The sequence below is a fragment of the Dyella sp. genome (assembly GCF_036384435.1).
Classification (GTDB): Bacteria; Pseudomonadota; Gammaproteobacteria; order Xanthomonadales; family Rhodanobacteraceae; genus GSA-30.
Genome location: NZ_DASVMI010000085.1, coordinates 1 through 51,786, shown reverse-complemented (window position 1 = coordinate 51,786; position 51,786 = coordinate 1). Strand labels below are relative to the sequence as shown.

At 59.9% G+C, this 51,786-nt stretch carries 52 protein-coding genes and 1 tRNA gene; 36 read left to right on the top strand and 17 right to left on the bottom strand.

The genetic code is table 11. The features are described from left to right. The 3 genes from VF436_RS08365 to VF436_RS08355 form a co-directional block, all read left to right on the top strand. Window positions 1-240 (top strand): hypothetical protein (locus VF436_RS08365; protein ID WP_330903548.1); only part of this gene is annotated, 240 nt, incomplete at its 5' end. A 4-nt stretch (window positions 241-244) separates the two neighbouring features. Then, on the top strand, window positions 245-835 hold the full coding sequence (locus tag VF436_RS08360; RefSeq protein ID WP_330903547.1) for a carbapenem self-resistance protein CarG family protein: 591 nt from the start codon (window positions 245-247) through the stop codon (window positions 833-835). Continuing rightward, a complete protein-coding gene (locus VF436_RS08355) occupies window positions 832-1,599 on the top strand; it encodes an alpha/beta fold hydrolase (protein ID WP_330903546.1) in 768 nt (255 codons plus the stop codon). Before VF436_RS08360 ends, VF436_RS08355 begins: the two co-directional genes overlap by 4 nt. 285 nt (window positions 1,600-1,884) lie before the next feature. Here VF436_RS08355 and VF436_RS08350 read toward each other — a convergent pair whose 3' ends face one another. From VF436_RS08350 to VF436_RS08315, 8 genes are all read right to left on the bottom strand, one after another. After that, complete coding sequence (locus VF436_RS08350) at window positions 1,885-2,850, bottom strand: glycoside hydrolase family 43 protein (RefSeq protein ID WP_330903545.1); 966 nt, start codon at window positions 2,848-2,850, stop codon at window positions 1,885-1,887. A 127-nt stretch (window positions 2,851-2,977) separates the two neighbouring features. After that, the gene (locus VF436_RS08345) at window positions 2,978-3,274 is read right to left on the bottom strand and encodes a carboxypeptidase-like regulatory domain-containing protein (RefSeq protein WP_330903544.1); all 297 of its coding nucleotides are present in this window, start codon (window positions 3,272-3,274) and stop codon (window positions 2,978-2,980) included. Window positions 3,275-3,493: 219 nt separating this feature from the next. Then, complete coding sequence (pssA, locus tag VF436_RS08340) at window positions 3,494-4,111, bottom strand: CDP-diacylglycerol--serine O-phosphatidyltransferase (RefSeq protein ID WP_330903543.1); 618 nt, start codon at window positions 4,109-4,111, stop codon at window positions 3,494-3,496. Window positions 4,112-4,240: 129 nt separating this feature from the next. Continuing rightward, a complete protein-coding gene (locus VF436_RS08335; protein ID WP_330903542.1) occupies window positions 4,241-4,942 on the bottom strand; it encodes a PspA/IM30 family protein in 702 nt (233 codons plus the stop codon). Window positions 4,943-4,972: 30 nt separating this feature from the next. Continuing rightward, a complete protein-coding gene (locus VF436_RS08330; RefSeq protein WP_330903541.1) occupies window positions 4,973-5,794 on the bottom strand; it encodes a heavy metal-binding domain-containing protein in 822 nt (273 codons plus the stop codon). Beyond that, window positions 5,791-6,741 carry a hypothetical protein gene (locus VF436_RS08325; RefSeq protein ID WP_330903540.1) on the bottom strand — a complete coding sequence of 317 codons (951 nt, stop codon included), beginning with the start codon at window positions 6,739-6,741 and terminating at the stop codon, window positions 5,791-5,793. Before VF436_RS08325 ends, VF436_RS08330 begins: the two co-directional genes overlap by 4 nt. Before the next feature lie 72 nt (window positions 6,742-6,813). After that, window positions 6,814-7,203, bottom strand: coding sequence for a hypothetical protein (locus VF436_RS08320; protein WP_330903539.1), 390 nt, complete (start codon window positions 7,201-7,203; stop codon window positions 6,814-6,816). Window positions 7,204-7,447: 244 nt separating this feature from the next. Then, window positions 7,448-7,849 carry a hypothetical protein gene (locus VF436_RS08315; protein ID WP_330903538.1) on the bottom strand — a complete coding sequence of 134 codons (402 nt, stop codon included), beginning with the start codon at window positions 7,847-7,849 and terminating at the stop codon, window positions 7,448-7,450. Window positions 7,850-8,069: 220 nt separating this feature from the next. Between VF436_RS08315 and VF436_RS08310 the strand changes: the two genes are divergently transcribed. Continuing rightward, on the top strand, window positions 8,070-8,957 hold the full coding sequence (locus VF436_RS08310; RefSeq protein ID WP_330903537.1) for a PhzF family phenazine biosynthesis protein: 888 nt from the start codon (window positions 8,070-8,072) through the stop codon (window positions 8,955-8,957). Window positions 8,958-8,979: 22 nt separating this feature from the next. On the opposite strand, the gene VF436_RS08305 is transcribed toward VF436_RS08310, so the two are convergent. After that, the gene (locus VF436_RS08305) at window positions 8,980-9,888 is read right to left on the bottom strand and encodes a Ku protein (protein ID WP_330903552.1); all 909 of its coding nucleotides are present in this window, start codon (window positions 9,886-9,888) and stop codon (window positions 8,980-8,982) included. A gap of 160 nt (window positions 9,889-10,048) precedes the next feature. Between VF436_RS08305 and ligD the strand changes: the two genes are divergently transcribed. The 4 genes from ligD to VF436_RS08285 all read left to right on the top strand — a co-directional run bounded on the left by ligD (window position 10,049) and on the right by VF436_RS08285 (window position 13,830). Then, window positions 10,049-12,673: a DNA ligase D gene (ligD, locus tag VF436_RS08300; protein WP_330903536.1), complete on the top strand. Its 2,625-nt coding sequence runs from the start codon at window positions 10,049-10,051 to the stop codon at window positions 12,671-12,673. After that, window positions 12,670-13,167 (top strand): hypothetical protein, encoded by a 498-nt coding sequence (locus tag VF436_RS08295; protein ID WP_330903535.1) that lies wholly within the window; start codon window positions 12,670-12,672, stop codon window positions 13,165-13,167. The genes ligD and VF436_RS08295 overlap by 4 nt, the downstream gene beginning before the upstream one ends. 91 nt (window positions 13,168-13,258) lie before the next feature. Next, the gene (locus tag VF436_RS08290; RefSeq protein WP_330903534.1) at window positions 13,259-13,411 is read left to right on the top strand and encodes a DUF3309 family protein; all 153 of its coding nucleotides are present in this window, start codon (window positions 13,259-13,261) and stop codon (window positions 13,409-13,411) included. Window positions 13,412-13,428: 17 nt separating this feature from the next. Further along, complete coding sequence (locus VF436_RS08285; RefSeq protein WP_330903533.1) at window positions 13,429-13,830, top strand: hypothetical protein; 402 nt, start codon at window positions 13,429-13,431, stop codon at window positions 13,828-13,830. A gap of 1,134 nt (window positions 13,831-14,964) precedes the next feature. Here VF436_RS08285 and VF436_RS08280 read toward each other — a convergent pair. Both VF436_RS08280 and VF436_RS08275 read right to left on the bottom strand, forming a co-directional pair. Beyond that, window positions 14,965-15,516, bottom strand: coding sequence for a DUF4142 domain-containing protein (locus VF436_RS08280; RefSeq protein WP_330903532.1), 552 nt, complete (start codon window positions 15,514-15,516; stop codon window positions 14,965-14,967). A 29-nt stretch (window positions 15,517-15,545) separates the two neighbouring features. Then, window positions 15,546-15,800, bottom strand: a complete 255-nt coding sequence (locus tag VF436_RS08275) for a stress-induced protein (protein WP_330903531.1) — start codon at window positions 15,798-15,800, stop codon at window positions 15,546-15,548. Window positions 15,801-15,875: 75 nt separating this feature from the next. Between VF436_RS08275 and VF436_RS08270 the strand changes: the two genes are divergently transcribed. Next, the gene (locus tag VF436_RS08270; RefSeq protein WP_330903530.1) at window positions 15,876-17,288 is read left to right on the top strand and encodes a deoxyribodipyrimidine photo-lyase; all 1,413 of its coding nucleotides are present in this window, start codon (window positions 15,876-15,878) and stop codon (window positions 17,286-17,288) included. Here VF436_RS08270 and VF436_RS08265 read toward each other — a convergent pair. Beyond that, a complete protein-coding gene (locus VF436_RS08265; protein ID WP_330903529.1) occupies window positions 17,285-18,478 on the bottom strand; it encodes a cation:proton antiporter in 1,194 nt (397 codons plus the stop codon). The genes VF436_RS08270 and VF436_RS08265 overlap by 4 nt on opposite strands. A gap of 58 nt (window positions 18,479-18,536) precedes the next feature. Beyond that, window positions 18,537-20,024, bottom strand: a complete 1,488-nt coding sequence (locus VF436_RS08260; RefSeq protein WP_414649829.1) for an MFS transporter — start codon at window positions 20,022-20,024, stop codon at window positions 18,537-18,539. Window positions 20,025-20,156: 132 nt separating this feature from the next. On the opposite strand from VF436_RS08260, the gene rnk reads away from it, so the two are divergent. The 5 genes from rnk (at window position 20,157) to VF436_RS08235 (ending at window position 26,257) form a co-directional block, all read left to right on the top strand. Then, the gene (rnk, locus tag VF436_RS08255) at window positions 20,157-20,570 is read left to right on the top strand and encodes a nucleoside diphosphate kinase regulator (protein WP_330903528.1); all 414 of its coding nucleotides are present in this window, start codon (window positions 20,157-20,159) and stop codon (window positions 20,568-20,570) included. 194 nt (window positions 20,571-20,764) lie between these two features. After that, window positions 20,765-23,140: an NAD-dependent DNA ligase LigA gene (ligA, locus tag VF436_RS08250; RefSeq protein WP_330903527.1), complete on the top strand. Its 2,376-nt coding sequence runs from the start codon at window positions 20,765-20,767 to the stop codon at window positions 23,138-23,140. 348 nt (window positions 23,141-23,488) lie between these two features. Beyond that, entirely contained in the window at window positions 23,489-24,463 is a 975-nt protein-coding gene (epmA, locus tag VF436_RS08245) for an EF-P lysine aminoacylase EpmA (protein WP_330903526.1), read from the top strand. A gap of 2 nt (window positions 24,464-24,465) precedes the next feature. Further along, complete coding sequence (locus VF436_RS08240) at window positions 24,466-24,849, top strand: VOC family protein (protein WP_330903525.1); 384 nt, start codon at window positions 24,466-24,468, stop codon at window positions 24,847-24,849. A gap of 97 nt (window positions 24,850-24,946) precedes the next feature. Then, complete coding sequence (locus VF436_RS08235) at window positions 24,947-26,257, top strand: MFS transporter (RefSeq protein WP_330903524.1); 1,311 nt, start codon at window positions 24,947-24,949, stop codon at window positions 26,255-26,257. Between the two features lie 43 nt (window positions 26,258-26,300). On the opposite strand, the gene VF436_RS08230 is transcribed toward VF436_RS08235, so the two are convergent. Together VF436_RS08230 and sbcB are read right to left on the bottom strand one after the other, a co-directional pair. After that, on the bottom strand, window positions 26,301-26,987 hold the full coding sequence (locus tag VF436_RS08230; protein WP_330903523.1) for a DUF2461 domain-containing protein: 687 nt from the start codon (window positions 26,985-26,987) through the stop codon (window positions 26,301-26,303). A gap of 6 nt (window positions 26,988-26,993) precedes the next feature. Continuing rightward, window positions 26,994-28,439 carry an exodeoxyribonuclease I gene (sbcB, locus tag VF436_RS08225; protein WP_330903522.1) on the bottom strand — a complete coding sequence of 482 codons (1,446 nt, stop codon included), beginning with the start codon at window positions 28,437-28,439 and terminating at the stop codon, window positions 26,994-26,996. A 68-nt stretch (window positions 28,440-28,507) separates the two neighbouring features. Between sbcB and orn the strand changes: the two genes are divergently transcribed. The 4 genes from orn to VF436_RS08205 all read left to right on the top strand — a co-directional run bounded on the left by orn (window position 28,508) and on the right by VF436_RS08205 (window position 32,434). Then, window positions 28,508-29,068: an oligoribonuclease gene (gene orn / locus VF436_RS08220; RefSeq protein WP_330903521.1), complete on the top strand. Its 561-nt coding sequence runs from the start codon at window positions 28,508-28,510 to the stop codon at window positions 29,066-29,068. A 3-nt stretch (window positions 29,069-29,071) separates the two neighbouring features. Continuing rightward, window positions 29,072-29,980 (top strand): dihydropteroate synthase, encoded by a 909-nt coding sequence (folP, locus tag VF436_RS08215; RefSeq protein WP_330903520.1) that lies wholly within the window; start codon window positions 29,072-29,074, stop codon window positions 29,978-29,980. A gap of 59 nt (window positions 29,981-30,039) precedes the next feature. Continuing rightward, window positions 30,040-31,392, top strand: coding sequence for a phosphoglucosamine mutase (gene glmM, locus VF436_RS08210; protein ID WP_330903519.1), 1,353 nt, complete (start codon window positions 30,040-30,042; stop codon window positions 31,390-31,392). A gap of 106 nt (window positions 31,393-31,498) precedes the next feature. Beyond that, on the top strand, window positions 31,499-32,434 hold the full coding sequence (locus VF436_RS08205) for an isopenicillin N synthase family dioxygenase (RefSeq protein ID WP_330903518.1): 936 nt from the start codon (window positions 31,499-31,501) through the stop codon (window positions 32,432-32,434). A 155-nt stretch (window positions 32,435-32,589) separates the two neighbouring features. Here the strand turns inward: VF436_RS08205 and VF436_RS08200 are convergent, their stop codons facing one another. Further along, window positions 32,590-33,411, bottom strand: a complete 822-nt coding sequence (locus tag VF436_RS08200; RefSeq protein ID WP_330903517.1) for an SDR family oxidoreductase — start codon at window positions 33,409-33,411, stop codon at window positions 32,590-32,592. Between the two features lie 129 nt (window positions 33,412-33,540). Here VF436_RS08200 and tpiA point away from each other — a divergent pair, with 129 nt between their 5' ends. From tpiA to VF436_RS08175, 6 genes are all read left to right on the top strand, one after another. After that, the gene (gene tpiA, locus VF436_RS08195; RefSeq protein WP_330903516.1) at window positions 33,541-34,290 is read left to right on the top strand and encodes a triose-phosphate isomerase; all 750 of its coding nucleotides are present in this window, start codon (window positions 33,541-33,543) and stop codon (window positions 34,288-34,290) included. Between the two features lie 23 nt (window positions 34,291-34,313). After that, a complete protein-coding gene (gene secG / locus VF436_RS08190; protein WP_330903515.1) occupies window positions 34,314-34,802 on the top strand; it encodes a preprotein translocase subunit SecG in 489 nt (162 codons plus the stop codon). Between the two features lie 20 nt (window positions 34,803-34,822). Next, window positions 34,823-34,907, top strand: a tRNA-Leu gene (locus VF436_RS08185). Between the two features lie 735 nt (window positions 34,908-35,642). Further along, on the top strand, window positions 35,643-35,894 hold the full coding sequence (locus VF436_RS21690; RefSeq protein WP_414649828.1) for a tyrosine-type recombinase/integrase: 252 nt from the start codon (window positions 35,643-35,645) through the stop codon (window positions 35,892-35,894). Between the two features lie 75 nt (window positions 35,895-35,969). After that, window positions 35,970-36,545 (top strand): hypothetical protein, encoded by a 576-nt coding sequence (locus VF436_RS08180; protein WP_330903514.1) that lies wholly within the window; start codon window positions 35,970-35,972, stop codon window positions 36,543-36,545. Window positions 36,546-37,003: 458 nt separating this feature from the next. Beyond that, entirely contained in the window at window positions 37,004-37,471 is a 468-nt protein-coding gene (locus tag VF436_RS08175) for an Hsp20 family protein (RefSeq protein WP_330903513.1), read from the top strand. A gap of 326 nt (window positions 37,472-37,797) precedes the next feature. Here the strand turns inward: VF436_RS08175 and VF436_RS08170 are convergent, their stop codons facing one another. After that, window positions 37,798-40,884: a sensor histidine kinase gene (locus VF436_RS08170; RefSeq protein ID WP_330903512.1), complete on the bottom strand. Its 3,087-nt coding sequence runs from the start codon at window positions 40,882-40,884 to the stop codon at window positions 37,798-37,800. 215 nt (window positions 40,885-41,099) lie between these two features. Here VF436_RS08170 and VF436_RS08165 point away from each other — a divergent pair, with 215 nt between their 5' ends. The 12 genes from VF436_RS08165 (at window position 41,100) to VF436_RS08110 (ending at window position 51,218) form a co-directional block, all read left to right on the top strand. Continuing rightward, on the top strand, window positions 41,100-41,732 hold the full coding sequence (locus VF436_RS08165) for a response regulator transcription factor (protein ID WP_330903511.1): 633 nt from the start codon (window positions 41,100-41,102) through the stop codon (window positions 41,730-41,732). A gap of 292 nt (window positions 41,733-42,024) precedes the next feature. Beyond that, complete coding sequence (locus VF436_RS08160) at window positions 42,025-42,861, top strand: alpha/beta hydrolase (protein ID WP_330903550.1); 837 nt, start codon at window positions 42,025-42,027, stop codon at window positions 42,859-42,861. Between the two features lie 105 nt (window positions 42,862-42,966). After that, on the top strand, window positions 42,967-43,230 hold the full coding sequence (locus VF436_RS08155) for a hypothetical protein (protein ID WP_330903549.1): 264 nt from the start codon (window positions 42,967-42,969) through the stop codon (window positions 43,228-43,230). A gap of 60 nt (window positions 43,231-43,290) precedes the next feature. Next, complete coding sequence (locus VF436_RS08150; RefSeq protein ID WP_330903510.1) at window positions 43,291-43,944, top strand: hydrolase; 654 nt, start codon at window positions 43,291-43,293, stop codon at window positions 43,942-43,944. A gap of 81 nt (window positions 43,945-44,025) precedes the next feature. After that, window positions 44,026-44,316 carry a XapX domain-containing protein gene (locus tag VF436_RS08145; protein ID WP_330903509.1) on the top strand — a complete coding sequence of 97 codons (291 nt, stop codon included), beginning with the start codon at window positions 44,026-44,028 and terminating at the stop codon, window positions 44,314-44,316. Continuing rightward, window positions 44,313-46,202: an amidohydrolase gene (locus VF436_RS08140; protein WP_330903508.1), complete on the top strand. Its 1,890-nt coding sequence runs from the start codon at window positions 44,313-44,315 to the stop codon at window positions 46,200-46,202. The genes VF436_RS08145 and VF436_RS08140 overlap by 4 nt, the downstream gene beginning before the upstream one ends. A gap of 1 nt (window position 46,203) precedes the next feature. Continuing rightward, window positions 46,204-46,650 carry a DoxX family protein gene (locus VF436_RS08135; RefSeq protein WP_330903507.1) on the top strand — a complete coding sequence of 149 codons (447 nt, stop codon included), beginning with the start codon at window positions 46,204-46,206 and terminating at the stop codon, window positions 46,648-46,650. Window positions 46,651-46,674: 24 nt separating this feature from the next. After that, window positions 46,675-47,589 (top strand): glyoxalase, encoded by a 915-nt coding sequence (locus VF436_RS08130; protein WP_330903506.1) that lies wholly within the window; start codon window positions 46,675-46,677, stop codon window positions 47,587-47,589. A gap of 62 nt (window positions 47,590-47,651) precedes the next feature. Beyond that, the gene (locus VF436_RS08125; RefSeq protein WP_330903505.1) at window positions 47,652-48,152 is read left to right on the top strand and encodes an ester cyclase; all 501 of its coding nucleotides are present in this window, start codon (window positions 47,652-47,654) and stop codon (window positions 48,150-48,152) included. Continuing rightward, a complete protein-coding gene (locus VF436_RS08120; protein WP_330903504.1) occupies window positions 48,149-49,570 on the top strand; it encodes an alginate export family protein in 1,422 nt (473 codons plus the stop codon). The genes VF436_RS08125 and VF436_RS08120 overlap by 4 nt, the downstream gene beginning before the upstream one ends. Window positions 49,571-49,609: 39 nt before the next feature. After that, on the top strand, window positions 49,610-50,308 hold the full coding sequence (locus tag VF436_RS08115; RefSeq protein WP_330903503.1) for a YoaK family protein: 699 nt from the start codon (window positions 49,610-49,612) through the stop codon (window positions 50,306-50,308). Between the two features lie 388 nt (window positions 50,309-50,696). Further along, complete coding sequence (locus VF436_RS08110; RefSeq protein ID WP_330903502.1) at window positions 50,697-51,218, top strand: hypothetical protein; 522 nt, start codon at window positions 50,697-50,699, stop codon at window positions 51,216-51,218. The last annotated feature ends 568 nt before the right edge of the window (window positions 51,219-51,786 follow it).

Here is a 51,786-nt window from a genome sequence, read left to right as displayed (position 1 = left end):
CGCCTGATCGGGCGCGTCAACACCACGTTCACCCTGGTGATTTTCCTGCTCATCTTCGGTTTACAGATCGGCATCGGGCATGCACTTGGCCATTGGTCCGCGCAGGGCGGACACTATCCCCTGGTGGCCCACCAGACCGTCTGGGGTGCCTTGGTCGCGGCGCAGCTCGTGCTGGCAGTGTGGTATTTCGCGCCGGGCAGGCATGCTCATGCCCCCGCATCGCTTCGAGAAAAGGAGTAACCCCATGGCTCGGTATGGATTTCGTCGCAGCATGCTTCACGGCTTGCTGTTCATGGCCGGATTCGGTGTCACCGCATGCGTTGGAGCGGCTGAATTTTCCGCGGCCAAGGTGGTGACGCTGAAGAATGGCCTCAACTCGCTGAGCCTTGGCGGCCAGAAGATGGCGATCATCATGGCCGATCGTCCCAACGGCAATGCCCATGGCTTCACCGTGACGTCGTTCTACGCCACATCCGATGGTTGGACGATCATGCCGGTGTTCAGGGACAGCAAGCAGGGCCAGGACGAGCAGTTCAATGTAAAACGTGGCGGTGGCGCCGATTGCGTATTGTTCGATTTCCGTCTGTTGACGATGGACGGCAAGGTCAAGCTGATCCTTGCCAAACGCGATTTTGGCCAGTCGTTTGCCGATGACGCGGCTGTCCACTTCGATGTCTATCGTCTGGAGAGCGGCCACGAGGATGATGTGGGTCGCCCGCCGAGTTATTTCGAATTCGAGCGAAGCATTGCCGCGCGCAAGGCGTACTGCGACGTGGGTGAGGCGTTCCGTCAGGAGCTTGGGCTGGGCGACTATCTGGAGCAAGCAAACCCATGAACGACTTGGCCATCCATTATTTCACGGCGCCCGATGGTGTCCGGCTTGCTTATCGGGAGTTGGGGCAGGGGCGCCCGCTGGTGCTGATCCACGGGTTTTTTTCTACCGCGACCGTCAATTGGCTGCGGTATGGTCATGCGGCCAAGATCGCGTCTCGTGGATATCGCGTGATCATGCCGGATCTGCGTGGACACGGTGACAGTGCCAAGCCGCATGATACGGCGGCGTATCCGCCGGACGTGCTGGCCAGTGATGGCTTCGCGCTGATCGAGCACCTGGGGCTGGGTGAGTATGACCTGGGGGGGTATTCCCTGGGGGCCAGGACCAGCATGCGCATGTTGGTGCATGGTGCCTCACCGGCGCGGGCGATATTGGGTGGCATGGGCCTTGAAGGTGTGCTCGATACAGCCGGCCGAGGCGCGTATTTCCGTCATCTGCTTGGCAACCTGGGCACCTTTCCCCGTGGTTCCTCGGAGTTCATGGCCGAGGCTTTCCTCAAGACAGTAGGCGGGGATCCGCAAGCTTTGCTGTGCGTGCTCGATACCTTCGTCGACACCTCGCGGGAGGAACTGGCGCGCATCACCACGCCTGCCTTGATCGTGACTGGCAAGGACGATCATGACAACGGTTCGGCCAAGGACCTGGCTGACGTGATGCCTGAGGCTCGTTACGTCGAAGTGCCCGGCACGCATATGAGCGCGGTCACATTGCCGCCATTGGGCGATGTGATGGCCGATTACCTGGGCAATGCTGGCGCGGCTTGAACATTTGTTGAGGCAACGGTCTGCGTAAGAGCGACTTCAGTCGCGATGCAGTCTGCGATCCAGTCGCAGATTGGGACTCTAGGTTTCCAAGTTGCGGCCTAATTTGCGATGCAGGCGTAGACCCGGGCTTCAAACCTCCAAGCCGCGACCTGGGTCGCGGCTTGCATCGCGAATACCAGGCAAGGCGCGTTGCGTCTTGAGAGTTTCAAGCGATGCATGGAGCTGCGCGATGTTCGCCGGTGAGGCATGCCGAGCCAGCCACTTCTCTTCACCCATTGACCGTGGTCAATCCAGAGGCATGGGGGCCACGCCCTCGTTGGTAATTTTCACCGGCAAGATATGTCCTTGAGCATCGAAATCCATGCGGTCGATCGCCACCACGCGATGATTGGCTGCCGTTTCGCCGATCGGGCGGCGGTGATAGACGATGTACCAGTGGTCTCCCTTGGTCACGTGATACACCGAATGATGCCCCGCGCCGGTGGCAATACTCGGGTCTTGTTGCAGGATCTTGCCGATGCGTGTGAATGGTCCTAACGGCGAATCGGCGATGGCATACGCCACCGAATAATCAGGGCCAGTCCAGCCCCCCTCCGACCACATCAGATAATACTTGCCGTTGCGCTTGAACATGCACGGGCCTTCGACGTAATCCTTGGGTGTGATCTCCTTGAACTGGCTGCCGTCGGGAAGTGTGGCGATGCCCTTGAAGTCATCCTTCAACCGCGCAATATTGGCGTGGCCCCAGCCGCCGTAGATGATGTAGTAGGCGCCATCGCTGTCTTTGAACACGAACTGGTCGATGGGTTGCGCACCGTTATGGAAGGCGCCGATCAGCGGCTTGCCGATCAAATCGCGAAAGGGGCCCTCCGGATGATCGGCAACCGCCACACCAATGCCGCCCATTTCCTTGTCATTCTGGATGTCATTGGCGCCAAAGAAGAAATAATACTTGCCGTTCTTTTCTACCAGCGCAGGAGCCCACATGGCTTTCTTAGCCCAGGTGACATGGCTGGCATCGAGCACACGCGGATGCTTGGTCCAGTGCACCAGGTCAGGCGAGGAGAAGGCGTCAAAATAGGTCTGCTTGGCATAGGCGTCCGACGTGGTCGGATAAATCCAGTACTGCTTGCCATAGATGGCTGCTTCAGGGTCGGCGTACCAGCCGGGGAAGACCGGATTGGCTGCATGGACGGCCAAAGGCAACAACGCGAACGGAGCGGTGAACAGTATTCTGCAAAGCTGGCGCATGGTGCGAATTCCTGAGCATAGGCCTGGGACCTTAAACCAAGCACGCGCGTTTGCGAAGCTACTCCGCTGAGATTTCCCGGGTTGCCAAGCCGGTCGGAGCATCAAAATCGGCGCTACGGTATTTTGTTCAGCCTTTATGCCCGGCAAGATCTACGTTCGATCCTTTGCCCGCATTGACCGAGAGATGGCGTTGCGCGTGATGTTCGCCCGCCTCGGTGATCGCATAGTGACCTGGTGCCAAGTCATCGGCGCGATACGTACCATCGGGTTTGGCGACGACGCCGATGACCGCGCTGGTGTCTTCGTTGACCACTACGATTTGCGCTGAAGGATCGGCGTAGCCATAGATGTAGCCGGTCGATTCACCGGCCATGGCCGGCGTGGTCAGGAGCACGGCGGCGGCGATAAGCAAGAGCGATTTCATGCAAGCCTCGTTGATGGGTGGGATGATCACCGAGGTTGAGCAAACGTTGTGCCAGCTCATGATCGAGCCGGCAGCGTCACTTTTGCTGTCTTTGGAGCGACCGCGGACGGGAAAGGCATGTCCGCGGACACGGCAGTCAGTCTCCGCGGGCGTGCCCTGGGCCGGGCTGGAATAAGCATGCAGTTGACGTATCCAGCGTAGACGTCACCCCGCCGGATTTCACAGCTTGGGAATGCGAATGCGGCTGATCATCAGCGAGCCGGACACGACGAACAGCAAAACCAGCGGATGAAGGCTGAGTCGGCCGGCATGCACGACGCCAAACCACAATCGATCTCCCAGGGCGCCCATGCAGGCGGCTGCGAACAACATGGCTACCAGTAGCAACGAAGTAGGGATGGGCGTGCCTTCGAAATACTTCACCTTGTCGCCACCTTCCGAGAGCGTCTCGGCAGTTACGTTGTATCGCGCCAAGCGCGACACGCCGCAGGCGACAAAGAACACCAGGGCAGCTTTGTCCAGGGTGCCCTGCATGCCGCAGCCATAGGCCAGGGCGGCAGGCAACACACCAAAGGAAATCACGTCTGCCAGCGAATCGAGCTCGCGTCCCATAGCCGAGGACTTCTGGCGCCAACGGGCAATGCGGCCATCAAGGACGTCGAAGACCAGCGCGACAACAGCCAGTGCGCAGGCCTGGTAGATCCAGTAGACGTTTCCGTCGTCCAGGTAGGACATCACAGAAAACAGGGCGCTCACGCCGCAGACGGCATTGCCCAGGGTGAACCAGTCGGCGAGATGGAACTCGCGGATCATCGAAAAGGGAGTGTTAGCAGGCATGCATAGCAGGGTAGCGCAAGCTCCTTCGACTCCCAAGACCTCTCGCGTCACATACCTGCGTAGATCCTTTCGTCACGCCACCTGCACAAACAGCCACCGCCCGCCTGACGGCGGTGGCTGCCTTTATGCTCAGCCCTGGCCTAGCTCGGCCTTGAGCTTGGCAAGTTCCGCGTCCAGCGCATTGGCTGAGCGCAGGTCCTGCAGTTCGCGCTCGGTCGTGGAGCGATGATCGAGCGGATCCTTCAACACGCCGGCATGCATCAGGTCAGCCATGGCATCGGCTTTGGCCTGCATGCCGGTCACCTTGTCCTCGGCACGACGCATGGCGTCGCCCACGTGATTGAGGTGGTCGCCAACGCCGGTGATGGATTGGGTGACTTTAATCTGGGCCTGGGCAGCGGCGTAGTTGCTTTTCATGACTTCCTTTTGCGTGCGGAACTGCTCGATCCGGCTCTCCAGCGTGTGCTGGTAGCTGATCAGCTTGTCCGCCTGAGCGGCGATATTGTCACGTGCCTTGCCCAGCGATTGCACCTTGTCCAGGGCTGCCTGGCGTTGCGTCAATGCGGCGCGGGCCAGGTCTTCCCGCGACGCCTGCAAAGCCAGGCGAGCGTCTTCCTGCGACTTGGTCGCTTCATTCTGGGATGCGTCGATCTGGCGTTCGAGCACTTTCTGTTCGGTGACCACCTCGGCCAGATGCTGCTTGGTCTCCTGCAGGCCGGTGATCATTTTTTCATACGACAGATCGAGCGTTTCATTGGGATCTTCCAGGCGATTAAGCAGTTTTTGCGTCTTGGCCTGGAGCAGGTCGGCAACACGTCCGAAAATACTCATGTCTATACTCCTTTCAGCGATCGTTGGCCGTCAGTTGTTGACCGACAGCACCAGTTGCGGGTCGGGAATGCGCGATGCATCCGGTTCGGAGCCGATCGGCGTCACGGCCGTACCCACGGCAAAGAATTCGATGATGTGTGGTTGCCAGTTGTGTGAACCCTCGTGCAGGTCCACGCCCACCACGCCTTCGGCCTTGGCGGCCGTCGCTTCGTGCTGCATGCGTTCCATGGCGATTTCGCGCGCGTCGTACAGCGCTTGGGAGAAGTTGGTCAATTCGACGTTGCGGCCGGCGTTGCCAAGCGACTTCAGCAGGCCCTGGTGCGCTACGTGATAGACACACGAGCCCATCACCATTTCCAGCGGGCGATAACCGGCTTGCAGAAGGGTCCAGAAATCCTGGCCGGACAGATCCGACGTAAAAGGCTTGCCGCCCGGCCCCTTGAAACCGGGATGCCCCTGGGCATGGACAACGCCGGTGCCGATCGCGATGAATTCGAGGATGTCGCTATCCCATTCCATGCGCTTGACGGTCAATTGCACGCCCACGATGCCATCGGCGCCCATGCCGACTGCCTCCTCGCGCATGCGCGACATTGCCAGCTCGCGAGCGTGATACATCGCCTGCGACAGGACGGTCATTTCCTGGCTCTGGCCCCATTTGGCGTACTGGACGCCCAGGTGATAAATGCACGAGCCAACACACAGGCCCACGGGTTCGAAGCCAGCCTTGCGCACGAGCAGGAACTCGTTGACGGAGAAGTCGGAGGTGAAGATGCCACCTGTATGTCCCTCGCGGCGAAGGCCCTTGAGGCGTTCCAGGGCGGGTTGCGGAATGGCTGTGCCGTCGCTCATATCGAACCTTCTTCCTGATTGGTGTTGTAGACGTTACGATGACTGGAGGTGGTTTCCAGCAGGGGTGATCGTGACGCGCACATATCCACCACCGGTTGCACCGGGTGAGGGAAGGATGCGCGCCGCTGGGTATCGATCACGGTGGCGATCACGATGTGGCGCCCCAGGTAACGAGAGGGCCTGTTGTTGTCGCCTTCGATTTTCAACAACTGGCCAAAGTGCGTATGTGCAAGGGCACCGTTGCCCTGCGCATGCGTGTCCTGGCGCAATTGCGTCAGGGCAACGCGTCGTACGCGCTCCCAGAAACCGCCCAGTTCCTTCAATGGCTGGTTCACCCAGCCACCTGTTGCCGAAAGATTGCGCCAGCTTTCGGGAAGCCATTCGTAATGCCCGCCGACAGCAATGCCCACCGGGACCACGCCTGCTTCCAGCAGCCGGGCAAATTCCAGCGCCGACACCGTGGACACCACGGGTTCGTCACTGGGCGGCAAACCCTCGATACGTACCGCAGTGCCGATTAACGTGAAATCCATGCTGTCGCCAAGCTCAAGCTCGATCTTGCGCATGCGTACGTCGACCACGGCATGCGCGCCGGCAACGGCGGCTTCGCGTTGCAATCGACGCAGCGCGCTATGCCAGCCACTGGCATGGCCGTTGGTCCACGAAAAGCCGTAGTGAAACCAGCAGGTGCCCGATACGGTGGCGACCGGCCGAATACCATGGCTGCGTGTAAGCGCCAACTCGGCAGGCGTCATGGTGGCGATCCAGGGCAGCTTGCCCTGGGCAGCCTGTTGCAATCGCTCGGTGACGAACGAGGGCGGTCGGTGCTCGCGAAGCGCCTGTTCCCACGCTTGTTGCCGTTGCGCAGGGTCACCGGCCAAATCATGTTGCGTGTCGGTGGCTGGCGGCGGCGCAGCACCATTTTTGAAGCGGTCGAACCAGGACATGTGTACTCCCGATCCGGTCGGGTGCCGATCGCCGTGGCGATGGGCACTGGCCGTCGTGAATGAAAGGTGGGGTCAGGACATCAGGAAATCGTGCAGTACATCCTGCGCGCTACCTGCCAGTTCAGCCATCGACTGGATATCACCGCGAAGGGCGGTCAGCCAGTTCGGGATATCCATCTGCTCGGTAGTCAGTGTCACGCCGCGCACCACCTTGGCGCGCTGGGCCGTAAGACGGCCTGCATGCAGTGCCAAGGTGTAAAGGTGCTGCTGGGCCTCGACATTGATCCGGGTGACATGGCTGGCTCTGGAGAACAAACCGTCCTTGCGGCGCTCGACGCGTACTCGTCCTGGCACTGCTCCTTCGAGCCGCACCGCAAACGCCTCCATGAAAGCCTTCAAGTCGCCTTGTGCCTTGCGAAACCACGCGGCGTTCAGGTCGAAATCGTTCGGTAGACCGCTCAAGCCAGTTGTTCCCGTAGCCGCTGACTTACCCTTGGTCGATGCAACTCCGGCGCGAGCTCAAGGTGTTGCACCTTTAGCGGTCGCGCCTCGCCGATTATTCTGCGCGCGTCAAAACCATTCCGTCCAGTGTCTTGAAGGCAGTGAAGTTCGTTATTTCTTGCGCATTGAATCGTTCGATGCAGGCCAGCTCCCGAGGCGACCACCGTTGATTTTCCCCGGCGGCGATGGGACCACTTGCTGGAGATTACTGCGATGGTTTGCCGCGTGGCCTTGGAGGAAAAAGATAAACCACATTGCCGTTATCAATGGCTTGCTCGCCCATAGGGGCAAAGTCTTCGCTCTCGTAACGGATGCCGGGACGGCCCGATCTTTCGTCGGCCGCAAGAGCACCTACCAGTTCGGTCAGGTAAAGGTCGGCCTGGCGCTCGGACGTGAATGTTTCGGCTGGCTCCACCGCTGTCCAGAAAGGCAACCGCCACTTGCGGTAGTGCGTCTTGCGCCATACCGAGGCGACATAGGTGCGATCTTCGCGCCTGTACAGGTATGCGATCAGGTCGGCTGAAACGACGTGCCGTATGAACACGACATCATCACCGTAATCGAGTTCGGCGGACCAGATGCCGCCATGCATTTCTTCCCAGGGCATCCTTAGCTCGCTGAAGAGGTCATGGCTTGGATAATAGGCGATCGGTGGCAAATTCCTAGCTCTCCAAAAGCTGATTTATGCAAGCTCGTGACCTGGCACCAGGCGAAACAGGCGGCATGAGCTTTGCTTGGCCAATGGGTGCACCGGGCGGAGGGCCTGAACATGGGGGCTATCGCACTACTTTTCGATACACTTGACGTTTGTCTGACAGGATCGCGTCATGGCGCAGCGCCCGTTCAAGCAGGTCGACGTCTTTACAAGAAACGCATTCAAGGGCAATCCCCTGGCTGTCGTGTTGAATGGAGAGGGGTTGAGTGACGAAGCAATGCAGAGCATTGCCCGCTGGACGAATCTGTCGGAGACCACTTTCGTCATCCCTGCGCCAGTGCCCGAGGCTGACTACGCCGTTCGCATCTTTACCACGGACGGGGAGTTTCTGTTTGCGGGTCACCCCACGCTGGGCACTGCCCACGCGCTACTGGAAGCAGGACTTCGACCACGGACGCCGGGTCGATTGGTCCAGCATTGCGGTGTTGGCCTGGTGAACATCGAGGTCGGTGACGACGGCGTCCTGGCTTTCCAGGCGCCGCCCGTGCAGATCGATATTTTCGACGAATCGTTGCGGGACTTGCTATCCCGCGCCATCGGCACACGCGCCTGGCTGGCGCAGGTACCAGCCGCATCCGTGACCATGGGTAACCGATGGCTGGTTGTCGGCCTGGCTGACGCCCGGGCCTGCCTCAATGTTGCCATTGACGTGGCGGCATTGCAGGAACTGCTTGCACGCAGCGAGCATCACGGACTGGCGGTGTTTGGTCTTCATGATGCCGGTGCAACAGAGGATATCGAAGTAAGAACCTTTCTTGTCGAGCAGGGCTCATTCGTCGAAGACCCTATCACCGGCAGCGCCAATGGCTGCATTGCCTGGTTGTTGGAGGCGCATGGCGTGATGGGACACGCGGCAGGTCGCTCGGCTTATCTGGCCCGACAGGGAACCCGAATCCATCGAGATGGGCAGGTCCTGGTGTCCTATCGTGGCCAGACGCCATGGATCGGCGGACATTGCACGACCCTGATCCAGGGCGTCATCGACGCGGATGCCGCATAAACCACATCTAGCTTTTTACCCTCTAGCGCGCCGTCTTGGCGCGCTTTCCCCTGTGCTTGGATGATGTTTTCCTGGATGATGTCGAGCGCTTGGGTGCTCGCTTGGCCGAGGTACTTTTCTTGGCCGGGGTTCGGTGTTTGTTGTTGAGGCTTTGCTGCAACAGCGCCATGAAATCCACTACATTGGTTGTTGCATCTTCATCGCCGAGGTTCTCTTCCACGGCGGGCGTTACCACGCCTTTGGACTTGAGGCGCTTTTCGATCACCCTCTGCAACTTGCCGCGGAACTCGTCAATATATTCTTCCGGATTCCAATCCATGGACATCGACTGAATAAGGCTCTGCGCCATATCCATTTCCTTGCTGGAAATGCGGTACTTTGAAGGCGAGCCCGCCGGCAACGGGTAATCGGCGGCGTCAATCAGCTCTTGAGGATAGCGCATCAGCACGAGCATGAGGGCATCGTCCTTGGGAATGACTGCGCTCAGGTACTGGCGCGTTCGGATGACGACCTTGGCGATGCCGATCTTGTGCGTGCGCTTGAGGATTTCACGCAACAATACATATCCTTTCTCGGCTTTCTTGCCGGGCACGAGCACATAGGGCTTTTCAAAGTATTCCGGTCCTATGCTGTCGGCATCGACAAAGCTCTCCACCTCCACCGTCTCATGGCTGTCGGGCGCGGCCGAAGCAATGTCTTCCGGCTTGAGCACAACATAGTTTCCCTTCTTGTACTCGAAGGCTTTGACGATGTCCTTCCAGGGTACTTCTTCGCCGGTGTCGGCATTGAGGCGTTCATAACGCACTGGCGTGTTGTTGCGGCTGTCGAGCATGCGAAAGTGCAGGTCCGTTGCGCGCTGACCGGACATCAACGACACCGGCACATTGAGTAAGCCGAAAGAAAGCGTACCGGACCAGATGGGGCGGGCCATGGAGAGTTCCTCGAGGGTCATCGCCTGAAGCAAAACGTGGCGAGGGTGAAACATGCGTGACCGTTACGAGAAGGTCATGCGATGTTGCACATGCCTGTCACAGCGCAATACCTAGGGTACTTGAGCATCAACTCTTGGTTTGCCGTGGAGACTGCTATTCGTGGGCCTGCGTCAGTATCAACGCAAACGTGATTTCAGTCGCACCCGAGAGCCGCGAGGCTCGTCGGGTTCACGCAGTGCCAAGCCCATTTTTGTTGTGCAATTGCACCATGCCAGGCGCCGGCACTTTGATTTTCGCCTGCAAGTGGGCGGCGTCCTGAAGAGTTGGGCGATACCGAAAGGTCCTAGTTTTGATCCTGATGTGAAGCGCCTTGCTGTCGAGGTGGAAGATCATCCGTTGGAATACGCATCTTTCGAAGGTGATATCCCGGAAGGTCACTATGGTGCTGGCCATGTGGACCGCGTTGACACAGGAAATTGGCAATCCGAAGGAAGCGCCCTGGCTGGCCTTAAAAAAGGGCATCTGAGCTTCGAGCTTTTTGGTGGCCATCTTAAAGGGCGCTGGCATCTGGTGCGCAGTCACCGCAAGGAACGCCAACCTGTCTGGTTCCTCATCAAGGCAGACGACCGATATGCCGGTGCCTGGGAGGTCGATGACCTGCTGAGCAAGCGCGCGGGCGCATTGGCCAAGACCCCACAAGGGCAGGTTTCGCGCCCGCGGATGCCTGAAGAAATTGACGCCGGTCGGCTGTCTGGTGGACGCGCTGATGCGAAGTCCGGCCAGTCACGCAGTATTAAAAAGCCAGCCCTTGCCAAAATCCACCGATGGTTGGCATCGCTTGATAATGCCCGTAAGCGGAGCATCGATAACAGTTTTTTGGCGCCACAGTTGGCGCGGCTTGTCGATAAGCCGCCAGCAGGTCGCGCGTGGTTACACGAGGTCAAATGGGATGGCTATCGACTATTGGCTTGTATCGCGCAGAACAAAGTACAGCTTTGGTCACGTAATCAAGTCGATTGGAATCGACGGGTTCCGGATATCTTGCATGCGCTTGCATCGCTCGGTCTGCGCTCGGCTCGACTCGATGGTGAATTGATCGCGTTGGACAGCCATGGTCACAGCGATTTTGGTCGTTTACAGCAAGCGCTCGCAGGGGATGTGGAGGCCGATTTGCGCTATATGCTGTTCGATATTCCGTATCTGGAAGGCTATGACCTTAGCGAGGTCCCCTTGGTGGATAGAAAAACCTTGCTCGAATTCTTGGTCGAAGCATCTGGCAGCAATCGTATTCTCTTTAGCGCGCATGCGATGGGTGAGGGTCAGGCGATCTTCAACATGGCGATTAAGCACGAACTGGAGGGCATTGTCTCCAAGCGTGCCGATGCGCGGTACGAAGTCGGTCGCGGCGATAGCTGGAGAAAGGTCAAGCGCCTGGTTAGTGATGAATTCGCGATTGTGGGATTTACCGAAGGGCAGGGCTCTCGTGTCGGCTTCGGCGCGTTGCTCTTGGGTCGCCCGTCTACCGATGGCGGTTGGGAATACGCAGGGCGGGTAGGTACTGGGTTCAGCGATCGGCTACTCGGGACGCTGACCAGTACACTGAAGCGCCACGAACAAAGTCACCCCAGTGTTCACGAGGCTACGATCGATCCGTTGTTACGCGGGGCGCATTGGGTCAATCCTCATGCAGTCGTGGAAGTCTATTTTCGTGGAGTCGGCAACTCGGGGTTGCTAAGACAGCCGTCACTCAAGGCCATGCGTGAAGATAAGTTGCCAGGGGATTTGCGCAAGGGCGATAGAGCCGGGGTCAAAGGAGCCAAGGCGATGCAAGCACCAGAAAAAACATCAGCGTCATCATCGAAAGGTATTAAGAAAAGTATTAAAACGAAGTCGCCGACGCACAATAGAGAGACAATTACCATTACACATCCGGATCGCGAAGTTTATCCGGATGAGGGGATTACCAAACAAGATGTGGCCGACTATTACCAGGTCGTCATGGATCATTTCCTACCCGAGGTCATCGGTCGTCCGGTATCGGTGATTCGTTGTCCCTCTGGAGTCGGCAAGGTATGTTTTTTCCAGAAGCATGCCTTCGATGGCCTCAAGCACACACCGCATGCGCGCTTGCTGGAGGAATCGGGCCAATCGAACGATTATATTTATATCGATAGCCCTGAGGCGGTCATCGAGCTGGTGCAGTTTGGAGCACTGGAGTTTCATCCGTGGGGTTCGACGATAAAAGCCCCTGATCATGCCGATCGTATGATCTTTGATCTCGATCCCGCGCCAGATGTCTCGTGGGGGCGCGTGATCAGTGCCGCAAGGCGAGTACGCATGTTACTGAGAAAGCTCGGGTTGACATCTTTCGTGCGAACAACCGGAGGAAAAGGCCTGCATTTAGTCGTCCCGATCCAGCTTTGTGCTTGGGATTACGTCAAATTTTTTGCGCATGGATTCGCCCAGAGCTTGGCTGAGGCATTTCCAGACGAATTCATCGCTGTGGCAACAAGAAAAAAGCGCGATGGGCTGATCTTTGTGGACTATCTGCGTAACGCTCGTGGCGCGACTAGCGTGGCGTCATATTCGTTGCGTTCTCGCGAAGGAGCGCCTGTTGCCGCCCCCTTGCGCTGGGATGAGCTGGGTAAAACAAAAAATGGTGCGGCATTCAATATCCACACCATGCGCCGACGACTGTCGCGGCTGCGCAAGGATCCATGGGAAGGATTCGATCAGGCCCGCCAGGATCTTTCCAAACTTTCCTTCCCGGAGATCAAATCATGAAGAATCGCCATGTATACAGCACACCAGATATTTCGAGCGCCAATGCGGCCATGGCCGCAGCCCGCCAACATGGAGTGCCTGATGATGATATTTCCCTTATTGCTCGCTCGGATATCGAGCTCGAAGCAGTGCCCGACGACCGACGCGTGGTCGACGGCGACTTTTATCCAGCCGCCTTGCGAGGCGTGACCTGGGGCGGTGCTGCGGGGTTGCTTGCCGGGTTGCTTGCTGTAGTGGTTACGCCGATTGGCCTGACACTGGCAGGTGTAGCCGCTACCACCGTCGCAGGGGCGGCCGTAGGCACATGGACCAGTGCGTTGGCGGGTTCGGCGGTTCCTGATCCGGTGCGACGGAAGTTTGAGGATGAGATTGAACAAGGGCACATTCTGGTTGTGCTCGACGGTGAAAAAGACGTGCTCGATTTAGCTGACAGCGCAATACGTGAATCGGGTGCAACTGCTCTGCCATTCGAAACCCCCTCCATCATCAGCTAAAGGCAAAAACTGGACACCGCATTGACGAGACGACACGCAAGGTAGTGGTGCAAGCCATCCATCCCGGATGTCGATTCGAAGGAAATCGAAGATGTCACTGATTCTTCTGATTGTGCTTATTGTCCTGCTGATTGGTGCCGTGCCGGCATGGCCGTACAGCCGTGGCTGGGGCTATTACCCAAGCGGCGGCCTGGGCCTGGTGTTGATCATCGTGCTGGTGCTCCTGTTGATGGGCATCATCTGAGGGGCTAACGCGCACTCATGACTGAGCCACTACCAGCCATCGCCGTCGTGCAATCGGACCCGTCCGACGCCGCTCATATCGAGTCGAGCTTACGTGAGGCAGGCATGCGCAATCCGATATGGCGCTACATCGACGGCGATGCGCTGGTAGAAGCCTTGCCTGACGTTGCACCGGGAGTACTACTGCCAGTTGCGATGGTGATTACCGAAAGTAATGCCTGGCCATCGATCGCCCAATGGCGTGGTGTGGCCCATGCTCACCTTCTACCTGCGGTCGTCACTTTCAATGATGCGGAGGCGCTGAAGGCCTTCTCGGCGGGCGGCGCAGCCCATGCGGTTGGGACGCTCAAGCCCTTTGAGCCGAGATCCTTCATTCGCTTGCTTGAACCGTTACGATGCCAGTGGCTGCTGATGGATTGACGTGGTAAAGAAGTGGGAAGTCAAGGGGCGATTAGCGAGAGCGCGAAGTCGTGGCTTCCAAGGCAAGCCGCAGCGTCGCGAAGTACGTTCATGATCTTGATGTTTTCCCGCATAGCGATCTCACTAAATCTCGTGAGTCATGACGCAAAGCCGCCTTGGAATTCATGACGCAGGTCAGCAGGGGGTAACGAGCGCGTTCTGGCAGGCGCTTGAAATCTGCTGGATCATGGAAGCCTCATCAGGAGGTGTTGCGGCTCACCTCCCACGCATGGACTTGGGCCATCACTAGAGGATACTCCTTAACCGGCTAAACCATCAGGATGAACAGCGGGCGCCCGCCGTCATAAATGCCCCAATGATGTCTGCTATCAGGAGGGCGATATGGTTTGGCGGTTTGCCTCAGTCGCCTGGATTTGGATCCTCTCCACTCGCCCCCTGCCTTTTAAGCCAATCGTTTTTCGGCCCCCCAGCGTCATGAAAGAACATGTCCCGATCTCGGGCCCGCCAGCGTTGAACCGGCGGAACCGGATCGATGACCGGGGGTGGTTCACCCGGGCCAGGCATAGGAGGGACAGAGGGCGGTGGTGTCTCAGGCGGTGTGTCCGGTGGCACCTCCGGGGGAATTTCTGGTCGGGGAGGAGTGGGCGACGGTGTTGGCTCCACCGGCGCCGGAGGCGGCTGATGAGGGGGTATCGGCGGTGGAATTTCATTGGGCAGGTGCGCGTTCAGCCGCATGGGCTAAGCCTCCTTCAGGAACGTGGGCGTATCTCACATCGTCCTCCGCGCTTTGTGGGGCGGACGTGGATGGAATGTTTAACGCGCGAACATATCTAGCCTTCACTCGGATGCGCGCACTCTCTAAAACACGATCACCGCAGTGAGGGCCGTACCATGAGCAGCCATGACCGTAAGGATTCCCATCACCACCACGACCGGCCGCAGTTTGGCAAGGAGACACCGCAACAGCGAGACCAGCGCAAGCGCCGGGAAAGCGAGAATCAAGATAGCTCGTTGGAAGAAACATTCCCGGCAAGTGACCCGGTATCTCCCTTTGTCCCGGCCAAACCCAGGGAATAGGAAGGCTCCTCGACGTCAGCGTGGGCGGCAGCAGCAGGACTTTGGCCGCCCATTCCATTACCTGGCTTGCAGTCCCTTGGCCAGCTCCAGGTGGTGTTGCAGCAACGGCAACGTGGTAGTGGCGAAGTGCTTCACGTCCGGATCTGAGCTTTCTTGAGTCGCTCGTGTGAACACGATGACTGAATTCTGGTGAGCCTGCACCATATCGGCGACATAGGCCTGATCGAAGTCGGATCCGTGCAAGGCGTGCAGTTTTTTCTGCATCTCGCTGTCCTGCGCAGGCACCTTGGCCGGTTGCGCATCCTGCTTGAGATTGGTGAGCTTGACCAGCTCGCGATTGATTTGCATATGATCATCCAGCAACTGCTGGGCGAATTGGCGAATCTGTTGTGACTTCGCCTGTTGCAAGGCCATTTGAGCCATGACCACCTCGGCGGCGCCGTTGTTGGCCGCCGCCTGAAGGAATTGACGATCCTTCGTGCCCAGACCCCGGCTGGCCATGTCAGTTGCGTGATTGACCTGTGCCCTGGCGGAACTGGTGGCAAGCAGGGGAAGGTTGATTGTCAGAGCCAGTAGCAAGGCCAATCGTATCGGATAGGGTCTGGGCACGAAAACACTCCTGGAAAGGGAACGCGCGGTCAGTTCTCCTGAATCTTCTTACGCCGTCCCTTGCCGCCCTTACGGCCTATTTCAGCCATATGTTGGCGATTGGCGCTGACCGCTTCACCTCCTTTATGCCCTGCCAAACGTGCTTCTCTCGTGTCGAATTCGTGTGCGTGTCCGCTCGCATGGGCTGCCAAGCCACCGCGGCGAGCGATCTGGGCGCGTTGCTCAGGGCTCAGGCGGGCAAAACCACGAAGGGGCTTGCTGGCGATTTCTTCACGTTCATTCATCAGCTCGACTCCATTTGTTCAGCGACGTTTAGAAAAAACAGAGATAACGACCTTGGTCGTCGCTACACTGCACCGATGACTACAGCCATCGTCTGGTTCCGCCGGGACCTTCGCCTATCCGACCATCCTGCCTTGCATGCGGCCGTGTCTTCGCATGAACGCGTGGTGCCGCTCTACATTCATGCGCCGGAGGAGGAAGGTTCCTGGGCGGCGGGTGCAGCCAGCCGTTGGTGGCTGCATCACTCACTTACTGCATTGGAAACGGCTCTGCGGGGGCACCGCGCCAAACTTCACCTGACGTGCGGCGATTCGCTCTCGGTATTGCGTGAAACGATTCGCCAAAGTGGCGCGACCGCAGTGTACTGGAACCGTTTATACGAGCCTGCGTCGATTGCGCGTGACTCGCATATCAAGAAAGCCTTGCGAGCCGATGGTATCGAAGTACATAGCTTCAACGCATCGCTATGGTGTGAACCTTGGGAGATCCTTACCCAGCAGGAACAACCCTATCGCGTTTTCACTCCATTCTGGCGAAATCTGCGCCCGCAGTTGCAGGTGGATTCACCATTGTCGACGCCGTTACTGTCGCCAAGTGCATCCGTCGACGGTGGCGTAACGTTGTCACAACTGGGTTTGCTACCAAAAATAGCGTGGGACAAGGGCATGAGCGAAGCCTGGACGCCCGGCGAAAAAGGCGCTCAGGAGATGCTGGAGTTATTTGCTGACGATGCCTTGGGAGATTACGCCCATGTGCGCGACTTGCCCGCGCGGCATGGCACGTCAAGGTTGTCGCCGCATCTTCACTTTGGTGAAATTTCACCGCGTCAGGCTTATTACGCCCTGCATACTGGCATACAGCGCATGGATGCGAAACGTCGCCCGGATCTTGAGCCTTATTTACGTGAGCTGGGATGGCGTGAATTTGCACACTATCTGCTCTATCACTTTCCGAAAACGCCGAAAGAGAACTTCAACGCAAAATTCGATCGTTTTTCGTGGGCGCGTACCAGCAAGTCACAGTTGAAGCGCTGGCAACAGGGTCGCACGGGCATTCCCCTGGTGGATGCCGGCATGCGCGAGCTTTGGCACACGGGCTGGATGCACAATCGTGTGCGTATGATCGTGGCCAGTTTCCTGACCAAAAACCTGCGCCAGCATTGGCATCATGGAGCGCAGTGGTTCTGGGACACCCTCGTGGATGCTGACCTGGCCAACAACACGTTGGGTTGGCAGTGGGTAGCCGGTTGCGGCGCTGACGCCGCACCGTACTTTCGTATTTTCAATCCGGTCACCCAGGCGCAGAAATTCGATCCCGAGGGGCGTTATCTGCGCCGCTGGTTGCCGGAACTGGCCGATGCGCCGATCAAGTTGCTGCATGAGCCCTGGAAAGACCCGGGCTTGCTCAAGCGCAGTGGATACCCGGCACCCATGGTGGATCTATCCGGGTCGCGGCAGGAGGCGCTGACGACTTACCAGCGCATGCGTTAGCCGGTCGTTTCGGGCGCCTGTACCTTGTCGCCACGCTTGAGCAGCCAGGCCAGCACTGGAGGCGTGACCATGGCGGTAAGCAGGGACATGGCCACGATGATGGCGTATGTGTGATCGTTGAACACACCGGCGGTCAGGCCCAGACTGGCGATCACTACGCCGACCTCGCCGCGCGGCACCATGCCGAAGCCGACGATTGTCGCGCCACGCTGTCCTAGCGACAGCGCACCCAGGTAGCCGCCAAGCAGCTTGGAAACGATGGCGATCGCGGTGACGATGCCCAGCGTGAGCAGGGCATCGCCATTGGCCAGTTGATGCAGGTCGATCTTGCTGCCGGTGATGACAAAGAAGAAAGGCGTCAGCAGTGCGAGCAGGGGCTGGGTCTGTTTTTCCAGCGTGTGCTGTTGGCGGGTCTCGGAGGCAATCATGCCCGCGAGGAAGGCCCCAATGATCGCAGCCAGGCCGAACAGCGTGGATAGATAGGCCAGTCCCAGGCACAGCGCAAGCACGATCAGCAACGGAGATTGCGGATTGACCGGGCGATCCAGCCAGGACGAATTCCAGCGCATCACCTTCGCGCCGCCCAGGCCAATCACGGCAATGAAGCCCACTGCGCCGGCTAGTACCATCAACAGATGCGCCAGGTTGAAGCCTTCGCCGCCTTGAAGGGAGGTCACCACCCCGAGCAGCAGCATGGCCAGAATGTCATCAATGACGGCTGCGCCAAGAATGACCTTGCTCTCGGTGCGCTGTAGTACCCCCAGCTCCTGCAAGACGCGTGCGGTGATGCCGGCAGAGGTAGCCACGAAGGCCGCAGCCACGAACAGTGACTTGCCCCAGTCGAAGCCAGCGCCGTGCGCCCAGAAGCTGCCCATGCCAAATGGCACCAGCACGCCGAGTACGCCAACCAGGAAGGCGGCCTTGCCGACGCGCTTGAGGTCTTCAAGGCGCGTCTCCAGGCCCACGGAGAACAGCAGCAATACCACGCCGATTTCCGCGAGGACATCCAGCGGTGTGCCAGAGAGAACTTCCTCCGGCTTGATCCAGCCCAGAAGTGAGGGACCTATGATGCAACCGGCCGCGATTTCGCCGACCACTCCAGGCAATTTCAGGCGCTGCGCGATCTCGCCGCCAATTTGGGCGGCGAGGAAGACGACGAATAGGGTGAGCAGGATGTCGGCAGCGTGCATCGTATAATTCTTCGATTCGTTCCGTGAGCCGACATCCTACATGTTTCACACTCAGATGCTATCGGCCTGAGGCCTTCCCAGCCTGTCCGCGATCCTTTTTCAGCTGCGCAAACAGTTGGCTGGCCGCGGCCGTGACAACGGCCAGTAACAAGACTGTCCAGCGAAAGGCGGCGACGTAGTCATCATGGGCATGACCTTGCAGCAGGGCTTCCATCAACAACGACGCCAGGGCTATGCCGAAGCTCATCGACAGGTACTGCGCAGTGGAAGCCATGGAGGAGGCCATGGATGCATATTTGACGTCCAGGTCCTGGTACACCAGCGTGTTCATGGCCGTGTACTGCAGGCCCATGAAGCCGCCGTAGAGGAACATCATCAAGGCAATCATCGCCATCGGGGAATCCTTGCCCAGCAGCGCGAAGCTCGCCAGTAACAAGGCCACGATCCAGGTGTTGAAAAGCAGCATGCGGCGGTAACCCATGGCCACCAGCAGGCGATTGACGGCCCATTTGGCGCTGATGGAGCCCAACGCCTGGGGCACCATCATCAGGCCGGCCATCAGGGGCGACCAGCCGCAGCCGACCTGCAGGAACAGCACTACCAGCAGGAACATCCCCGAGACGCCCAGGCGCGTGAATAGGTTGCCCGCCAACGCCACCCATACGTTGCGTATGCGCAAAAGGCCAAGATCCTGGACGGGATGCCCGGTACGCCGGCTGTGCCACACGTACGCCGTGCCGAGCCCGATGGCCAGTAGCGTGCACACACCCACAAGTCCCCATTCGTTGGTGCCGCCGGCTTTTTCCGATGCCGTCAATAGCAGTGCCGATGCACCGGCAAACAGCACGAAGCCTGAGAAGTCGAATCGACTGACATGATCGAGTATGTAATCGGGCATGAAGCGTCGATTCATCCACATGCCAGCCAGACCGACCGGGACGTTGATCAGGAAAATCATGCGCCATGAAGCGTATTGCGCCAGCGCCCCGCCCAGCAAAGGCCCTAACACCGAGCCTAGCAGGCCCACGGTGGCAACGGTGCTCATCGACCGCACGAAGTCGCGTTTGGCCACTGTGCGGACCAGCACATAACGACCGACTGGCATCAGCGCCGCGCCGCCCAGGCCTTGCAGCACGCGTGCGGCAACCAGTTGCGGGAGAGTCTGCGCGACACCGCACAGCAGCGACCCGATTGTGAACACGGCGATGGCGATCGAGAACACGCGACGTGTGCCAAAGCGATCGCAAAGCCACGGGCTGGCCGGAATGAATATGGCCAGGGTCAGTACATAGCTGGTCAGCGCCGTGCGCATGCCCAGAGGGGTGACCTGTAACGCCTCGGCCATGGCGGGCACGGCGGTGTTGACGATGGTCGAATCCAGCGCCTGCATGAAGAAAGCGGCCGCAACGAGCCATATGAGGCCTCGATGGCTGGCGTAATCATCGGTGCCCGCCGGCATGGGGCGCGTATCTGGAGGGGTACCCGCAGCGGCGGCAACAGGTGGTGAGGTGGGGGTTTCCGCAGCGGCGGGAGTGGCATCAGACATGATTTATTCAGTATATCTGTTATGGCAGCTTGATTTTTTGCGACGCTCAAACCAAAGTCAGGCGCTTTTCATCGGCGCCCAGCCAAGGAGGCGAGGGTGCCGGGCCTTGTGGACTTCCAAAGGATTCCCGCCGTGTCTACGCCCAAACCTTCTATTGTCTTTTCCAGTCTCGACGTACAGCGAATCGAGGCCTTGCTTGAGCGAATGCCTCCGGCCGAGGCTGCGCGCTATGCCGACCTGGCCAGCGAGCTGGCGCGTGCCGAGGTTGTCGCGCCTGCCGACATGCCGCCCGGCGTCGTGACCATGAATTCCACGGTTCGTTTCGAAGACGAGGCCGATGGTGACATCGATACGGTGACGTTGGTGTATCCCGCCCAGGCAGGCCAGCCTGGCACGGTGTCCATCCTGGCCCCCGTAGGCAGCGCGCTGCTGGGATTGACGGTTGGCCAGCATATCGAGTGGCCCATGCCCGATGGACGGCATCGTCGCCTGCGCGTGCTGGCGATCGATTACCAGCCTGAAGCGTCCGGCGATCTGCATCGCTGAATCGGGCGCTTTGCCGCAACCTTCGTTGTGCGTATGCATGTGTCTGACGTGCCGACTGGGTAAACTTGTAAGGACCTCGAGAAAGCCTCACCTATCTATCGATCCGGCGTATTCCCCTTGCGGGATTCGCCGGATCGACGACTTCGGGGAGAGCTGTTTCGAAGCCCCGTTGTGGCTGTAATGAGGACGAATGCATGAGTCAGGCCCAAGCAAAGCACCGAGTCGACGCATTGCGCGCGCAGATCGAGCATGCCAATTATCGCTATCACGTGCTCGACGATCCGGAAATCCCGGACGCGGACTACGACGCCCTGATGCGCGAGCTGGAGTCGTTGGAGGCGAAGCATCCGGAGCTTGTCACGCCTGATTCGCCGACACGCCGGGTGGGAGCGCGAGCGCAGGGTGGCTTCGCCGAAGTTCGCCACGCCATTGCGATGCTGTCGCTCAGCAACGCGTTCGAGCAGGACGGCGACAATGATCGGGAGCGTTTCGCCGAGGTAGCCGACTTTGAGCGACGTATCGAGCAGACGCTGGGCCGGCGTGAGCCAGCATTCTCGGTGGAGCCCAAGCTCGATGGCTTGGCCATCAGCCTGCGTTATGAAGATGGCGTTTTTGTACAAGGTGCGACCCGGGGTGATGGCGAGACCGGCGAAGACGTGACAGCCAACCTGCGCATGGTGCGGGCCATTCCCTTGCGTCTGCGTGGCGAGCATTGGCCGCGCGTGCTGGAAGTGCGCGGCGAAGTCGTCATGCTGCGCAAGGATTTCGAAGCCTTCAACGAGCGTGCCCGCCATCAGGGCGAGAAGCCACTGGCCAATCCGCGCAATGGTGCCGCCGGATCGCTGCGCCAACACGATCCGGCGATCACGGCGCGGCGCAAGCTCAGTTTCTTCGCTTATGCCGTAGGCGTTGTTGAAGGCTATGAATTGCCGCAGACGCACTCGCAGACGTTGCTGCAATTGCGTGAATGGGGCTTTCCGGTATCCCCCGAAGTATCGACTGCCAAGGGCTTTGCCGGCCTGATCGCATATTTCAAGCGTATCGGCGACAAGCGCGATGCGTTGCCTTATGACATTGATGGCGTGGTCTATAAGCTCGACGACTATGCCGGCCAGCGCGCCATGGGGTTCGTATCACGTGCGCCACGTTGGGCGATCGCGCACAAATTTCCGGCGCAGGAACAAAGCACCCGGATCGAATCGATCACCATCAATATCGGTCGCACTGGAGCGGCAACGCCGACCGCGCACCTGGCTCCTGTCTATGTAGGGGGTGTCACGGTCACCAATGCGACGTTGCACAACGCCGACCAGGTGGCTCGGTTGGATGTGCGTGTCGGCGACACGGTCATCGTTCGCCGCGCGGGCGATGTGATTCCCGAAGTGGTGCGGGTCATCCTTGAGCAACGTCCGGCACATACCGTGCCCTGGCAAATGCCCGAAACTTGCGATATCTGTGGCTCGGCGCTTGTGCGTGAAGAGGGCGCGGCAGTTTATCGCTGTACCGGTGGCCTGATATGTCCAGCGCAACGCAAGGAAGCGATCATCCATTTTGCCGCGCGCCGCGCCATGGATGTGGAGGGCATCGGCGAGCGTTTCGCCGACGCCCTGGTGGATTTTGGCTATGTGCATACGCCAGCCGATCTCTACAAGCTCACGCTCGACGACTTCCTGGAGATGAAGCGACGTGCGGATGAGCGTGATGGCACGACCCCGGAGACCGTCAAGTCCGGCAAAGTGGCCACCAAGTGGGCCGAGAACCTGATCGAGGCGATCGAAGCCAGCCGACATACGACGCTGGCGCGCTTCCTGTTTGCCCTGGGTATCATGCATATCGGTGAAAGTACGGCCAAGACGCTGGTGGCATGGCTGGGACGGTTGGAGATCATTCGCGCCACGCCCGAGCCTCTTCTGCGCCTGCTGCCGGACGTTGGTGGTGAAGTGGCCAAATCGATTGCCGCGTTCTTTGCACAGGAAGGCAACCAGGCGGTCGTCGATGCCTTGCTTGCCGCTGGCATCACTTTCAGTGACGAAGCCGCACCATCGCCCAAACTCCGCAGCCAGTTGAATCTGGCCGTGCTGCTGGACAACGCAAAGGTGCCCAAGCTTGGGCCCAAGAGTACGCGGTTGCTCGCCGAACATTACCCCACGGTGGAAAAATTGCTGACTGCCGGTCCGTCGCATTGGACCGTGGCGGGCCTGCCGCAGGCGGCGACCCTTGGCCTGGAGGCTTATCTGGCCGACCCTGCGGCGCTTGCCGCTTTGCGCGAAGCCGAAGCGGCCATGCACCGGCTGCTTGAGGTGATTCCCCAAGAGGCTGCGGTGGCGACTTTGCCGCTGGAAGGGCAGACCGTCGTACTCACCGGCACCCTGGCATCGCTGGGGCGTGACGTGGCCAAGGAACGACTCGAAGCGCTGGGTGCCAAAGTGGCGGGCTCGGTGTCCAAGAAAACCAGCTTCGTGGTGGCTGGCGAGGCGGCGGGTTCCAAGCTGGACAAGGCTCAGGAGCTAGGCGTCCCCGTATGGGACGAAGCCGCCCTGCTGGCCCTTCTCGACACCCACGCCTCATAGGAGCGACTTCAGGGAACCTCTAAAAACCGATCCTACCCATGGTCCCGGCGAAAGCCGGGACGTAAGTGGCCTGGCTCTGATGGCGCTACATGCGCTGGATTCCAGCCCTGGGTCCCGTCGGGGGATTCGCCGGAAAGACAATTTCGATGGGAGGTTTTTAGAGGCTCCCTTCAGTCGCGAAAAGCAAGTCGCGACGTGGTCGCGTGGAAGCGCGATCTGCGACTGAATCGCCGATCGCATCGCGGCTGAAGTCGTTCCTACGAGGTGATGGGGCGTGGCGTGCTCCAAAGCCCGGCCACTCACCCGCCAACCCTTACTCTCGTCGCCGGGCCCGGCGATAATTAGCCCATGCCCGCTCCCATTCCCCATCCCGCATCCCGCACCCATGCCCTGCGCTTGCGTGCCAATCTTTACGCGCTGATTCGCCAGTTCTTCGCCGAACGTGGCGTGCTTGAGGTGGAGACACCGATTCTCTCGGCAGCCGGCAATACCGATCCGAACATCGAAAGTTTTCGCACCGGGTTCAGCGGCCATGTCGACGCCGGCGCCCGCGAACGCTGGCTGCGCACCTCGCCGGAATATCCGCTCAAGCGTCTGCTCGCCGACGGGGTGGGCGATTGCTATGAATTAGGGCGTGTTTTTCGCAACGCTGAAGCGGGCGGGCGGCACAACCCAGAATTTTCGATGCTCGAATGGTACCGGGTCGGTTGGGATCACCGTCGCCTGATGGAGGAGACGGTAGGCCTGGTCGAGGCAGCGCTGGCGATGGTGGGGCGGCGAGTCGAGGTGCTGGTGGAAAACTATCGTCAGTTGTTCATCGACGAGTTGCTGCTCGATCCTTTGCATGCTCCCATTGATGCCCTTCGGGAGCCCCTGGCACCCTACAGTATCGACCCCGAAGGCTTGCAACGCGACGACTGGTTGGATCTGTTGATCACCCATGTGCTGCAACCTTCGTTCCCGGTCGACCGCATCACGCTAATCCACGATTATCCGGCCAGCCAGTGCGCGCTTGCGCGTATTCGCCCCGGGGAACCGCCGATGGCTGAGCGCTTCGAGTTGTACCTGGGATGCTATGAACTGGCCAACGGGTACCATGAGCTCAATGATGCACGCGAGCAACGTGAGCGTTTCGAGCGTGATAATGCCGTGCGTCGTGCGCGCGGTGTGGATGAAGTGCCCATGGATGAGAACCTGCTGGCTGTGCTTGACCGCATGCCCGATTGCGCGGGTGTGGCCTTGGGTATCGAACGCCTGCTGATGTGCCTTGCAGGCAGTGACGCCATTGCCGACGTGCTGGCTTTTCCGTTTTCCGAGGCATGACCATGCTCAAGGCCATCCACCATGTGGCGCTGATCTGCTCCGACTATGAGCGGTCGCGCGATTTCTACAGCAAGACGTTGGGGCTACGCATTGTCCGCGAGGTATATCGCCAAGGCAGGCAGTCATGGAAGTGCGACCTGGAGGTGAGCCCGGGTGTCGCCCTGGAACTGTTCTCCTTTCCATCGCCGCCGCCACGGCCGTCACGACCTGAGGCGCAGGGCTTGCGACACCTGGCATTCGCGGTCGATAGCGTAGCTGACGCCGTGCGCGAGTTATCCGGGCGTGGCGTCACGTGCGAGCCGATTCGTGTGGATGAATACACCGGACGACGCTTCACCTTCTTCGCCGATCCGGACGACCTGCCAATCGAGCTTTACGAAGCCTGAGATCGAGGGGGAGACAAAGTCTTTCGGACGTGAAGACGGCGGACCGGCTTCGGTGGTATATGTCTGGGCTGGCTATTCTTTCTTCCAGGTCCGTTCGATGCACGCTGTCAATCCGTTGCCGTCCGAGGTGGGCTCTTCCAGGGGTTTGAGTCGCGGCGACATCAAGACGCTGTTCCTGGCCGCTCTTGGCGGTGCGCTCGAGTTCTACGATTTCGTCATTTTCCTGTTCGTTGCCAATCAGCTCGGACAGTTGTTCTTTCCCACCGGCACCGCGTCCTGGCTTGCCAAGCTCCAGGTGTACGGCATCTTTGCCGCCGGATACCTGGCTCGGCCGCTGGGCGGTATCGTGATGGCGCATTTCGGCGACCGTTCCGGTCGCAAGAAAATGTTCACCCTCAGCGTGCTCCTGATGGCGTTGCCGACCCTGGCCATCGGTTGCCTGCCGGTTTATGGGCAGATCGGCATTGCCGCACCGTTGCTGTTGCTGATGTTGCGCATCATCCAGGGCGTGGCGATCGGTGGCGAGGTGCCAGGTGCATGGGTATTCGTGGCCGAGCACGCACCTCGGGGGCGTGTGGGTTTTGCCTGTGGCAGCCTGACGTCAGGCCTGACCATAGGAATTCTCATCGGCTCGCTGGTGGCTGCCTGGTTGCATCATGTCTTGAGTGCCGACCAGATGCTTGACTGGGGCTGGCGTGTTCCTTTCGTGCTGGGCGGCGCCTTTGGCTTTGTCGCCGTTTGGCTGCGTCGTTGGTTGCGCGAAACACCCGTGTTCGCCGCGATGCGCGAGCGCAAGGAGCTGAGCCGTGAGTTACCGCTCGGCGCCGTGCTGAAGGGCCACATCGGTGCGGTGGTGATGTCGATGCTGGTGACCTGGATGCTGACCGCGGCCATCCTGGTGTTGATCCTGATGTTGCCTGGGCTGGTGCAGAAGCCGTTTCATATCAAGCAGGACGATGTCTCGCTGGGCAACAGCCTGGCGGCGTTCTGCCTGTCGATCGGCTGTCTGTTCTATGGCTGGCTGGTCGATCGGATCGGCGTGGCCTGGGCGTTGATGATCGGTTCGATCACCTTGCTGCTGGGTACCTACGGCCTGTACGGAGACCTGGCATCGGGAGGAGCACATTTCCTCACCTGGTACCCGATCGTGGGCTTCCTGGTCGGCGCAGTAGGTGTCATTCCCAGCCTGATGGTGGCGGTTTTCCCGGCGGCCATCCGTTTCTCGGGTTTGTCGTTCGCCTATAACGTTGCGTATGCCGTCTTTGGCGCCAGCACGGCCACTCTCATCGGTTACATGGCTGAACGCTGGAAGGAAAACGCCCCAGCGCACTATGTCGCGCTGACCGCCGCCGTATCGGTCCTGGTGGCTTTGTATGTGTTGATTCGTCGCAAGCCGCTGGCGCTTTGAACGAAGGAAAGGCGCCCGGTGATGGCGCCTTTCCTGATAGGGATCAGAAATCCAGTTCTTGCGCGGCGCACAGGTAATCGATCATCGGTGCAAGGCGCTTGTACGTTTCGATCACCCACGGCAACAGTTCCGACGAGCAGGCGAAAGCGTCGTCGAAGTTCTCGCCTGCCGCGAAATCCTTGCGCTTGAGGTCGTCGATCAGTTCGTGCTCCGGATCGAAGCCGCGTGGTGGCCGGCTCAGCGAATCGCCCCAGAAATTGAAGTGCTCGCGGAATACCTTGCCGCGCGTGGCGCGCTTCCAGGCCTCGGGGTTGTCGGCGAGAAAAGCGCGTATGCGCTTGAGTGAATCGGATTCCGGATGCCAGATGCCGCCGCCGGCGAAACAGTCGCCTGGCTGGATATGCATATAGAACGAGGGCGCGGGAATCTCGTGCCGGCGCTCGTGGAAGAAGCGCGATCCCTGCCACGGCTTGTAGGGCTGCTTGTCGTGCGCAAAACGCGTGTCGCGATGGATGCGAAACAGCGAGCCGCCATTCTTGCGCGCATCGGCGCGATAGTGCGAGCTGATCTTGCTCAACGGCGCTTGCATGTCACCAATGAAATCAAGAAACGGCTCGCGGACGTGGCGTTCATAGTCGTCCTTGTGTGCAAGGAACCACTCGCGATTGTTATTGCGCGCCAGGGCACGCAGGAACTTGAAGGTAGCAGGGCTGAAATAGCTCTTGGACATGGTGGCTCAGGCAGAGGTGGCAATACCTGCGGCAAGTTCCTCGCCCCAGGCCTGGAGTTGATCGAGCAGTGGCAGCTTGTCCTGTCGAGCCGGGTCGGCACGCAGTTGGGCAATTTCCGTGAAGTATTGGTCCAATGTGAGCGCGGTCAAGGGGCCGTGCCCGGTCAGGCGGTCACGGCGGAAAGCTTCCCAGCGCTGTTGCTCGGCGGCATCGAGCGTCTGTGGCCAGTTGCGCGCGCGGTAGCGAAACAGCAGCTCCGGATAACGCTTGTCGCGGAACGGGAAGGGGTGTGAGCCCAACTGGTCGGGCGGGGTGGCGCGGACTTCAGCCAGCAGCCTTTTATCGGCGTCTGGCAGGAAGCCGCCATAGATCGCCAGTTCCGGATCGGCGGGGGGCGGCAGATCGGTGGCCTTGCGAAAGACGTCGCGTAGTTTGTCGTTCACGCCGTCGGCGGCAAGCAGGCGCTCGCGATGGGCCAGGCATTGCGCCAGGTCCAGTTGCAGGCGGGCATGGTCGACACCGTTGAGTACCGAAACAGGCGCCAGGGCGGGTGCCTTGTTGGCGCGCACGGTGCGCAGCGGGATACGTTCGACGCCTTCGGGCAGGTCTTCGCGAGCCACGAATACCCGGTCGGCGATGTCGTCGGCGCTGAGGCTCAGCAGCGGCTCCGGATCGACCGAGAGGTCATAGACGATGATTTCGCCTTGCCGGGAGGGGTGGGGTGTCAGCGGCACGATGAGCGTAAGACAGTGCCGGCTAGCTGGATAGCGCGAGGACACGTGCACCAGGGGCGGACGGTTGATGGTATCGAGTAGTTCAAATACACGCTGTTTGCGACGCAGGGCGAAATGCCAATCCCACAGACGCGGTTGGCGCACGCGGATCAGCCGTGCCAGATCGATCAGTGCGTGTACGTCTGAGAGAGCATCGTGCGCGCGCTCCTGCTGCAAGTGGTTGGCTTTGGCCAGGTGCTCGAGCTTGAAGCTCGGACTGCCATCGTCGCGTTGCGGCCACACGATGCCCTCCGGGCGCAACGCCTGGCACATACGCACCAGGTCGATCAGGTCCCAGCGGGAGTTGCCGTTCTCCCACTCCCGCCCATAGGGTTCGTAGAAGTTTCGAAACAGCATCTGCCGGGTGATTTCATCGTCGAACCGCAGCGAGTTGTAGCCCACGCCGCAGGTGCCTGCCTGGGCAAGCTGCTCGTGCACCCGTGAGGCAAAGTCGGCTTCCCCCAGCCCCTCGCGCTCGGCCTGTTGCGGCGTGATGCCGGTAATCAGGCAGGCTTCGGGGCTGGGCGGCATCTCGCGTGGCGGCCGGGCGAAGAACATCACCGGCTCACCGACGATCTCCAGGTCCATGGTGGTGCGAATGCCGGCGAACTGACTGGGGCGGTCGCGCCAGGTGTCCGAGCCGTAGGTTTCATAGTCGTGCCAGAAAAACGTCTGCATCGCGTGATGATCGCACGGACGGCAACTCCCCGTTCGCCAACTGCTAGACTCCCCGGCCAGGAGGGCGCATGAGCCAAGCGAACGAAGAAAACCTTATCTGGATCGACCTGGAAATGACCGGTCTGGATACCGATGCCGACTCCATCCTGGAGATCGCCACCATCGTCACCGACAAGGACTTGCACATCCTGGCCGAGGGCCCGGTGTTCGCGATCCAGCATCCGCTTGAGCGGCTGGAAAGCATGGACGCCTGGAACCGCAACCAGCATCGCCGGTCGGGACTATGGGACCAGGTCGTCGCGTCCGTCGATACACACGAGGCAGCCGAGCAGGCCACGCTGGATTTCCTCAAGCAGTGGCTGCCGACCGGCAAGTCGCCGATGTGTGGCAACTCGATCTGCCAGGATCGCCGTTTCCTGCATCGCCAGATGCCGCGCCTGGAGCGGTTCTTCCACTACCGCAACCTCGACGTGTCCACCCTCAAGGAACTTGCGCGTCGCTGGGCCCCGGTGATCGGCAAAGGGTTCCAGAAGGAATCGGCGCACACGGCCTTGTCGGATATCCACGACTCCATTGATGAATTGCGCTATTACCGCCAGCACATGGGCGCCCTAGGCGGTCAGGAGTAATCCATGCTGGACGAACTCTTTGCCACGGTGCTCGACTGCAACGGTCGCAAGCTGGTGCTGGATCGGCCGCGCGTGGTCGGCATCGTCAACGTCACGCCCGATTCGTTTTCCGACGGTGGCAAGCATGCCGATGTAGACAGTGCCGTGGCGCATGCGCTCAAACTGGTCGACGAAGGCGCTGACATGCTCGACGTGGGGGGGGAGTCGACCCGCCCTGGTGCCGCCGACATTTCGCTGGACGAAGAACTCGCCCGAGTGGTGCCCGTGATCGAGCGAGTGGCCACGCGCGTGCAGGTGCCCATTTCCGTCGACACTTCCAAGCCGGAAGTGATGCGAGCTGCCGTGGCAGCCGGCGCCGGCATGATCAACGATGTCTACGCCCTGCGCCGCGATGGTGCACTCGATGCGGCAGCTGCGCTGGGTGTCCCGGTGTGCCTGATGCACATGCAGGGTGAGCCACGCGTCATGCAGGACGCTCCTCACTACGACGATGTGGTCGGCCAGGTGCATCGCTTTCTCATGGACCGTGTCTTTGCCTGTGAACTGGCTGGCATCGACAAACGCAAGGTGATGGTCGATCCCGGTTTTGGTTTCGGTAAAGACCTCGAACACAACCTGGCCCTGTTGCGCGCGATGGACCGCTTTGCCGGTCTCGGTAGCGGCGCCTATGTGGGGCTGTCGCGCAAATCGATGATCGGTCAGCTCACTGGCCGGGAAAACCCCGTCGAGCGGACAGCAGGTTCCGTGGCCGCCGCCCTGGTGGCCGTGCAGCGCGGGGCGCGCATGGTTCGTGTGCACGATGTAGCGCCGACGGTCGATGCGCTGGCCGTGTGGCAAGCCATCAAGGCAGGCGATCAGGCGCCACGCCGCGATGATCGTCCCGCGATGCCACGCTGGCCCGACGACGAATAATCTTTCCCTGGCCACAGCCGGAACGGGCCGGCTGCCTGGCTTACAACGCAGGATTTCCCATGAGCGAACGCAAGTATTTTGGCACCGATGGGATTCGTGGCCTGGTCGGGCAATGGCCGATCAGCGCAGATTTCATGCTCCGGTTGGGGCGCGCCGTGGGCTCCGTGCTTAAGCGCGAGCAGACCCGGGGGCGTCCGCTGGTTTTGATCGGCAAGGACACCCGTGTCTCCGGCTACATGTTCGAGTCGGCCCTTGAGGCGGGCCTGGTGGCCGCTGGCGTGGATGTGGGCTTGCTCGGGCCGATGCCGACCCCTGGTGTGGCGTACCTGACCCGCTCCATGCGCGCGCAGGCCGGCATCGTGATCAGTGCCTCGCATAACCCGCATTACGACAATGGCATCAAATTCTTTTCCGCTCACGGCGAAAAGCTCTCCGATGCCATTGAACTGGCGATCGAAGCGGAGATCGAGGCCGATTTCGTCACCGTGCCCTCCGAGCAACTGGGCAAGGCCTCGCGCGTGGATGGCATTCTGCGCTACGCCGAATTCTGCAAATCCACGCTGCCGGAGGATTTCAGCCTGCGGGGCATGAAGCTGGTGCTCGACTGTGCCAACGGTGCAACCTACCAGGTAGCTCCCAAGGTTTTTGCCGAGCTGGGCGCCGAGGTCAGTTCGATCGGCAATCAACCCGATGGCTTCAACATCAACCGTGACGTCGGTTCCACACATCCCCAGGCACTGCAGAGGGCCGTGGTCGATCAGGGGGCCGATATCGGCATCGCGTTCGATGGCGACGGCGACCGCCTGCAACTGGTCGATCGCCATGGTGTGCTGGCCGATGGCGATGACATTCTTTATGTGCTTGCACGCAGTTGGCTGGCCAAGGGGCAGTTGCATGGGCCCGTGATTGGCACCTTGATGAGCAACTACGGCCTGTTCCTGGCCTTGCGTGAGCTCGGGTCTACCCTGCAACGCGCCAACGTGGGTGACCGTTACGTCTTGCAGATGCTAAAGCAGCACGATGGCATCCTGGGAGGCGAGACCTCCGGCCATATCCTGTGCCTGGATCGCGCCACAACCGGCGATGGCATCGTGGCCGCCCTCGCAGTGCTCGAAGCACTGGCCGATGCTGGTGAAGACCTGGCCGAAGCGCGCAAGGGCCTGCGCAAGTTTCCTCAGGTCATGGTCAATGTCCGTGCAGAAGGTGCCCGCGAGGCCTTGCAGACCGACGCCGTGCGCACGGCCTTGGCCGAGGTGGAACAGAAACTCCAGGGCCGTGGTCGCGTGGTGCTGCGGGCGTCGGGTACCGAGCCGCTGGTGCGTGTGACGGTCGAGGCCGCTGACGAGGCCGAAGTCAGGCACTTGGCAGACACCCTGGCAGAAGTCGTAAAATCCGCAGCCGAACGTTTGTGAACCTGACATACCTTCAAGATCTACAGGTCGCCATGGAACGGCCCGACGTGCCCCGCCCCTGCGGTGGCGGATTCAACTGACCGCACGCCTACTTACGGATATGTCAATGAAAAAGGTTCCAACCCTCGATATTCGTCGTTTCGACACCGACCGCGCCGCCTTCGTCGCCGAACTGGGCGCGGCCTACCGTGAATTTGGCTTCTGCGGCATCAGCGGGCACGGCATTCCGGTTGAGCTGATCGACGGCGCCTATGATGCGTTCGAGCGTTTCTTCGCGTTGCCGAGCGATACGAAGATGAAATACCACCTCAAGGGCACGGGTGGCGCGCGCGGCTACACCCCCTTCAAGGTGGAGACCGCCAAGGATAGCAAGCACGCAGACCTCAAGGAGTTCTGGCACATCGGGCGCGAGATTGCGCGAGATTCGAAGTTCGCTGACGTGATGGCGCCGAACGTATGGCCGGATGAAGTGCCCGACTTCAAGGCCAAGGGTTACGCGTTGTTCGAAGCACTGGACCAGCTCGGCTCGCGCGTGCTGCGTGCACTGGCCCTGCACATCGACTTGCCCGAGAACTACTTCGAGGACAAGACCGACCAGGGCAATTCCATCCTGCGTCCGATTCATTACCCGCCGATCACCGAGGACAACATCCCCAACGTGCGTGCGGGCGCCCATGAGGATATCAACTTCATTACCCTGCTCGTCGGCGCCAGCGCCGAGGGGCTTGAAGTGTTATCCCGCGAAGGCGACTGGCTGCCCATCACCACGCAGGGCGACACCATCGTGGTGAATATCGGCGACATGCTGCAACGCCTGACCAACCACGTGTATCCGTCCACCACGCACCGAGTGGTCAATCCGCAGAACGACAACGCTCGCAAGCCGCGTTATTCGGTGCCGTACTTTCTACACCCCAATCCGGACGTGGTGCTCGACCCGGTGCCGCAATGCGTCACGGCGGATAACCCCAGCCGCTACGACACCTCGATCACCTCGCATGAATATCTGCTTGAACGCTTGCGCGAGATCAAGCTGATCTAAACGCTGCTGGGTTGAGGCCTTCCAGGTAGCGGCGAGGGACGAGTAGCCATGGCTGGCACTTCCTTGGGCCATGAGGTGCGCGATTTTGATGTCGCCGGGCTTCGGCGTGCCTTCCAACTCGCGCCCTTGCTGTTCGTCGCTCGCCCCTTGCTTGCTCATGCCTGATTTCGAGGGCCCAGATTGCGATACCGTCGTGACTCACGGCCGGATAGCCACAGCGCAAAACGATCAGGCATCAGCTTGACCAGGGTCTTGATGAACTTGTTGACCTTGCCAGTGACGTAGACCGCATCGCCGCGCTCGACGGCGGCGATGCCCTGGCCGACCACTTCCTCGGACGTCTGCCACATGAACCCCGGTAGCTTGTTCATCATCTGGCGTGTGCCGGTGACGTCGTGGAATTCCGACCAGGTAAAGCCCGGGCACAGCGCACAGACGTGTACCCCGCGGTCGCCGTTTTCCAGCGCCAACGATTGCGAGAACTTCACCAGATAGGCCTTCGAAGCCGCATAGAGCGTGTGTCCGGCCGAGCCGGGCACATGGGCGGCAAGGGAGGAAACATTGACGATGCGGCCATAGCCGCGTCGGCGCATGCCCGGCAGCAGACGGCAGATCAGCTCGGCCGGGGCAGTCATCATCACCTGGATGAAGTCAGCATGGGTTTCCCACGCCACCGCATCGAAAGTACCCGGCACGCCATAGCCGGCGTTGTTGATTAGCCAGTCCACTTGCAGACCTTTTGCATCGAGCGCATCGCACAATTGTTGCGGCGCAGTGGCCGCCGCGAGGTCGGCGGCAATCACCGTCACCGTGCAGCCATGTTTATCGATGAGCTCTTTTGCCAGGGCTTGTAGACGTTCTTCGCGCCGTGCCGTCAGCACCAGGTCATGCCCTCGTGCTGCAAGTGCACGCGCAAACGTGGCGCCAATACCAGCGGACGCGCCGGTGACCAGGCTGAGCGGGCGAGCTTGGGACATGCAAACCAATCCTTGTGCGAAAGATGAACGCGATCTTGGCAGGCAGTCATGTTCGGCACCAGCATTGCATTGCCGCTGCGCGGAGGCACCTTATAAGCTTGCGATCCTGGACGTAAATGGAAGATCGCAATGCGCAAGAAATTCGTCGCCGGTAACTGGAAGATGCACGGCAGTCGCTCGATGGCTCACGCCCTGGTCAGTGAAATTGTTGCCGGTCAGCCCAGCGACATCGACATTGCGGTTTTTCCTCCGTTGCCATACCTGGCGGCCCTGGCCGATCAATTCGGCGGCAGTGGACTGGGCTTCGGTGCCCAGGACGTCAGCGAGCATGAAGGGCAGGGTGCCTATACCGGCGAGACCTCCGCGGCGATGCTCAGCGATGCAGGCGCACGGTGGGTGTTGGTTGGCCATTCCGAGCGCCGCCAGTACCACGCCGAAAGCGATGCCGTGGTGGCACGCAAGTTCGCCGCCGCGCGCGCAGCCGGCCTGACCCCAATCTTGTGTGTGGGAGAAACCCTGGCTGAGCGTGAGGCCGGTCAGACAGAGCAGGTCGTCTGTCGCCAGCTGGCGGCGGTGGTGGAGCTCAATGGCATCGCCACTTTCGACACTGCCGTGGTCTCCTACGAGCCCGTCTGGGCGATCGGCACCGGCCACACCGCTACCCCGGATCAGGCCCAGGCGGTACACGCGTTCATCCGTAGCCAATTGGCTAAAGAAGATGTTATGATTGCCCGTCTGACTCGGCTGCTTTATGGCGGCAGCGTCAAAGCGGCAAATGCCGCGGCCCTGTTCGCGCAGCCGGACGTGGATGGCGGGTTGATCGGTGGCGCCTCGTTGGCAGCTGTCGATTTCCTCGGTATCTGCGCCGCGGCGCATTGAACGCTACGGATTCCAAGAGAACCATGTTCGTCATTTTCAGCGTGTTCTACATTCTGATCGCTGCCGCGATGATCGTCCTGATCCTCATGCAGCGAGGCGCCGGAGCCGATGCAGGCTCGGGCTTTGGCGGTGGCGCCTCGGCCACCGTATTTGGCGCGCGTGGTTCATCCACCTTCATGACCCGTGCGACGGGTGTGTTGGCGGCACTGTTCTTCCTGCTCAGCCTGGGCATGGGCATCTATCTGAGCCGTCATGGCGCGCCGCAAGGCTCGATCAATGCCAGCAACGATCTTGGTGTGATGACCGGTCTTGCCAATCCGCCGGCAAACACCCAGAATGCGCAGCCCGCCGCACCGGCCAACCCGGACGTCCCAAAAGCGACGACCACGCCGGCAGCGACGGTCCCCGCGGCCAACCAGGGCGACGTTCCGGCAGCACAGCCGGCGCAAAGCACCCCGGCCAAGCCCGACGTTCCAGCAGCTACCGCGCCGGCGCCGGATAAGAAGAAGTAAGCAACAAACGCAAGACACCTGCCCAGGTGGCGGAATTGGTAGACGCACTACCTTGAGGTGGTAGCGACGAGAGTCGTAGGGGTTCGAGTCCCCTCTTGGGCACCAATTAAGGGTTTCAGTAAGTATCACTGAGACCCAAAAGGATAAAGAAACCTGCTATTTAGCGGGTTTTTTTGTGCCTGCGTATTTCATGTCGTATCGCTGAGTCCCGGCACGATTGGGGGTATGCGTGGAGGGCAAGATTCCAACAGCTCCCCGGAGAAATATCCCCTGAGCAATGAAGCTGACTGAGCTGCAAGTTCGCAAAGCTACGCCCGGCGATAGGTCCCGCAAGCTGGCCGATGGCGTTGGCGTGTACCTGCTAGTGGCGTCCGGCGGTGGCAAGTTGCGGCTCAAATACCGAATTGATGGTCGTGAGAAGCCTTAGGCGTTGGGGTGATATCCGGATGTTGGCCTAGCAGTTGCTCGCTCGTGACGCGATAAGGCGCGTAAGCAAATTGTGCGGGGGATTGATCCCAGTGTTGAGAAGCGGGTTCCGCGGCAGGCGCAGATCGTCGCTGCCAAGGTGATTGAGCAGACCTTTGAGGCAGTTGCGTGGCAATGGACGGCTAGTCAGGACGTGGTAGAAATTAGGGCAACCGAAAGCCGGCGGATCTTCGAAACCTAAAGTCACCTAAACCCAAGCATCATGCTGTCGCATACCAGATGAGCGCATGAAGAGGAAGGCGGCTCACCTTGTTCCCTTGTCTGGGCAAGCGATAGCGATTCTCCGCGAGCTACAAACTGCTCACGGGGGCGAGGCGGTATGGTTTTGCAGGACCATGCGTGGCTAGCCGTCTAATGAGTGAGAACACCCTCAATGCCGCATTCCGCCGGCTAGGCCGTTCGGGCGAAGAAATGGCCGTGCATGGATTCCGGAGCTTGGCAGCAACTCGCCTCAATGAAATGGGCCGAAATGCCGATGCTATCGAGAGACAGCTTGCTTACGCAGAATCAAACAAGGTCTGCGAAGCATATACTCACACAGCTCAGTACCTGGATGAGCACAAACGGATGTTAGGTATAGACCGACCTTTGAACGCCGGCTACTAGCTATGACATGCACAGGGGGCAAGGGAATTGAAAAATTATTTGAAACGGTTGCGGCGAATTTGGACTTGGAGCTTGATGGAGTTCTACCTGACCGCAGGCAATATTGCTTTCATAGTTGGAGTCGCGATGCTGCTTGCGCTTCGATTCAATGTTGTCTGGCTGGCCAACTTATCCGTTGCTGTCCTCGACATAAAGCCTCTGCTTCTGTTCTTGCTCGGGTGGTGTCTGATTCGGACATTCGAATTGACGAGAGAGCAGTTCTTCAAGCCAAGACACCGCGACGGACGCTTCGCTCGCAGGCTGCGTAAATCGACAGTCGATGCTTCGGTCATCATGGTCGGGGCGTACCTGGGGGCGATAGGCGCCTTGGTGCTTAGAGGAGCGAAAGATAGCGAACAGGCTACCTTTCCCGCTTACACGTTAATCGTGCTCATACTTTGTTTTCCCTTTTGGGTGGCATCAGGGGTGAGCAATCCTCGTAGGCAAGGAGCTTCCATGCGAGTGAAACGTTGGTCGGGCGTTTTGGCTGGGGTGATATTTCTCACGATCATGGGAGCGACAGGACACATTGATGAGAAGAAGGAAGCCCTGCATGGCGACTGCCCTGCGACAGGTGCTACGCAGAGTCGGGACGGATCAGATGGAAAATAGTGCCTCCGTGCTTTTGGGGATGAGCGATACAGATGTCTTGGTGGCATATTCATGAGAAAGCCATCGCCTAGATTGGATTGGGTAAGCGACGCTGACTCACGACGGCGGGAAGGCGTCTCCTTATCAGGGCAAGGCATGGTGATGAACGGCGTCCGCCGTTGCAGCGCTTCGTGGCTCAGCTCGTAAGTCGCCATGACAGCGAAGAGAAGCGATCAAGGACAGACAGTTATCGTCATTCTGCGCTCTTTTCAAGGGTCCTTCTTGGTTGTAGATGCCGCAAGTATCACCCTTGAAAGACATTTCAGAACGGATATTAAATGGCCCTCTGAAACCCTCTTGCCGACGCCCGAAGGGTGACTAGAATCGCGATCCGCCGACCGCTTCGGGGTTGGCGGATTCCGTGCCAGGCGGCGCGGATACAGTTCACACTTCCATGTTGCTTCTGAGAGGATATGGCCATGCGCACTGTGCTCGATTTCTCACCGCTTCATCGCTCCAGCATCGGTTTCGACCGCGTTTTTGACTTGCTCGAATCGGCTGCACGCACCCCTCAACCGGATAACTGGCCTCCCTTTGATTCGGTCAAAGTGGACGAGGAGCATTACCGCATCTCGATGGCTGTCGCAGGCTTCACGCAGGAAGACCTGAACATCGAGGTTCAGAACAACCTGCTCACTGTCAGCGGTGAGCGCAAAACAGACCATGTGGGCGAGATCCTCTATCGAGGCATTGCGAATCGTCCGTTCCATCGTCGATTCGAACTCGCCGAGCACATGCAGGTCGCCGGCGCTGAACTGCGCGATGGCTTGCTTACCATCGACCTCAAGCGAGTGCTTCCCGAGGCTCTCAAGCCGCGCACCATTCCGATTGGCAGCAGCGATAAGACAGTGCTGGAGCCGCGCCGGTTGCAAAACCAGGCCGCGTAATCGCTTCCGGTCCGATTGAAGTTTTCCCTGTTCGCAGATGGCTTTTTGCGGCGGCGATTTCGCCGCCGCTTTTTTGCCCAGCGCTCCAATACCTAAGAACCGTTGCGTGCATAACTGGGCGCACCAGGCACAGGTTGATGCCAACGAGCGCGGAGGCCTGACGACGAGTGTTGGTGGCGACGGTTTCTATCGGTAAGTGATGTCCGCTCGTTCCCAATGTTGTGGCTTGAAATATCGCGTGAGGCGGGGCAAAAGATTGGCCCTGAGTGATCGACTTCCTCCGCTTTCAGTAGCGGCTGAAAAGAGCTCCTCATCTATAACAGTGCTTATTTACGCTTGTCTGTGCCCATATTTGCGAAAGCCTTGGATCGCGGATATGGCCGCGTAAATCGTGGTGGTCGATAGGCCACTCGACAGGGCACACTCAGCAGCCATTGCGTGCCATGCGGACGTTGGCGCCGCATGGCCAGCTTCGCGCCTAGTCTCTCTGCGCGTTCGCGCATGCCGACGATACCCCAATGGCCTGCTTCGGGCGCGGATCTGATGTCAGCGTCATCGATGCCTCTACCGTTGTCGGCAACGCGAACCTTCAATACCCGGTGACCGTATTCCACGTGTACGTCCACATGACGCGCTTGTGCATGAAGAAAAGCGTTACGTATGGCCTCTCGGGTGATGTCCACGATCTCGTCACGCGCGTTGCCCAGCAGTTGCCGAGGCTGGCCGTTGGTGGTCATCCGGAATGTCACGCTGGGATGTATGGATGCCAGGTCTTCGCCTACGGCGAGGATGGATTGCACAAGTTCGCTTTGCTGCGGTGACTCACCGCGTAGCGCGATGATCTTATTGCGCCCCTCGACGACCATCTGCCGTGCCTGCTTGATGGCGACGTCGAGGTCATCGGTCCTGAGTGTAGTTGTGTCCGCCATCCGTGCCTGCAGACGCAGCAGGAGACCCTGCACGCCCTGGAGCAGGGTGTCGTGAATTTCGCGAGCAATACGTTCCCGCTCGTTCATACGCTCGGTCAGCTGCAAGTGCACGCGGTCCTCGGCCAGGCGCATGCGCCAGACGAAAAAGCCTGCGACGAGTGAGATGAGCAGCAGCCCGCACAGCGCGTAGAACCAAATGGACTGGTAGAACCAGGGGGCAATCGCGAGGCGGATATCGGCGCTCTGCGCGCCCCAGACACCATCGTCATTGGCCGTCAGGACATGAAAGCGATATGTGCCCGGCCCGAGGTTGGCGTAGAACGCCTCTCGCCGGTTACCGGCGTCCTGCCAGTCGGCGTCTGCACCGTCGAGCCGGTAGCGGAAGCGCACACGGTCGGGAATGGCGAGGCTGGCGGCGTTGTAGCGCACCTCCAGGTTGGTCGTACCTTTGGGTAGACGGACCGGGTTGTCGACTGGGTAATGCTTGCCGTCGACTGTAATGTCGACGATGGACACCGGCGGCGGTGGCGGATCCTTGCTCAGTGCAATCGGCTTCATCCATGCTGGGCCTTGATTGGTTAGAAACCATAGACGCTGATGGCCGTCGACCAGCGTAGTGGACGCAATCGCCGCCTGCTTGGCGATGCCGGGCAGGCCGTCGCGGTAATCGAGCAGGCGATAGGCGGGGTGGTGATCCGGGTGCCCGAAGCTTTCAGATGCTTCGCTGGCGGCGACCCGCACCACGCCCTTGGCGGTATTGAGCCAAAGGTCGCCATCCGTGGCGCGTTCGATGCCGGTGATACCGCTGAAAGCGTCGTCGTCAGCCATGTTCATCGATGCGATGTGCCCCTGACTCAGGCGGGCAAGTCCTTGTTCGCCGCCGATCAGCACGTCCTCGCCCGTGGCTTCGATAGCGGTGATGGTGCCAACATGCAGGCCGTCCGATTCGGTGAAGAGATGGGCCCCGTTTCCATCAAGCCGCACCAGGCGATTTGCGGTGTAGCCGATCCATAACTGACCATGAGCGCTGCCGGCCAGCGCTGTCGGTGTTTCATGGGCGAGGGACGATAAGGGCGCGACCAGCTGCCATTTATCCTCATGTCGATGGTAGAGACCGTGCCCAGTCAGTGCCAGCCAGAGTTCGCCCGAGGCATCGATGACGAAAGCATTCGCACGGGCGACGTCGGGTGAAACGGGCCAGTCGATGGCGCTCAGTGCGTCGCCATGCAGCCGGTAGAGACCGTGTCTTCCGACCATCCACAGATCGCCTGCACGATCGAACAGCATGCCGTCCACGTCGTGCAGGTCACGTCGCACTACATCGCCTGTATCGCCATGGAAACGAAATAGCACGCCTCCATTGGCGACCCATACGGCGCCTGCCGCATCCCTTGCCATGGCATAGTTCGCAGCGGTGCCGGGCGGGATCAGCGAGGGGGTCTGGAAGCTGTTGCGATGGAAACTGGCAAGTCCCATGTTGGTGCCAGCCCATACGGTGCCCTGTGTATCCTCCAGCAGCGGCACGGCGCGTTCGGAAACGAGTCCATTGGTGCGGCCGACGGTCTCCGTATAGTCTTCGGCGCGCAGCGATCGCCCGGTGGCCAGGCGGGCCGCGGCGGCCACGCGATAGATGCCCCCCCTGTCCACGAAGGTGCCCCACAAGTTGCCATAACGATCGAACAGCAACCGGCTGGACCAGCCGAAGTCGCTGTCGCTGGGCAGCTCGGTTGGCACACTTGCAGGGTGGCTTGCTGTCAGGCCAGGCAAAGCGCGCGTGCCGTGCAAGTGATCAGACAGCCATAGCGTGCCATCCGGCGCCTGCTCGACGACGCCGTACTTGGCCACAGGCTGGTTTGTAGGCTCGAACCTGTGCTGCCCGGGGCGAAGGAACATGAGCGATTTGCCGGTGGTGACCCATAACGTGCCGTCACGCGACACAGTGAGCCAGTCCGCGCGGCCCGTAGGGTAGGCCCAGTCAGCACCTGCGGTTTGCCAGCGGGTGCCGTCGAATCGCGCGAGACCACCCTCCGTGGCGGCCCAGATAGCGCCATCGCCCGTTCGCGCGAAGGCCAGAACCATGCCGCGTGGAAAACCTTCCTTCGCGCCATAGTGATGCAGGTGGCCATTCTGCATTGCACTGGCGCCGCCATAATAGAAACCCATCCACAGCGTACCGCTATCGAGCACGGTCAATGCCGTGATGTCGTTGGAGGGGATGCGTTCACCCGTAGCAGGGCGCAGGCGCTCGAATCGGAAGCCGTCGAATCGATAAAGCCCACTGCCCGTTCCCAGCCACAGATAACCCTGCTTACCCTGGGCGAGAGCCCAGATGTCGGCGGGGGTGCCGGTTTCAGTCGTCCACAACCTGCGGCGGAAACCGGGCACGTCGTCCGCATGGGCCAGGCAGCCGTATGCCAGGAACATGGCGGCCACGAAGGGCAGGGCGCGACGGCCAGACTGCGTGAGCCATTCCAGCATCGACATAGAGTTTCCGTGAGGTGCCATGCACGTTGGACCACGTGCAGATGGCAGGCAGTATATCGCCCCCTGCTCGGACGCCAAATATGCAACTAATCGGCCCCAGAATCACTCGATCGGGCATTGATTGCGGCCGATACTGACGGGATAGTGGCCCGGATGCAGGCGGATTCGGTTTCCGCCAGGGCAGGGAACACAGTCGTGTGCCGAGGAACCCCATCGTGACTGTCGATGTTAGACCCATCCGGGTTCTTATTGCCGATGATCACCCGATCATGCGCGACGGCATCGTCGCCGCGATCGAGAGTGCGCGAAACATGACCGTGGTCGGTCAGGCGGCGGATGGTGCCGAGGCCATTGTTCGCTACCGCGAGCTGCGTCCGGACGTGGCCCTGGTCGACCTGCAGATGCCCGGCGTTGACGGCCTGCAAGCCATTTCGACGCTGCGTGGCGAATTTCCCGATGCGCGCATCATCGTGATCACCTCCTATCCTGGGGATGCACGCGTCAAACGTGCGATTGCTGTAGGCGCGAACGCCTATCTGCTAAAGACAGCCACGCGTGATGAGATACTGATGGCCATACAGTCTGTCATGAACGGACGCCGTGTTGTGGCCACTGACGTAGCCGGCCAGATCGCTTCGCATGCTTGGTCGGAGATGCTGAGCGATCGCGAATTGAGCGTGCTCCGCCTGGTGGCCACCGGTCACACCAACAAACGCATCGCCGACATCCTTTGCGTATCCGAAGACGCTGTGAAAGCGCGACTGAAGAACGTCATGGCCAAGCTCGGCGCTCTTGACCGAACACACGCTGTCACGCTTGCTCGCAACCGTGGTTTCTTTGATGACTGAGGGCTCGTCATCGATGTGCAACATGCTTGTTGTGCAGTTTTTATACGGCCGCCTGTGACTGGGCATTCCCACGAGCCGGATAGACCAAGATCAAGTGGAAACTTCCAAATGAAGGGGCGCCATGAAGCAAGAAGACGATGACCTTGACCTGAAGGGGGCGGCCCGGCGAAAGATTCTCTCTGTCGCCACCATGGCTGTTACCGCTGCCGCCATTTCACCGCTGTTTCCCCAGCGCACCGCGATCGCAGGTTCTGCGATGCTACCTACACCGCAACTGCAAGGAGACCAAGCCATGACATTCGTGACGACCAAAGACGGGACGGACATCTTCTACAAGGATTGGGGCCCCAAGAACGCCCAGCCCATCGTTTTTCATCACGGTTGGCCGCTCAGTTCGGACGACTGGGATGCGCAGATGTTGTTCTTCCTCGCCCATGGCTATCGCGTCATCGCGCATGATCGGCGTGGCCATGGACGCTCAAGCCAGGTCGGCGGTGGTCATGATATGGACCACTATGCCGCCGATGCTTCGGCGGTCGTCGAACATCTTAACCTGAACAATGCCGTACATATCGGCCATTCGACTGGTGGTGGCGAAGTGGCCCGGTATGTCGCTAAATACGGTCAACCCCAGGGCCGTGTTGCCAAGGCGATCCTGGTCAGCGCGGTCCCGCCGCTGATGCTCAAGACCGCCGGCAATCCGGGCGGAACACCCATCGAGGTGTTCGACGGCTTCCGTAAGGCGCTGGCTGCCAACCGCGCGCAGTTCTTTCTCGATGTGGCCTCGGGGCCGTTCTACGGTTTCAACCGGCCTGGCGCGAAGGTGTCCCAGGGTATCGTCCAGAATTGGTGGCGCCAAGGGATGATGGGCAGTGCCCAGGCCCATTACGAAGGCATCAAGGCTTTTTCAGAAACCGACCAGACGGAGGATCTGAAGGCGATCACGGTACCCACACTCTGCATTCAAGGCGATGACGACCAAGTCGTACCGTACAAGGACGCCGTCGAATTGCAGGCCAAACTGATCAAGAACAGCAAGCTAAAAGTCTACCCCGGCTTCTCGCACGGGATGCTGACCGTCAACGCCGACGTCATCAATCCGGACCTGCTTGCATTTATCCAAGGGTAAGTGCGCGTTACCAACTGTTATTTCACGAATGGGTCGTTAGCAAGTGGCCTGCCTGAGAAGGCAGGCCACTTGCTTTCTTACCCGATCAGGTAGTGGGCCAATTACCTGATCGCGCATTGGCGCGACCGGTCACCCGAGCCAGAATTCTTCGAGACCCATACTTGCATCGCACGCCTCTATCGGGGGCACGAGCTGGCGCACCTCGCTGACGGGGTGCGAAAGCTCTGGCTACACGTTGGGCGTGGCGCCGAGACGCTCGACGGCACAGGGCTCGACGCTGGCGACGGCGTAACGATCAGCGCCGTAGACAAGGTCCGTGTGCGTGCCGACACCGACGCCGGGGAACTGCTGTTCGACATGACTGCTTGATGCCCTGATTTGCCCGCCCCAACCGGGCGGCCACTTTTAACACCTGTTAGGAGACATGCCATGGCCACCGCCAAAGCCGTTCCAGGAAAGACCTTGCTCAATGGACCCGACCACGCCTTGATCCTCATCGACTACCAGTCGCAGATGGCGTTTGCGACGAAGTCGATCGATGTCGTCCAATTGCGCAACAATGCGGCCCTGGTGTCCAAGGCTGCCGCTGAGTTCAAGGTGCCGACAATCCTCACCACGGTTGCAGAGAAATCCTTCTCCGGCCCGATGTTCGCCGAAGTGACCGGCCCGTTCCCTGACCAGAAGATGTTCGACCGCACATCGATGAACACTTGGGAAGACGAAAAAGTCATCCAGGAAGTCAATCGCATCGGCAAGAGCCGTCTCGTGTTCGCAGGCTTGTGGACAAGCGTATGCATCGTTGGTCCCGTGCTGTCGGCATTGGACCAGGGTTTCGAACCTTATGTGATCACCGATGCATGCGGCGACGTGTCCACCGAAGCACACGAACGTGCCGTCGCGCGCATGATCCAGGCCGGTGCACGCCCGATGACGTCGTTGCAATACCTGCTCGAATTGCAGCGCGACTGGGCGCGTAGCGAGACCTACAACCAGACAGTGGCCACCTCCATCGCTCATGGGGGCGGCTACGGCCTGGGTCTGATCTACGCTAAGACCATGTTCGGCGGCTCAGAGGGTCACTGACCATTCGTGGACGGGTCATGCGGCCGGAACGAGGAAGTTCCGACCGCTCTTCACTTGAACGATACAGCGAGGTCAAAGCCCATGAAGCTCTATCTGCTCTCACTGGCGGCCGGCATGCTTGTCGGCGTCATCTACAGCCTGCTCAACGTGCGCTCGCCGGCGCCGCCGTTGGTGGCGTTAGTGGGTTTGCTGGGCATCTTGATCGGCGAGCAGGCGATCCCGGTTGGCAAGCAGATGCTTGCCGGTACGGCGATAGCCACGGCGTGGCAACGCTGCCGCTGCGGCCAACATATCTTCGGTCAATTGCCAGGGCGCCCCGCGACAGGCTATCCGTCCGATGACAAAGTCGATCACGAGGAGAGCCGGTCATGACTCTCTCGTCCAAGGCACCCGATCTCATCTTGCATGGGGGCCGCATTACTACCCTGGACCGGTCGAACCCGATGGCAACGGCGGTAGCGATCAAAGACGGGGTGTTCATTGCTGTCGGCAGCGATGCCGACGTCATGCGATTGGTCGCCGCAACTACGCAGGTCGTCGACCTGAAGGGGCGGTCCGCGTTGCCAGGTCTGGTCGACAATCACACCCACGTCATTCGCGGCGGCCTGAACTACAACATGGAGCTGCGTTGGGATGGGGTGCCTTCGCTGGCCGATGCGATGGACATGCTCAGGCGGCAGGTCGCTATCACGCCGCCACCGCAATGGGTACGTGTCGTGGGTGGTTTCACCGACCAGCAGTTCGCCGAGAAAAGGCTGCCTACCATCGACGAACTCAATGTCGTGGCGCCGGATACGCCGGTCTTCATCCTGCATCTGTACGACCGTGCATTGCTCAATGCTGCCGCATTGCGTGTCGTGGGCTATACGAAGGACACGCCACAACCGCCAGGCGGCGAAATCACGCGCGACGCGCAAGGCAATCCGACGGGCCTGCTGCTGGCCAAGCCCAATGCGACGATCCTTTACGCGACCCTGGCCAAAGGGCCGAAGCTGCCTTTTGAGTACCAGGTCAATTCCACGCGCCATTTCATGCGCGAATTGAACCGGCTCGGCGTGACGGGCGTGATCGATGCGGGGGGCGGCTCGCAGAGCTATCCAGAGGATTACCAGGTCGTCCAGAAGCTGGCCGCAGAGGGCCAATTGACCGTGCGTCTGGCCTACAACCTCTTCACCCAGAAGCCGAAGGAGGAGAAGGACGATTTCCTCAACTGGACCAAGACGGTCAAGTACAAGCAGGGCGACGATTACTTCCGTCACAACGGTGCCGGTGAAATGCTGGTCTATTCGGCCGCCGATTTCGAGGATTTCCGGCAGCCGCGCCCCGACATGCCGCCACAGATGGAAGGCGAACTTGAAGAGGTCGTGCGGATCCTGGCCGAGAACCGCTGGCCCTGGCGGCTGCATGCGACCTATGACGAAACCATCAGCCGAGCCCTGGACGTCTTCGAGAAGGTGAACCGTGACATTTCCCTCGACGGCATCCATTGGTTCTTCGACCATGCCGAGACCATCTCCGAGCGTTCGATGGATCGCATTGCCGCCTTAGGCGGTGGCGTGGCCGTGCAGCACCGCATGGCCTACCAGGGCGAATATTTCGTCGATCGTTATGGCGCGGCTGCCGCGGAGGCGACGCCACCTATTACCACGATGCTGGGCAAGGGCATTCGCGTCTCGGCCGGTACCGATGCCACCCGTGTCGCGTCCTACAACCCCTGGGTGTCTCTTGCCTGGCTTATCAACGGCAAGACTGTGGGCGGCCTGCGTATCTATCCGCAGCGCAACTGTCTCGACCGCGAGACCGCGTTGCGCATGTGGACCGAGAAGGTGTCATGGTTTTCCAACGAGGAGGGAAAGCGCGGCCAGGTCGCCGTGGGCCAGTTTGCCGATATGATCGTTCCCGATCGCGACTTCTTCGCTTGTGCCGGCGACGAGATTGCCCATATCACTTCCGAACTGACCGTCGTGGGCGGCCGTATCGTGTACGGTGCCAGTGAATTCGCTCCCCTGGACGATCACGAGCCGCCCGCGGCCATGCCGGACTGGTCGCCCGTGCGACAGTTCGGCGGCTTTGGCGCATGGAAAGACAATCGTTACGCGTCATCAGCCCAGCACCGTGTCGCGGCCTCTGCTTGCGGTTGTTCGTCGGCCTGCGTGGTACACGGGCACGACCATGCACGTGCATGGGCAAGCGACGCGCCGGTCTCCGACGAGCGTTCATTTTGGGGGGCGCTTGGCTGCGCCTGCTGGATGGTTTGAGATGGCGACGATTCGGCCGGGCAACTCCTACTGGATCACCGCATGGCTCTCGTTGCCATGGGTGGCGCTATTGGTGCGCGTGGCATTGGTATCTGCTTATCTATTGGGTGGGATAGACAAGCTGGCGCATTTTCACAGTGCCATCCTCGAACAGGAGCACTTCGGGTTGCACCCTGGCTGGCTGTGGGCTGCGACAGCCATTGTTGTGGAGCTCGGTGGTTCAATCTGCGTCATCGTCAATCGATGGGTTTGGCTCGGGGCTGGCGGGCTCGGTGTGTTGACCGCCGTGGCCATGCTGGTCGCCAATGACTTCTGGAATCTCAACGGGCAAGCCCACTTCATGGCCTTGAACAGTTTTTTCGAACACCTTGGGTTGATCGCCGCCTTGGTGATGGCGACGCAACTTGCCGACAAACAGAAAAACGGCGCAAGAAGCCGCTTCCTGTGAACATCCCACGATAGGAACCTTGCCATGCGTAACCTTCGCTCTACCTTCCTGCTCGCGTTGCTATTGAGCGGTGTAGCCATGACCTCAGGCGTCGCGGCCGAGGGTGCTACTACGTCAAGCTCAAGCCCTGAACTGGCCGTGGCCCCGCAATACGACACCACGCACGTCTATGTAGCACCGGAGGACTTCAACCGTTTCACCGACAGCTTCGTGGCGACGTTCGGTGGCCACAAGTCGCCCCAGGGCGTATTCCAGGTGACGCCGACCCCTAGCCAAACGATGTCCCAGCTGGTCTTCACGCCCGTCGGCACGATTTCGGTGTTCGGCTTCAAAACGCCCATTCCTTATCCCTTCGGCACCGAGCGTACGGGATACCTGGTCACCGACATGGATGCGGCTGTGAAATCCGCCAAAGCGCACGGTGCCGATGTGACGGTGGCGATTTTCCCTGATCCGATTGGCCGCGATGCGATCATCGAGTGGCCAGGTGGCGTCCATATGCAGCTGTACTGGCATACCCAGGCGCCGCATTACGACGCACTACAGACCGTGCCAGAAAATCGCGTCTACGTTTCCCCAGAGGCTGCCGACGGGTTCGTGCGCGGCTTTGTGGCCTTTGCTCGCGGCAGGGTCGTTTCCGACGATCGTCAGGCACCCGGCGTGGAGATCGGTCGGCCGAACGAAACCTATCGTCGCATCCGCATCGAATCGAAGTTCGGCAGCGTGGAAGTGCTGGTAACGGATGGGCACTTGCCGTACCCGTTCGGCCACGAGATGACCGGCTATGAGGTGACGAATCTTGCCGAAACCTTGCAGAAGGCGAAGGCGGCTGGAGTGCAGGTACTCGTGCAGCCGTTCACGTCCGATAAGCGCGAAGAGGCGATGGTGCAATTTCCCGGTGGCTACGTCGCCGAAATCCACGCGTCAGCGACGCACTAAGTTTCAATCCGCCCGAGGCGTATCCGCGCCAGCAGGAGTAGCCAATGAAGCATGGAGCCTTAATGGCGCTGCTCGCGTTGCCGGGAATGATAGGGGGCGCAGAGCAGGTATCTGCCGCCCCGGTGGCAAACAGGCCCATCACGCGCGATGACATCGATCATTGGGCTGCCGCTTGGAACACCCATGACATCAAGCGGGTGCTGGCGCTTTTCTCACCGAACGTGCGGATAGACCAGCCATCCGATCCCCAGTTCCTGGATGACGAAGGAGCTCGTGGATTCTTCACCGTGATCTTCCGTGCTTATTCGGACTTCCATATCAAGGTGACGCAGACGATCATCGAAGGGACCAATGCAGTGTCGGTCGATCGTGTCACTGGCACCTGGCGCGGGATCTATGTGGACCCCGCCACCGGCAGAAGCACACCCGGCAATGGACGCACATTCGATCACCCCGGCGCGATGGTGATCCACTATGCGCCGGATCATCCGATCACGCTTGTATCGATCTACCGGGATCAGCTGACCGTCGATCGCCAGCTTGGCGTTGTGCCGAAGCCATGAAGCTTGCCTGGCCCCGCGTAGCCCTGATTTTCCTGGGGGCACAGTTAGGATACGGCGGCAATGCCTTGGCCGCCGATACCGCACAGGCTGTCGATCCAGTCCCCCAGCGTCCAAAGATACTTTTCAACCGCTGGCAGGAAGACTGGTCTGTACTGGTGGATCCGCGGATACCCCGCGAACCGTTCGATGGACTCAAGTACATGCCGCTATCCGACGTCGAACCCAAGACCTATCTATCGCTGGGTGCAAACGTGCGCGAACGCTTCGAATCCAACGATGCGGTCCTATTCGGTACCAGCAGGAACACATCGCAGAGGTATGTGATCAGCCGCACCGAGTTACACGCCGATCTCCACGTCGACTCGCAGTGGCAGATGTTTGTGCAATTGCAAAGCGACTTCGCGCCAGGGAAGTCTCAGATGACATCTGTCGACCAGGATCGTCTTGGAGTGGAACAGGCTTTCATTGCATTGACCGAGCCGCTCGATGACGGCACCCTGAAAGTCAGGGTGGGTCGTCAGCAGTTTGCTTTCGACATGCAGCGCTTCGTCTCGGTGCGCGATGGACCAAATGTGCGCCAGTCGTACGATGCGGCCTGGGCCGACTACGAGAAGGGGCGCTGGCGCTTCATTACGTTCTACAGCCAGCCTGTGCAAACCAGGGACGAGCGCATTTTTGACGATAGCAGTAGCCGAAATCTCACCTTTAGCGGCCTTCGTGTTGAGCGCCAACTGACGCAGCAAGTCAATCTGGCTGCCTATTACGCGCGCTTCACCCAAGAAGAGGCGCGCTACCTCACTGCCATGGGCAATGAACTACGTAACGTCTTCGACACGCATCTGACGGGCTTGGCTGGTCCGGTGGACTGGGACATCGAAGGAATGAAACAGAATGGGCATGTTGGTAACAAAAACGTGGCGGCATGGGGATTCGGATCCTTGGCTGGTTATACCCTCGTCAACGCTTGCTGGTCACCGCGTTTAGGCATCCAGGTCGATGCGGCCTCCGGAAACCACGATCCGAACGGTCACACCCTAGGTACGTTCAATCCGTTGTTTCCCAATGGGGCATATCTGGCGTTGGCCGGCTACACCGGCTATACGAATTTCATCCAGGTCAAGCCATCGGTGACGGTGCATCCGTCACCGACGCTCAAGATCATGATCGGCGTTGCCCAGCAATGGCGGCAAAGCACGAGCGATGCCGTGTATGCGCAGCCAACGGTGCCTGTTCCGAATACTGCGGGGCGGCCTGGGAAATACACAGGCAGCTACGAGCAGTTGCGTGTCGACTGGGCGTATTCGCGCGCCGTGTCTTTTGCGCTCGAAGCGGTGCACTTCAACGCCGCCAGTGTCATACGCCGGGCTGGCGGGCACGACAGCAACTACGTCGGCATCCAGACTTCCCTGGGATGGTGACGACGTCCGCGGATTAACCATTTGCGCGAAAGGTTTTGCATGAAAATCTCTATTCCCCAATTATTGACGTTCAATGGTGGCTATGTCGATACGGCGGGTTTCCTTGCCTTGCAAGGTCTCTTCACTGCCCATGTCACCGGCAATTTCGTCACGATCGGAGCCAGCTTGATCCATGGCAGTTCGGGTGTCGTTGCCAAGCTCCTGGCGCTGCCCGTGTTCTGCCTCGTCGTTGGGTTGGTCCGCTATGCGAGCGGTCGCATGGAGCCTGCCGGGACCATGGTGGTAAATAGCCTGGCCGGGATAAAGATTTTCCTGTTCATCATCGCAGCTGTTTTGGCGCTCTGGTTTGGCCCCTTCAGCGACGGTGACAGTCCGGCGGCGATCGTGACAGGCTTGACCCTGGTGGCTGGCATGGCTATCCAAAACGCGATCCATCGCGTGTTCTTTCCGAAGGACCCACCCACTACTTTGATGACCGGGAGCACCACCCAGATCATGCTCGATTTGGCCGATCTGGTTCGTGCGAATCTGCCTCCGGAAACTCGGCTGACAATACGCATGCGATGCATGACGCTATTCGCGAGCGTTTGCATCTTCGCCGCGGGTTGCGCGGCGGCGGCTCTGATCTACCACTACCAAGGCGCGCTGGTTTTCGTGTTTCCGCCACTGGTGGCTGCCTTGGGGTTCCTGCCTTATTTCCAGTCCGGCTTACCGCTGGCAGGTCAGCAGTCCAGGTAATGGCATGCTCACTTCTGGACAAGAGGGTGACTGGTTTTGATCCACCCCAGCTTCTGCACATGGCCCCATGTATGGGGATGGGGTTTTAGATGTGCTCATATATCGTTTCATCCCTTGAAAGCAAGGATCTTCCGGCTGAGCCGCTCCCTTGCCAAGCGTAGAGCAAGGGCTTTATGTTCAGCGTTCACAAAAAGGAATGCTTGCCATGCGCCTGGGGACTTGCCTGTCGATATTGGCTCTTGCGTTAGTGTTCTCTCATTCGGTGTTTGCAGCAGGTGCCTCTGTATCGGATTGCGAGAAAGGTGAGCTCATCCCAAGTTCGTCGAGCCTCAGGCCCGAGCCGACGGCGCATTGTGGATACGACACGGCCGATGTGCAGCGCCGGATCTTGAGCCTGGTTGCCGACACGCATCGCCTATATACGGTCGAAACCCTGGAGCAGTCGTTCAAACTGCCGCCGATGACCTCCATGTATGATTCCACGCGCATTGCCGCTTATGCGATGACGCTGGATGGCAAGGGGGCCTGGAAGTTGCTGGTCTCGACGGATGAGGCGTTTTACCCGCTGGATGATGCGGCGCAGAAGATGTTCGTTCCCGGCTTACGTCCACGACGCCTGCATTCGCCCAAGGATGCAAGCCTTTCCATCGACCTGATCTTCATGGCCGCCTCGCCGGGTGGGCGCCCGGCCATGTGCCTGCCCTTTGCGCGTGTACGCGACTCGCTGCAAAGAGGCGGTTGGACGGATACGACGCATACCGGGGCTCCCCCGACTGATGGTGGCATCCGGCAGCCTTCCTTTCGGCATGATCGCCGGCAGGTATTCATTCGCCCAGGCCAGGATGGGTGCGTAAATGACATCACCTTGCGCCAGGATGCCCCGGAAAAAAACCAGGCCATCTCGCGTTGAGCGCCGGCGGCACTCCCCACTAGGCCAAATGGCCTACTGGCAGCGGATTCAATCTCATGCTGGCATGAGCCTCGTGGCGGAAAAAAAGGGGCCGCTATGCCGCATATTCTGAACGAAATCGATCGGCGTATCGCTCAGGCGACAGCATTGCTTTGCCTGGAGAAGGAACATCTGGAGCGGGTACGAAGCCAGGGGCTCAATGACGAGGTGGCGCAGTGGGTCATTTGGAATCGCCTGCGTGAAATCGGGCACTTGGAGCGCATTCGCATTGTCAGGCAGAGAAAACTCCGTATGAGATGAGGCTGCCCCGAAGACCTCTTGCCATCGGGCATGGCTCAAGCATGTGCGCCTGGCGGTGGGTTTGCGCCCAGAAGCCTGGCTCGAGAGGTGCTGGAATTGATGCGGAGCTAACAAATTCACCGGCTTTGAGCGTTTAGGATGACCCGATTGTCCAGGGTCGTTGCCGATAGTGTGCCTGCCCAGGCAGCCTGGGAATGGCCCATGGATGCTCATGGATTGGACGGAATCGAAGAAGGCTGTGTGTATCGCGTTTATTCTCGTAGCCTTG

Excerpts from the sequence above, each read along its gene's own strand:
- VF436_RS08145 (WP_330903509.1), top strand. The coding sequence starts at position 44,026 with ATGAAGCTCTATCTGCTCTCACTGGCGGCCGGCATGCTTGTCGGCGTC.
- VF436_RS08275 (WP_330903531.1), bottom strand. The coding sequence starts at position 15,800 with ATGAATGAACGTGAAGAAATCGCCAGCAAGCCCCTTCGTGGTTTTGCC.
- tpiA (WP_330903516.1), top strand. The coding sequence starts at position 33,541 with ATGCGCAAGAAATTCGTCGCCGGTAACTGGAAGATGCACGGCAGTCGC.
- ligA (WP_330903527.1), top strand. The coding sequence starts at position 20,765 with ATGAGTCAGGCCCAAGCAAAGCACCGAGTCGACGCATTGCGCGCGCAG.
- VF436_RS08230 (WP_330903523.1), bottom strand. The coding sequence starts at position 26,987 with ATGTCCAAGAGCTATTTCAGCCCTGCTACCTTCAAGTTCCTGCGTGCC.
- orn (WP_330903521.1), top strand. The coding sequence starts at position 28,508 with ATGAGCCAAGCGAACGAAGAAAACCTTATCTGGATCGACCTGGAAATG.
- pssA (WP_330903543.1), bottom strand. The coding sequence starts at position 4,111 with ATGCCTGCTAACACTCCCTTTTCGATGATCCGCGAGTTCCATCTCGCC.
- VF436_RS08180 (WP_330903514.1), top strand. The coding sequence starts at position 35,970 with ATGGAGTTCTACCTGACCGCAGGCAATATTGCTTTCATAGTTGGAGTC.
- VF436_RS08310 (WP_330903537.1), top strand. The coding sequence starts at position 8,070 with ATGGCGCAGCGCCCGTTCAAGCAGGTCGACGTCTTTACAAGAAACGCA.
- glmM (WP_330903519.1), top strand. The coding sequence starts at position 30,040 with ATGAGCGAACGCAAGTATTTTGGCACCGATGGGATTCGTGGCCTGGTC.
- VF436_RS08200 (WP_330903517.1), bottom strand. The coding sequence starts at position 33,411 with ATGTCCCAAGCTCGCCCGCTCAGCCTGGTCACCGGCGCGTCCGCTGGT.
- VF436_RS08125 (WP_330903505.1), top strand. The coding sequence starts at position 47,652 with ATGGCGCTGCTCGCGTTGCCGGGAATGATAGGGGGCGCAGAGCAGGTA.
- VF436_RS08120 (WP_330903504.1), top strand. The coding sequence starts at position 48,149 with ATGAAGCTTGCCTGGCCCCGCGTAGCCCTGATTTTCCTGGGGGCACAG.
- VF436_RS08290 (WP_330903534.1), top strand. The coding sequence starts at position 13,259 with ATGTCACTGATTCTTCTGATTGTGCTTATTGTCCTGCTGATTGGTGCC.
- VF436_RS08175 (WP_330903513.1), top strand. The coding sequence starts at position 37,004 with ATGCGCACTGTGCTCGATTTCTCACCGCTTCATCGCTCCAGCATCGGT.
- VF436_RS08355 (WP_330903546.1), top strand. The coding sequence starts at position 832 with ATGAACGACTTGGCCATCCATTATTTCACGGCGCCCGATGGTGTCCGG.
- VF436_RS08130 (WP_330903506.1), top strand. The coding sequence starts at position 46,675 with ATGCGTAACCTTCGCTCTACCTTCCTGCTCGCGTTGCTATTGAGCGGT.
- VF436_RS08140 (WP_330903508.1), top strand. The coding sequence starts at position 44,313 with ATGACTCTCTCGTCCAAGGCACCCGATCTCATCTTGCATGGGGGCCGC.
- VF436_RS21690 (WP_414649828.1), top strand. The coding sequence starts at position 35,643 with ATGAGTGAGAACACCCTCAATGCCGCATTCCGCCGGCTAGGCCGTTCG.
- sbcB (WP_330903522.1), bottom strand. The coding sequence starts at position 28,439 with ATGCAGACGTTTTTCTGGCACGACTATGAAACCTACGGCTCGGACACC.
- VF436_RS08270 (WP_330903530.1), top strand. The coding sequence starts at position 15,876 with ATGACTACAGCCATCGTCTGGTTCCGCCGGGACCTTCGCCTATCCGAC.
- VF436_RS08305 (WP_330903552.1), bottom strand. The coding sequence starts at position 9,888 with ATGGCCCGCCCCATCTGGTCCGGTACGCTTTCTTTCGGCTTACTCAAT.
- epmA (WP_330903526.1), top strand. The coding sequence starts at position 23,489 with ATGCCCGCTCCCATTCCCCATCCCGCATCCCGCACCCATGCCCTGCGC.
- VF436_RS08360 (WP_330903547.1), top strand. The coding sequence starts at position 245 with ATGGCTCGGTATGGATTTCGTCGCAGCATGCTTCACGGCTTGCTGTTC.
- VF436_RS08115 (WP_330903503.1), top strand. The coding sequence starts at position 49,610 with ATGAAAATCTCTATTCCCCAATTATTGACGTTCAATGGTGGCTATGTC.
- VF436_RS08295 (WP_330903535.1), top strand. The coding sequence starts at position 12,670 with ATGAAGAATCGCCATGTATACAGCACACCAGATATTTCGAGCGCCAAT.
- VF436_RS08205 (WP_330903518.1), top strand. The coding sequence starts at position 31,499 with ATGAAAAAGGTTCCAACCCTCGATATTCGTCGTTTCGACACCGACCGC.
- VF436_RS08345 (WP_330903544.1), bottom strand. The coding sequence starts at position 3,274 with ATGAAATCGCTCTTGCTTATCGCCGCCGCCGTGCTCCTGACCACGCCG.
- VF436_RS08335 (WP_330903542.1), bottom strand. The coding sequence starts at position 4,942 with ATGAGTATTTTCGGACGTGTTGCCGACCTGCTCCAGGCCAAGACGCAA.
- VF436_RS08265 (WP_330903529.1), bottom strand. The coding sequence starts at position 18,478 with ATGCACGCTGCCGACATCCTGCTCACCCTATTCGTCGTCTTCCTCGCC.
- VF436_RS08350 (WP_330903545.1), bottom strand. The coding sequence starts at position 2,850 with ATGCGCCAGCTTTGCAGAATACTGTTCACCGCTCCGTTCGCGTTGTTG.
- VF436_RS08170 (WP_330903512.1), bottom strand. The coding sequence starts at position 40,884 with ATGTCGATGCTGGAATGGCTCACGCAGTCTGGCCGTCGCGCCCTGCCC.
- VF436_RS08330 (WP_330903541.1), bottom strand. The coding sequence starts at position 5,794 with ATGAGCGACGGCACAGCCATTCCGCAACCCGCCCTGGAACGCCTCAAG.
- VF436_RS08160 (WP_330903550.1), top strand. The coding sequence starts at position 42,025 with ATGACATTCGTGACGACCAAAGACGGGACGGACATCTTCTACAAGGAT.
- folP (WP_330903520.1), top strand. The coding sequence starts at position 29,072 with ATGCTGGACGAACTCTTTGCCACGGTGCTCGACTGCAACGGTCGCAAG.
- VF436_RS08260 (WP_414649829.1), bottom strand. The coding sequence starts at position 20,024 with ATGTCTGATGCCACTCCCGCCGCTGCGGAAACCCCCACCTCACCACCT.
- VF436_RS08240 (WP_330903525.1), top strand. The coding sequence starts at position 24,466 with ATGCTCAAGGCCATCCACCATGTGGCGCTGATCTGCTCCGACTATGAG.
- VF436_RS08325 (WP_330903540.1), bottom strand. The coding sequence starts at position 6,741 with ATGTCCTGGTTCGACCGCTTCAAAAATGGTGCTGCGCCGCCGCCAGCC.
- VF436_RS08285 (WP_330903533.1), top strand. The coding sequence starts at position 13,429 with ATGACTGAGCCACTACCAGCCATCGCCGTCGTGCAATCGGACCCGTCC.
- VF436_RS08135 (WP_330903507.1), top strand. The coding sequence starts at position 46,204 with ATGGCGACGATTCGGCCGGGCAACTCCTACTGGATCACCGCATGGCTC.
- VF436_RS08150 (WP_330903510.1), top strand. The coding sequence starts at position 43,291 with ATGGCCACCGCCAAAGCCGTTCCAGGAAAGACCTTGCTCAATGGACCC.
- secG (WP_330903515.1), top strand. The coding sequence starts at position 34,314 with ATGTTCGTCATTTTCAGCGTGTTCTACATTCTGATCGCTGCCGCGATG.
- VF436_RS08315 (WP_330903538.1), bottom strand. The coding sequence starts at position 7,849 with ATGCCCTGGGAAGAAATGCATGGCGGCATCTGGTCCGCCGAACTCGAT.
- VF436_RS08235 (WP_330903524.1), top strand. The coding sequence starts at position 24,947 with ATGCACGCTGTCAATCCGTTGCCGTCCGAGGTGGGCTCTTCCAGGGGT.